The 44,964-nt window shown below is 73.4% G+C and carries 44 protein-coding genes; 30 read left to right on the top strand and 14 right to left on the bottom strand.

The features are described 5' to 3' along the window. A partial coding sequence (locus ABZW30_RS37820; protein WP_355675812.1) for a histidine kinase dimerization/phosphoacceptor domain-containing protein occupies nucleotides 1-783 on the bottom strand: 783 nt, incomplete at its 3' end. 129 nt (nucleotides 784-912) lie between these two features. Here ABZW30_RS37820 and ABZW30_RS37815 point away from each other — a divergent pair. Next, entirely contained in the window at nucleotides 913-1,929 is a 1,017-nt protein-coding gene (locus ABZW30_RS37815) for an SAM-dependent methyltransferase (RefSeq protein WP_355675811.1), read from the top strand. After that, nucleotides 1,926-3,095 carry an NADH-quinone oxidoreductase subunit D gene (locus tag ABZW30_RS37810; RefSeq protein ID WP_355675810.1) on the top strand — a complete coding sequence of 390 codons (1,170 nt, stop codon included), beginning with the start codon at nucleotides 1,926-1,928 and terminating at the stop codon, nucleotides 3,093-3,095. The genes ABZW30_RS37815 and ABZW30_RS37810 overlap by 4 nt, the downstream gene beginning before the upstream one ends. A 19-nt stretch (nucleotides 3,096-3,114) precedes the next feature. Here the strand turns inward: ABZW30_RS37810 and ABZW30_RS37805 are convergent, their stop codons facing one another. After that, nucleotides 3,115-3,936, bottom strand: a complete 822-nt coding sequence (locus tag ABZW30_RS37805) for a hypothetical protein (protein WP_355675817.1) — start codon at nucleotides 3,934-3,936, stop codon at nucleotides 3,115-3,117. A gap of 257 nt (nucleotides 3,937-4,193) precedes the next feature. On the opposite strand from ABZW30_RS37805, the gene ABZW30_RS37800 reads away from it, so the two are divergent. The 9 genes from ABZW30_RS37800 (at nucleotide 4,194) to ABZW30_RS37760 (ending at nucleotide 15,984) form a co-directional block, all read left to right on the top strand. Further along, on the top strand, nucleotides 4,194-4,643 hold the full coding sequence (locus tag ABZW30_RS37800) for a hypothetical protein (RefSeq protein WP_355675809.1): 450 nt from the start codon (nucleotides 4,194-4,196) through the stop codon (nucleotides 4,641-4,643). Between the two features lie 28 nt (nucleotides 4,644-4,671). Next, the gene (locus tag ABZW30_RS37795; protein ID WP_355675808.1) at nucleotides 4,672-7,491 is read left to right on the top strand and encodes a toxin glutamine deamidase domain-containing protein; all 2,820 of its coding nucleotides are present in this window, start codon (nucleotides 4,672-4,674) and stop codon (nucleotides 7,489-7,491) included. A 156-nt stretch (nucleotides 7,492-7,647) separates the two neighbouring features. Then, nucleotides 7,648-8,940, top strand: coding sequence for an SUKH-4 family immunity protein (locus ABZW30_RS37790; protein WP_355675807.1), 1,293 nt, complete (start codon nucleotides 7,648-7,650; stop codon nucleotides 8,938-8,940). 122 nt (nucleotides 8,941-9,062) lie between these two features. Continuing rightward, entirely contained in the window at nucleotides 9,063-9,917 is an 855-nt protein-coding gene (locus ABZW30_RS37785) for a glycerophosphodiester phosphodiesterase (protein WP_355675806.1), read from the top strand. Nucleotides 9,918-10,023: 106 nt separating this feature from the next. Then, the gene (locus tag ABZW30_RS37780; protein WP_355675805.1) at nucleotides 10,024-10,986 is read left to right on the top strand and encodes a Ppx/GppA phosphatase family protein; all 963 of its coding nucleotides are present in this window, start codon (nucleotides 10,024-10,026) and stop codon (nucleotides 10,984-10,986) included. A 626-nt stretch (nucleotides 10,987-11,612) separates the two neighbouring features. Next, the gene (locus ABZW30_RS37775; RefSeq protein WP_355675816.1) at nucleotides 11,613-12,416 is read left to right on the top strand and encodes a sugar phosphate isomerase/epimerase; all 804 of its coding nucleotides are present in this window, start codon (nucleotides 11,613-11,615) and stop codon (nucleotides 12,414-12,416) included. Between the two features lie 44 nt (nucleotides 12,417-12,460). Next, entirely contained in the window at nucleotides 12,461-13,249 is a 789-nt protein-coding gene (locus ABZW30_RS37770; RefSeq protein WP_355675804.1) for a methyltransferase domain-containing protein, read from the top strand. Nucleotides 13,250-13,379: 130 nt separating this feature from the next. Further along, on the top strand, nucleotides 13,380-15,224 hold the full coding sequence (ilvD, locus tag ABZW30_RS37765) for a dihydroxy-acid dehydratase (RefSeq protein ID WP_355675803.1): 1,845 nt from the start codon (nucleotides 13,380-13,382) through the stop codon (nucleotides 15,222-15,224). A gap of 229 nt (nucleotides 15,225-15,453) precedes the next feature. Further along, nucleotides 15,454-15,984 (top strand): hypothetical protein, encoded by a 531-nt coding sequence (locus ABZW30_RS37760; RefSeq protein ID WP_355675802.1) that lies wholly within the window; start codon nucleotides 15,454-15,456, stop codon nucleotides 15,982-15,984. 6 nt (nucleotides 15,985-15,990) lie between these two features. On the opposite strand, the gene ABZW30_RS37755 is transcribed toward ABZW30_RS37760, so the two are convergent. Both ABZW30_RS37755 and ABZW30_RS37750 read right to left on the bottom strand, forming a co-directional pair. Next, nucleotides 15,991-17,343: a hypothetical protein gene (locus ABZW30_RS37755; protein ID WP_355675801.1), complete on the bottom strand. Its 1,353-nt coding sequence runs from the start codon at nucleotides 17,341-17,343 to the stop codon at nucleotides 15,991-15,993. 125 nt (nucleotides 17,344-17,468) lie between these two features. Continuing rightward, entirely contained in the window at nucleotides 17,469-17,918 is a 450-nt protein-coding gene (locus tag ABZW30_RS37750) for a hypothetical protein (RefSeq protein WP_355675800.1), read from the bottom strand. Between the two features lie 166 nt (nucleotides 17,919-18,084). Between ABZW30_RS37750 and proC the strand changes: the two genes are divergently transcribed. From proC to ABZW30_RS37715, 7 genes are all read left to right on the top strand, one after another. Beyond that, complete coding sequence (gene proC / locus ABZW30_RS37745) at nucleotides 18,085-18,912, top strand: pyrroline-5-carboxylate reductase (RefSeq protein ID WP_355675799.1); 828 nt, start codon at nucleotides 18,085-18,087, stop codon at nucleotides 18,910-18,912. A 159-nt stretch (nucleotides 18,913-19,071) separates the two neighbouring features. Next, the gene (locus tag ABZW30_RS37740; protein WP_355675815.1) at nucleotides 19,072-20,256 is read left to right on the top strand and encodes an MFS transporter; all 1,185 of its coding nucleotides are present in this window, start codon (nucleotides 19,072-19,074) and stop codon (nucleotides 20,254-20,256) included. A gap of 110 nt (nucleotides 20,257-20,366) precedes the next feature. Continuing rightward, nucleotides 20,367-21,563 (top strand): acetoin utilization protein AcuC, encoded by a 1,197-nt coding sequence (locus ABZW30_RS37735; protein ID WP_355675798.1) that lies wholly within the window; start codon nucleotides 20,367-20,369, stop codon nucleotides 21,561-21,563. 226 nt (nucleotides 21,564-21,789) lie between these two features. Further along, nucleotides 21,790-21,999: a helix-turn-helix domain-containing protein gene (locus tag ABZW30_RS37730; protein ID WP_148644250.1), complete on the top strand. Its 210-nt coding sequence runs from the start codon at nucleotides 21,790-21,792 to the stop codon at nucleotides 21,997-21,999. Between the two features lie 191 nt (nucleotides 22,000-22,190). Then, nucleotides 22,191-22,289 (top strand): AURKAIP1/COX24 domain-containing protein, encoded by a 99-nt coding sequence (locus ABZW30_RS37725; protein WP_003948845.1) that lies wholly within the window; start codon nucleotides 22,191-22,193, stop codon nucleotides 22,287-22,289. Nucleotides 22,290-22,441: 152 nt separating this feature from the next. Beyond that, complete coding sequence (locus tag ABZW30_RS37720; protein WP_355675797.1) at nucleotides 22,442-23,551, top strand: NAD-dependent epimerase/dehydratase family protein; 1,110 nt, start codon at nucleotides 22,442-22,444, stop codon at nucleotides 23,549-23,551. 7 nt (nucleotides 23,552-23,558) lie between these two features. Then, complete coding sequence (locus ABZW30_RS37715) at nucleotides 23,559-24,566, top strand: lysophospholipid acyltransferase family protein (protein WP_355675796.1); 1,008 nt, start codon at nucleotides 23,559-23,561, stop codon at nucleotides 24,564-24,566. 96 nt (nucleotides 24,567-24,662) lie between these two features. Here ABZW30_RS37715 and ABZW30_RS37710 read toward each other — a convergent pair whose 3' ends face one another. The 3 genes from ABZW30_RS37710 to ABZW30_RS37700 all read right to left on the bottom strand — a co-directional run bounded on the left by ABZW30_RS37710 (nucleotide 24,663) and on the right by ABZW30_RS37700 (nucleotide 28,627). Continuing rightward, a complete protein-coding gene (locus ABZW30_RS37710; RefSeq protein ID WP_355675795.1) occupies nucleotides 24,663-25,982 on the bottom strand; it encodes a DUF5667 domain-containing protein in 1,320 nt (439 codons plus the stop codon). A 270-nt stretch (nucleotides 25,983-26,252) separates the two neighbouring features. After that, nucleotides 26,253-27,026 (bottom strand): ECF subfamily RNA polymerase sigma factor, BldN family, encoded by a 774-nt coding sequence (locus ABZW30_RS37705; RefSeq protein WP_355675814.1) that lies wholly within the window; start codon nucleotides 27,024-27,026, stop codon nucleotides 26,253-26,255. A gap of 596 nt (nucleotides 27,027-27,622) precedes the next feature. After that, on the bottom strand, nucleotides 27,623-28,627 hold the full coding sequence (locus ABZW30_RS37700) for an HAD-IB family hydrolase (protein WP_355675794.1): 1,005 nt from the start codon (nucleotides 28,625-28,627) through the stop codon (nucleotides 27,623-27,625). 95 nt (nucleotides 28,628-28,722) lie between these two features. On the opposite strand from ABZW30_RS37700, the gene ABZW30_RS37695 reads away from it, so the two are divergent. The 7 genes from ABZW30_RS37695 (at nucleotide 28,723) to hemB (ending at nucleotide 36,139) form a co-directional block, all read left to right on the top strand. Continuing rightward, nucleotides 28,723-28,998, top strand: a complete 276-nt coding sequence (locus ABZW30_RS37695; RefSeq protein ID WP_355675793.1) for a glutaredoxin family protein — start codon at nucleotides 28,723-28,725, stop codon at nucleotides 28,996-28,998. Between the two features lie 152 nt (nucleotides 28,999-29,150). After that, nucleotides 29,151-30,002, top strand: a complete 852-nt coding sequence (locus ABZW30_RS37690) for a 3'-5' exonuclease (RefSeq protein WP_355675792.1) — start codon at nucleotides 29,151-29,153, stop codon at nucleotides 30,000-30,002. A 107-nt stretch (nucleotides 30,003-30,109) separates the two neighbouring features. Beyond that, nucleotides 30,110-31,009: a redox-sensing transcriptional repressor Rex gene (locus ABZW30_RS37685; RefSeq protein ID WP_355675813.1), complete on the top strand. Its 900-nt coding sequence runs from the start codon at nucleotides 30,110-30,112 to the stop codon at nucleotides 31,007-31,009. Nucleotides 31,010-31,034: 25 nt separating this feature from the next. Continuing rightward, a complete protein-coding gene (locus ABZW30_RS37680) occupies nucleotides 31,035-32,375 on the top strand; it encodes a glutamyl-tRNA reductase (protein ID WP_355675791.1) in 1,341 nt (446 codons plus the stop codon). A gap of 41 nt (nucleotides 32,376-32,416) precedes the next feature. Further along, nucleotides 32,417-33,439, top strand: coding sequence for a hydroxymethylbilane synthase (gene hemC / locus ABZW30_RS37675; protein WP_355675790.1), 1,023 nt, complete (start codon nucleotides 32,417-32,419; stop codon nucleotides 33,437-33,439). Next, nucleotides 33,436-35,082, top strand: coding sequence for a uroporphyrinogen-III synthase (locus ABZW30_RS37670; protein ID WP_355675789.1), 1,647 nt, complete (start codon nucleotides 33,436-33,438; stop codon nucleotides 35,080-35,082). Before hemC ends, ABZW30_RS37670 begins: the two co-directional genes overlap by 4 nt. A 73-nt stretch (nucleotides 35,083-35,155) precedes the next feature. Then, complete coding sequence (gene hemB / locus ABZW30_RS37665) at nucleotides 35,156-36,139, top strand: porphobilinogen synthase (RefSeq protein ID WP_355675788.1); 984 nt, start codon at nucleotides 35,156-35,158, stop codon at nucleotides 36,137-36,139. Nucleotides 36,140-36,201: 62 nt separating this feature from the next. Here hemB and ABZW30_RS37660 read toward each other — a convergent pair whose 3' ends face one another. The 3 genes from ABZW30_RS37660 to ABZW30_RS37650 all read right to left on the bottom strand — a co-directional run bounded on the left by ABZW30_RS37660 (nucleotide 36,202) and on the right by ABZW30_RS37650 (nucleotide 37,451). Continuing rightward, a complete protein-coding gene (locus ABZW30_RS37660) occupies nucleotides 36,202-36,468 on the bottom strand; it encodes a hypothetical protein (RefSeq protein WP_355675787.1) in 267 nt (88 codons plus the stop codon). A gap of 211 nt (nucleotides 36,469-36,679) precedes the next feature. Next, a complete protein-coding gene (locus ABZW30_RS37655) occupies nucleotides 36,680-37,024 on the bottom strand; it encodes a rodlet layer protein (RefSeq protein WP_355675786.1) in 345 nt (114 codons plus the stop codon). An 82-nt stretch (nucleotides 37,025-37,106) separates the two neighbouring features. Then, a complete protein-coding gene (locus ABZW30_RS37650) occupies nucleotides 37,107-37,451 on the bottom strand; it encodes a rodlet layer protein (RefSeq protein ID WP_355675785.1) in 345 nt (114 codons plus the stop codon). Between the two features lie 301 nt (nucleotides 37,452-37,752). Between ABZW30_RS37650 and ABZW30_RS37645 the strand changes: the two genes are divergently transcribed. Continuing rightward, nucleotides 37,753-38,460, top strand: coding sequence for a hypothetical protein (locus tag ABZW30_RS37645; RefSeq protein WP_355675784.1), 708 nt, complete (start codon nucleotides 37,753-37,755; stop codon nucleotides 38,458-38,460). A 69-nt stretch (nucleotides 38,461-38,529) separates the two neighbouring features. Here the strand turns inward: ABZW30_RS37645 and ABZW30_RS37640 are convergent, their stop codons facing one another. From ABZW30_RS37640 to ABZW30_RS37625, 4 genes are all read right to left on the bottom strand, one after another. After that, nucleotides 38,530-38,910, bottom strand: coding sequence for a hypothetical protein (locus ABZW30_RS37640; RefSeq protein WP_355675783.1), 381 nt, complete (start codon nucleotides 38,908-38,910; stop codon nucleotides 38,530-38,532). A gap of 116 nt (nucleotides 38,911-39,026) precedes the next feature. Beyond that, nucleotides 39,027-39,299, bottom strand: coding sequence for a chaplin (locus ABZW30_RS37635; RefSeq protein WP_355675782.1), 273 nt, complete (start codon nucleotides 39,297-39,299; stop codon nucleotides 39,027-39,029). Nucleotides 39,300-39,408: 109 nt separating this feature from the next. Further along, the gene (locus ABZW30_RS37630) at nucleotides 39,409-39,651 is read right to left on the bottom strand and encodes a chaplin (protein WP_355675781.1); all 243 of its coding nucleotides are present in this window, start codon (nucleotides 39,649-39,651) and stop codon (nucleotides 39,409-39,411) included. Nucleotides 39,652-39,883: 232 nt separating this feature from the next. Beyond that, nucleotides 39,884-40,087: a hypothetical protein gene (locus ABZW30_RS37625; RefSeq protein ID WP_355675780.1), complete on the bottom strand. Its 204-nt coding sequence runs from the start codon at nucleotides 40,085-40,087 to the stop codon at nucleotides 39,884-39,886. Between the two features lie 131 nt (nucleotides 40,088-40,218). Here ABZW30_RS37625 and ABZW30_RS37620 point away from each other — a divergent pair, with 131 nt between their 5' ends. The 4 genes from ABZW30_RS37620 (at nucleotide 40,219) to ABZW30_RS37605 (ending at nucleotide 44,767) form a co-directional block, all read left to right on the top strand. Then, on the top strand, nucleotides 40,219-40,458 hold the full coding sequence (locus tag ABZW30_RS37620) for a chaplin (protein WP_355675779.1): 240 nt from the start codon (nucleotides 40,219-40,221) through the stop codon (nucleotides 40,456-40,458). 264 nt (nucleotides 40,459-40,722) lie between these two features. Further along, nucleotides 40,723-42,399, top strand: a complete 1,677-nt coding sequence (locus tag ABZW30_RS37615) for an RICIN domain-containing protein (protein ID WP_355675778.1) — start codon at nucleotides 40,723-40,725, stop codon at nucleotides 42,397-42,399. A gap of 529 nt (nucleotides 42,400-42,928) precedes the next feature. Then, the gene (locus tag ABZW30_RS37610) at nucleotides 42,929-44,212 is read left to right on the top strand and encodes a glycosyltransferase family 39 protein (RefSeq protein WP_355675777.1); all 1,284 of its coding nucleotides are present in this window, start codon (nucleotides 42,929-42,931) and stop codon (nucleotides 44,210-44,212) included. Nucleotides 44,213-44,275: 63 nt separating this feature from the next. Then, nucleotides 44,276-44,767 carry a MarR family transcriptional regulator gene (locus ABZW30_RS37605; protein WP_355675776.1) on the top strand — a complete coding sequence of 164 codons (492 nt, stop codon included), beginning with the start codon at nucleotides 44,276-44,278 and terminating at the stop codon, nucleotides 44,765-44,767. The last annotated feature ends 197 nt before the right edge of the window (nucleotides 44,768-44,964 follow it).

Raw genomic sequence — 44,964 nt, 5'->3', positions numbered from 1 at the left:
GCGCAGCACGCCCAGCAGGCGGCGCATCTCGACCAGGGCCTGTCGTCCGGTGGAGGCGATCGTGCCGAGGGCCTCCTTCGCCTGCTGGGGGGAGTTGTCGAGGACGTACGCGGCGCCGTCGGCCTGGACGATCATCACCGAGACGTTGTGGGCGACCACGTCATGCAGTTCGCGGGCGATCCGGGCGCGCTCGGCGGCGACCGCCACCTTGGCCTGGGCGTCCCGTTCGCGCTCCAGGCGGGCCGCGCGGTCCTCCAGCTCGGTGAGGTAGGCGCGGCGCACCCTGGTCAGTCGGCCCCAGGCCCAGCAGAGGATGAACGGGGTGCTCATCAGCAGGGTGATCAGCGCCGCCTCGCCGAGGCCGTACGGGTGGGTGTGCGCCTCGCCGGCGTGCACCGTCGTCTTCATCGGGTTCATCTGCCAGTACGTCAGCGGTCCGGCGGCCAGTCCGGCGGCCAGCGCCAGCCGGGAGGTCCACTTCTGGCCGAAGGCGGCGCCGGTGTAGGCGAAGACCAGGTAGGCGATGGCGGAGGCGCCCGGTTCGACGTCGGCGATCACCTGGCCGAGGGCGACGCCGATGGCGGCGGCGACGGTGACGTCGGGGTAGCGCCGGCGGAAGACCATCAGCAGCGGCAGCAGCACCGCGACCAGGAGCTCGGCGTCGAGGCGCCAGCCGGTGTCGAACTCGTTGCCCGGCAGCAGGCCGAGGAACAGCACGATCGACGCCCATGCGGCGTCGACCACCATGGGGTGACGGCGGAGCCAGGCGTTGAGTCGATGCACGTCTCAAGCCTAGGCAGTCGCGCGAGGTGCCCAGGTCCGCCGGTAGGGCGATCCGTCCTACTCCGTAGGTCGGAGACGCCCCGGCACCGGTTGGGAGGGGCTCCCGGAGGCCCGGTAGCGTCCCGCCCCATGACTTGGATGCGCTGGGCGCCCGCCATGGAACAGGCCCTGTACGACCCGGACGGCGGCTTCTACCGCAGGCCGGAGGGCCCGGCCGGGCACTTCCGCACCTCGGTGCACGCCTCGCCGAGGTTCGCCCGAGCGGTGGCCCGGTTGCTGCTCGAGGTTGACGCGGCCCTCGGCCGTCCGGAGGAGCTGGCCCTGGTCGACGTCGGGGCCGGGCGCGGTGAGCTGCTGACCGGGGTGCTGGCCGAGCTGCCCGGCGAGGTGCTGGCGCGGCTGCGCCCGTACGGCGTGGAGATCGCGGAGCGCCCGGCCGGGCTTCCGTCCACAGTCCTGTGGACGGACGAGCTGCCGCGCGGCCTGACCGGGCTGCTGTTCGCCAACGAGTGGCTGGACAACGTGCCGCTGGACGCCGGGGAGGTGGACGGGGAGGGGGTGCTGCGCTACGTCGAGGTGGACACCGCGACCGGTGCGGAGCGGCCCGGCGAGCCGGTCTCGGCGGCGGACGCGGCCTGGGCCGAGCGCTGGTGGCCGGTCGAGCACCCCGGGGACTTCGTGGAGTTTGGTGGGCCCCGGGACGCGGCCTGGGCGCGGGCCGTGGCCGGGCTGGAGCGCGGTCTGGCCGTTGCCGTCGACTACGGGCATACGGCGCAGCGGCGACCGTTCGTCGGCACCCGCGCGGGTTTCCGGGAGGGCCGGGAGGTGGCCCCGGTGCCGGACGGCTCCTGCGACGTCACCGCGCACGTCGCGCTGGACGCGATCGCCGCGCCCGGTCTCCACAGCCTGTGGACAACCCAGCGCGAGGCCCTGCGCGCGCTCGGGGTGAGCGGCGCTCGCCCGTCGCTCGCGCTCGCCTCCACCGACCCGGCGGCGTACCTGCGGGCGCTGAGCGGCGCGGGGGAGGGGGCCGAACTCACCGACCCGAGCGGGCTGGGCGCCTTCGGCTGGCTGGTCCAGGCCGTCCACATGCCGGTACCGGCGGCCTTGGAACTGGTGCCGGGATGGCAGACTCTGGGTTCATGAGGGAGACCACGGTCGGCATCGGGGCGGGAGCCGAGAACTTCACCGGCGAGGCGGGCACCACCGACATGGTGCTCAACATCGGCCCGCAGCACCCGGCCACGCACGGCGTGCTGCGGCTGCGTCTGCTGCTCGACGGCGAGCGGATCATCACGGCCGAGCCGGTGATCGGCTACATGCACCGGGGCGCGGAGAAGCTGTTCGAGGCCCGTGACTACCGGCAGATCATCATGCTGGCCAACCGGCACGACTGGCTCTCCGCCTTCTCCAACGAGCTGGGCGTCGTCCTCGGCGTCGAGCGGATGCTCGGCATGGAGGTCCCCGAGCGGGCGGTCTGGATCCGCACTCTGCTGGCCGAGCTCAACCGGGTGCTCAACCACCTGATGTTCCTCGGCTCCTACCCGCTGGAGCTCGGCGGGATCACCCCGATCTTCCACGCCTTCCACAGCCGCGAGGAGCTCCAGCACGTGCTGGAGGAGGCCTCCGGCGGCCGGATGCACTACATGTTCAACCGGGTCGGCGGCCTCAAGGAGGACCTGCCGGCCGGCTGGCTCGGCCGGGTCCGCGCCGCCGTCGCCAAGGTGCGCTCGGAGATGCCGGTCTTCGAGAACCTCGTCCTCGGCAACGAGATCTTCCGCGCCCGCACCGCCGGCGTCGGCGTCCTCACCAAGGCGCAGGCCGAGGCGTACGGGGTCAGCGGCCCGATCGCCCGGGCCAGCGGGCTCGACTTCGACCTGCGCCGCGACGAGCCCTACCTCGCGTACGGCTCCGAGGAGCTGCGGCAGGTGCTCACCGTGGTCACCCGGGAGGAGGGCGACTGCCTGGCCCGCTTCGAGTGCCTGCTGGAGCAGACCCTCAACGCGCTGGACCTCGCCGACGCCTGCCTCGACAAGATCGCCACCCTGCCGTCCGGCCCGGTCAACCAGCGGCTGCCCAAGGTGCTCAAGGCACCGGAGGGCAGCACCTACGCGTGGACCGAGAACCCGCTCGGGATCAACGGCTACTACCTGGTCTCGCGCGGCGACAAGACGCCGTGGCGGCTCAAGCTGCGCTCGGCGTCCTTCAACAACATCCAGGCGCTGACCGAACTGCTGCCCGGGACGCTGGTCGCGGACATGGTGGCGATCCTCGGGTCGATGTTCTTCGTGGTCGGCGACATCGACAAGTAGGCCGGTACCGACGAGTGGGTCACCCGGTCTTGGACTTCCTGGCCGGGTCGGCCGGGTGCGGAGCCACCTTCCGGTCGCCCTTGGTGGCGATCCGCGCCTCGCACAGCCGGGCCAGCACGTCGTAGCCCGCCTTGCCCATCAGCTCGGTGAGCTCGGGGCGGTAGCTGACGTACACCGGCTCCGCGCCCTGGTGCGCGGCCGGCGCCCCGGTGCACCACCAGTGCAGGTCATGGCCGCCCGGGCCCCAGCCGCGGCGGTCGTACTCGCCGATCGAGACCTGGAGGTAGCGGGTGTCGTCGGGGCGGTCGATCCAGTCGTAGGTGCGGCGGATCGGCAGCTGCCAGCAGACGTCCGGCTTGGTCTCCAGCGGCTCGCGGCCCTCCTTGAGGGCCAGCGCGTGCAGGGCGCAGCCGGCGCCGCCCGCGAAATCCGGGCTGTTCACGAAGATGCAGGCGCCGTTGACCCGGCGGGTCTGCCGGTCGCCGTCCTCGTCCAGCATGGTGATGCCGCCGTCGGACTTGATCCGGCCCTTGGCGTCGGTGCCCTCGGCGAAGTTCTCCCACAGCTCGGGGGTCAGCCGCGCCGCGTGCCCCAGGACGCGCTTCTCGTCGTCCTCGTCCGAGTAGTGGGCGCCCAGCGTGCAGCAGCCGTCCGACTCGCCGCGGCCCTCGCGGATGCCGTGGCAGCCCTGGCCGAAGACACAGGACCAGCGGGAGGTCAGCCAGGTGAGGTCGCAGCGGAAGACCTGCTCCTCGTCGGCGGGGTCGGCGAACTCGACCCAGGCGCGCGGGAAGTCGAGCGGGACCTCGTCGCGCGGGATCTCGCGGCGCAGGGTCGGCATCGCGAGGTCGACGGGGGCGGGGGAGGCCTTGGGCTTCGCCTTGGCCTTCTTCTTGGACGTTTCTCCTGGTGCCACCCGGCAAGGGTAGAGCTTCGCGGGGGCGAACGGGCCGGTGGCCGCACCCGAGTCCGTGCCCGGGGTGGCGCCCGGGTGGGCTCCGGGCGGCGTGAAGGCGGGGTGAAGAGGTCCGGCGGTCGGTCCGGGAGGGGCGGGAGGGTGCCTAGGATGGCGGCCGGTCCGCTACGGGGAGGTACGGGATGGCAGGCGGCAGCACCGGGAAGTCCGACGGCGGCAGCGGCGGGTTCGTCATCAAGCCGTGGGAACTGCGCGGCGAGGGGCGGGAGTTCGAGAAGATCGGGCGCGAGCTGGGCAAGGCCGCCGGCACCCTGGAGGAGAGTCTGGCCGCGCTCGGCACGCCCTGGGGCGCGGACAAGGCGGGCAGCGCCTTCGCCGCCGTGTACGGTCCGGCGCACGGTGAGCTCCTCGGTGGGCTCAAGGGGTTGGCCGGCGGAGTGGGCCGGGTCGGGGCCGGGCTGCGCGCGATGGCGGAGCGGACCACCGACACCGACACCTCGACGACGGACGGCTTCGCGGGGAAGGCCCAACCGGCGGTCAGCCCGCCAGGGGTGTCACCCGCGGTGTATTCGGTTGCCGGGTCGGCAACCCCGGGGGCGGCGCCGGTCGTCCCCAAGGACATGTCGGTCTGACCGGCCCGGCTCGAAGGGGGAGATGCGCGTGTCCCGGAAACTGCCCGAGGAACTGGTCCCGCTCCTGGCCAGGACCGGCCAGCCCTGGCCGCAGGCCGACGAGGAGGGGCTGCGCAAAGCAGCCGCGCTCTGGCGGGAGTTCGGCTCCGAGGCCGACCGGCTGACCCGCCGCTGCGGGGAGTCCGTCCAGCGGGTGACCGCCGACAACTCCGGTCACGCGGTCGAGTCCTTCAGCGCGTACTGGCAGACCTTCAGCGGCGGCGGCAAGGGCCACCTGGACGACGCCCATACCGCGGTCGGGCTGGTCGGCACCGCCTTCGACACCGCTGCCCGGGCCGTGGACAGCTGCAAGGCGGAGATCATCGCCACCCTGCAGAACCTGGCGGCCGAGCTCAAGCAGGCCCAGGAGCAGGCCGCCAAGGTCCAGCAGGCCGCGGCCTCGGTCGCCACGGCGGCGAAGACCGACGACGGGCCCGGGCGGACCGGGGTGTTCGGCGGCCTGCAGAAGGCCGTCGCCGGCGTCGCCGACGACGTGAAGAACGCCGCCACCACCCAGGTCGCCGCCGGCGTCGAGGACGTCGCGGTCGAAGCGGCCGGGCTGAAGATCGCCGGCCTGCTCGCCGAACTCGGCCGCAGCATGAAGGACGCCCTGTCCACCGCGCTCAAGGAGCCCGCCGCCGTCGCCCTGCTGCGGCTCGGCACCACCTCCGGCACGGGGATCACCTCCGCCTCCTACCGCACCGAGGGCGGCTTCGACCCGCGCGCCGCCGGACTGCCCGCCGCGCTCGGCGAGCCCGGCGTGCTCGGGGCGGACGGCACCGGGCTGGTCCTGCTCTCCGGCAAGGACGGCAAGCCCGTGGTCGGCGTGCCCGGGCTCAGCGTCAAGGTCGACGCCCACGGACAGCCCGTCCTCGGCGCGGACGGCAAACCCGTCATCCTGCGCTCCGACGGGACCCAGGTCGCCGACGCCGCCGGGCTGCTGGTGCTGACCGGGCCGGACGGAAAGCCGGTGGTCGGGGTCTCGGACCTGGCCGTCCAGCGGGACGGGCACGGGAAGCCGGTGCTCACCGACGAGGCGGGCAAGGAACTGCACGGGCTCGCGCTGGCGGACCTGACGGACCCGCGGGACGCGAAGGGGGATCCGAAGACCGACCCGGTCGACCCGAAGGACGACCCGAAGGACGATCCGAAGATCGACCCGAAGACCGACCCGAAGGCCTCGGGCCCGGTGACGGTGTCGGCCGCGGTGCCGGTGGTGGATCCGACGGTGGTGCCGTCCGTGGTCTCCTCCGCGGTCTCGGGTCCGTCCGAGGCCGCGGCCGATCCGGTGGCGGCCTCCGCTCCGGCGTCCGGCCCCTCGTACCCGGGGTCGCACCGGGGCGCGGCAGCCGCCTCCGCCGACTGGTCGCCGCCCGCGGCGCGGGACGACGGTCCGGCGGTCCGGGCGGCCTCGGCGCCCTCTCACCAGGGCGGCGGGTCGGTGGCGGCGAGCTGGCCGGACGGGGACTACCCGCTCCAGGCGCCCGCGCACAACGGCGGAGGTGACGGCGGTGGCGGCGGTGGCGGCAGCGCGCCGGTGACCGTACGGACGGACTCGGTGAGCGCGCCGCCCGCGCCCTCCGTCTCGGCGTCCGTCTCGCCGTCCGGCGGCGGTCCCGGCTACAGCCCGGCGCCGGACGCGCCCTCGCCGGTCCGACAGGCCGGAGTGATAGGAGTGGCCGGGCAGTTCGGGACGCCGGCGTACGCGGGCGGCTACCCGGTGGCCGGTCCGGTCGGCACCGTCGGGCCCGGGCCGCTCGCGGTCGGCGTCGGCGGGGCCCCCGTGCATGCGGCGGCACCCTTCGGCAGCGGCGTCGGCGCGGGAGCGCCCGGCGGCGTCGTGGGCGGCGTTCCCGCCACCGGCGCGCCGGCGGCCGGTGCCCCCGTCACCGGAGTTCCCGGGGTCGTCGAGCCTCGACCCGGCGGACCCCGTACCCCGGTCGGCGTCGCGCCGCACCCGGTCGCGTCCGGCCCGGTCGCCGCGCCGCCGCCCCCGGCCGAGCCGCCGATCGTCGGCACCACCCCGGTCATCGGCCGGCCCGAGCCGCACCACGTCGAAGGCCGCCGCCGGGACACCGCCGCAGGCCTCGCCGACCCGACCCTGGCCTGGGGCGCCGTCCCGGTCGCCACCGCCCACGCGATGGCGCTCCAACTCGCCCTGCGGGCCCGACGCGGCCCGCTCGCCGACGACCGGGAGCCCCGGCTGCGCACCATCGCGGACAGCCGCCCGTACGGCCTGCCCGGCGGGCTCGGACCGGTCGACCCCGAGCACCAGGCCGAACTCGAACGCCGAGTGCCCCGCGACGAGGACGACCTGCCCGCCCGCCACCCCGACCCGGCCGTCGGCGGCTGGACCGAGGCCGTCAACGCCGGCGGCTACCGCGATGCCGGCCGGGCCAACAACAGCCTGGAGATCGCCCTCTCCGCCGTCGACACCTACACCGGCCGCCCCACCTGTGCCGCCCCGCGCATCCCCACCGAGGGCGACGCCGGCGAACGCGGCGGCCGCGACCGGGCCGAACGTGAACTCGGCGCCCCCTTCCGCGATCTCGGCGACGGCGGCCAGGCCTTCAACCGCCTCGCCGCCGAACTCCGCCGCGCCGGCCACGGCGCCCAGGCCGTCCTCCTCACCCTGGACGCCTACGGCCGCCCCCACGCCTGGAACGCCGTCAACCACCGGAACGCCGTCACCTACCTCGACCACCAACTCGCCCGCCACAGCCCCGCCCCCCTCCACCCCGCCACCCAAGGCCTCTGGGCCATCGCCCTGACCCCCGAAGGCCGCCCCCTCGACCTGGCCGCCGCCTGAGCCCTCCCTTGCGGCATCGAGGTCTTCGGCTCGAACCGACTGCGGCGCGGCCCCGCCCGTGGTCGGCCGGCCCCGGCCGCAGCGGGCGTCGGCGCGATGCCGTGGGGGCGGGGCTGGATGATGGTGGGGTTTCGACTCGATGACGGGGGTGGATGGGTGATCTCGCGGGCGCAGGCGGTGGAGGCGGGGCATCGGTGGATCAACGGGGATCTGCCGCAGCGGGCCGGGACGGTGCGGCGGGTGTGTGCGCACGAGTTCGAGCTCGGGTGGGTGGTGTGGGCGGAGCCGGTGCGCCTGGAGGTGGATCCGCGGACGGGGGAGCGGCGGGCGCCTGAGGAGGTGGGGGCCGCGTGTGCGGTGGTGGACCGGGAGAGCGGGCGGTTCACGGTGTGGCCGTCGGTGCCGGTGGACGAAGTGGTGGGGCTCTACCGGGACTTCGTGGGTGCGGGCGGGTACGACCCGACGCTGCCGCCGGCGACCGGCCGGGGTGCCCGGGCCGAGCTGACGTACCGGGACGCCGCCGGTGAGACCCGCTCGTTGGCGTTGTGGTCGGCCGCCGGCCTGCCGCACCCGGCGCTGCGCGGCTGGTGGTGGCTGCGGGAGCAGGGCATCGCCGCCGAGGACGTGCTGGCCGTACGGACGGACCTGCGGCTGAGCGCGCTGCCCGGCGGCTACTGGGCGTACGCGCTGGCGGCCGAACTCCCGCACCTGCGGCCGGACTTCGACCTTCCGTACGGCCCACGGTTCGACCATCGCGCAGCCGCCGTGCGGGAGTTGCCCGCGCCGCCGGACGGTCCGGCCCGCAACCGGGTGCCGTTTCCGCGCGCGGCGGCGCCGCGGCCGCCGGAGTCGGACCAGGACCTGGCCCGGCGACTGGCCGAGCGGTTCGGCCCGGCCGGTGTGCAGCGCTTCGACCCGGCGGACGTGGCGCGGGCCGAGCTGTCCGGGGACGCGGCCGCGCTGCTGCTGGCGGTGGGGGTGCCGGTCGCCGTCGAGGGTTTCTTCGCGCTGCACCACCCGGGGGTGGTGGCGATCGCGGACGGCTCTCGCGCGGGCACCGTCCTGCCGCCGCTCGCCGCGCACCTCGCGTCGCTCGGCCGGGGCACCCGGATGGCCGAGCGCGAGCGGCTCGCGCTCGGCGGGCAGCTGCTGCTGGGCACGGACGGCTGGGCGGCCGTCACCCTCGACACCCGGCTGGGCACCGTCCAGGCGGTCGACCCCGACTACGCGACCGCCCGTCACTGCAATGCCGACCTGCGTGCCTTCGTCCGCTGCCTGGAACTGTTCGCCGGCTGGTGGCCGACGCTGCGCGGGCTCGACCCGGCGGCCGTGGGCGAGGCGGTGGACGTCCTGCAGCGCGGTCTCGCTGAGCTGGACGGTACGGTCTACGGCGATTCGGAGAACTGGTGGGCCGTTGTCGTGGAGCAGTTGTGGGACGGTCTGCTCTGACGGAAGGTCGATGACGGGACGTCGGTCCGCGGGCCCGGGAACCGGACACCGGCCCCGGGCTGTCAGAACGATCAGATGACCGCGAAGCAGATGTACCGAAGCAGCAGCTGGAGCACCGAGCCGTGACCGCCCCGCCCCGCGCCGCCCAGACGGCCGTCCTCGCCGCGCTCGCGGTCCTGGCCACCGGGTGCGCCGCCGGCGGCCCCGTGCTGCGGGCCCGTTCGGCCGCGGCGACGCCGGCGTGTCACGCCCCGGTGGTGATCGGGCACCGGGGGGCACCCCGCAACGCGCCCGAGAACACCATGGCCTCCTTCGAGACCGCCCTCGCCCAGGGCGCCGACTGGGTGGAGACCGACGTCCAGACCACCCGGGACGGTGTCCCGGTGCTGATGCACGACCCCACCGTGGACCGCACCACCAACGGCAAGGGCGCCGTCGCCGACCTGACCGCCGCCCAGGTCGCAGCCCTGCGGGTGACGGTGGGACCCGGCGCGGCCCAGCCGGTGCCGACCCTGGAGGAACTGCTCAAGCGCCTCTCCGGCAGCAGCGCCACGCTGCTCATGGAGATCAAGTGGCAGCGCCCCGAGGACGTCGCCCGGATCGCCCGGATCGCGGTCGGCAGCAAGGCGCACGTCATCCTGTACTCCTTCTCCGCCGACCACCTGCGCCAGGCCCACGCCGTCGCGCCGGCCCTGCCGGTGGTGCTGATCCAGGGCGGCGGGATCGCCGAGGACCCGGGTGGCCTCAAGCTGGACGGCATCGCCCTGGACGCCGGTCTGGCCACCGCCGCCCGGATCGCGGCCGAGCGCAAGGCCGGGCGCGAGGTGTACGTCTGGACGCTGGACGACGAGGAGTCCTGGCAACTGATGACGGCCCGGGACGCAGACGGCCTGATCACCGACACCCCGGGCCCGGCCCGTCGCTGGGTGGACACCGACTGCCGTACCGAGCGCCGGGCCGGACCGCGCGGGCACTGAGGCCGCACGGAACGGTCGCCCGGCCTTGCACCGCAGTGGCCGGGACCAGCGCGAATACCGTCACAACCGATCTCCGTCGGGGCCGGATCGCGTAGCGTGGAGAGTTATGCGACTCGGTGTGCTCGACGTAGGTTCCAACACGGTCCACTTCCTCGTGGTGGACGCCCATCCGGGTGCTGCCCCGTTGCCCGCGTACTCGCACAAGGCCGAGCTGCGCCTGGCCGAGCTGCTGGACGACTCCGGCGCGATAAGCGAGGCCGGTATCGAGCGGCTGGTCGGTCACGTCACCTCCTCGCTGCGGGTCGCCGAGGACAAGGGCGTGGTCGACATCCTGCCCTTCGCCACCTCCGCCGTCCGCGAGGCCGTCAACGGTGAGCAGGTGCTGCGCCGGGTCGCCGCCGAGACCGGGGTCGAGCTGAGGGTGCTCTCCGGGCAGGACGAGGCCCGGCTGACCTTCCTGGCCGTCCGTCGCTGGTTCGGCTGGTCCTCGGGCCGGCTGCTCAACCTGGACATCGGAGGCGGCTCGCTGGAGATCGCCTGCGGCCTGGACGAGCAGCCCGACGTCGCCTGCTCGCTGCCGCTGGGCGCCGGTCGGCTGACCGCCGGCTGGCTGCCCGGGGACGTCGCCGACCCGGACGGGCTGCGCGAGTTGAGGCGACACATCCGGGCCGAGATCGCGAACGTGGTCGGCGAGATCTCCCGGCTCGGGCCGCCGCAGCACGCCGTCGCCACCTCCAAGACCTTCAAGCAACTGGCCCGGATGACCGGCGCCGCCCCCGCCGACGCCGGCCCGTACGCCGACCGCCGGCTCACCCGCGCCGGGCTGTCCGCCTGGGTGCCGCGGCTGTCCACGATGACCGTCGCCCAACGCGCGCAGATCCCCGGCGTCTCCGAGGGGCGGGCCAAGCAGCTGCTGGCCGGCGCGCTGGTCGCGGACGCCGCGATGGACCTGTTCGGCCTGGAGGAGCTGGACGTCTGCCCGTGGGCGCTGCGCGAGGGCATCATCCTGCGCCAGCTGGACGCCATGGACAGCCCCGCCGACCGCCGCCGCCCCGCCCTCACCTCGTAGGGCGTGTCTGACAATTCCCGCCGCGCGCTGATCCGACGCGAATTGTCAGACACGCCCGGGGCGTGTCCGGCTCAGCCGCGGAGCACGCGCCGCCGGTCACTGCGCCGGGCGCCCGGTCCCGTTCGGCGTGTGCTCCGCTTACGCTGTCTCCCGTGGTGCAACCAGCGGGCGAGGACGGGACGCGGGAGGGCCGCGCTCCCGGTGACGGGCAGCCGCGGCCGGACGACACGCGCCGCCGGCTCGGCAAGGCGGTCAAGGGCGCCACCACGGCGCAGGCCGCCAAGGCCGTCCAGGCGGCCCAGCGCACCGCGAAGAAGGCCGCCGCGACGACCGTCGAGAAGGCCGCGGCCAAGAAGAAGGCCGCCGGTAAGACCGGGAAGGCCGCCGGTAGGACCGGGAAGGCCGCCGGTAGGACCGGGAAGACCGCCGAGAAGGCCGGGAGGACCGCCGAGAAGCGGACCGGCGCGGCCAAGGAGCAGCCCCGGGAGACCCGTACCACCCGGGCCGCCGGCGCCGCCAAGGCCGCCGTCCAGTCGGTGCGCTCGGTCAAGGCCGCCAAGCGAGACGCCGCCCGCCCGCCGCTGCTGCGTACCACCGACCGGCTGGTGCTGCCCCAGCACCCCACCCTGCACATCCCCGACACCAAGGTGGTCCTTTCCACCGCCTCGGTGTACCCGGCCAGCACCGCCGTCGCCTTCGAGCTGGCCGCCAAGCTCGGTTACGACGGGGTCGAGGTGATGGTCTGGAACGACCCGGTCAGCCAGGACATCGACGCCCTGCGCCGGCTCTCCGACGCCCACCAGCTGCCGATCCTGGCCGTGCACGCGCCCTGCCTGCTGATCACCCAGCGGGTGTGGACCACCGACCCGTGGACCAAGCTGGTCCGGGCCCGGGCCGCGGCCGAGAAGCTCGGCGCGAGCGCCGTGGTCGTCCACCCGCCGTTCCGCTGGCAGCGCCAGTACGCCCGCGAGTTCGTCGAGGGCATCAACCGGATGGCGGGCGAGACCGACGTCCGCTTCGCCGTCGAGAACATGTACCCGTGGCGCTACCGCGACCGCGAGGTGCTCGCCTACGCCCCCGGCTGGGACGTCACCGACGAGGAGTACCGACACTTCACCATCGACCTCTCGCACGTCGCCACCTCGCGGATCGACACCTTCGCGATGGTCGAGCGGATGGGCGAGCGCCTCGCCCACGTCCACCTGGCCGACGGCAGCGGCTCCGGCAAGGACGAGCACCTGATCCCCGGCCGGGGCAAGCAGCCCTGCGCCGAGCTGCTGGAACACCTGGCCCGCACCGGCTTCGACGGCCACGTGGTGCTGGAGGTCAACACCCGCCGTTCCGCGTCCCCCGCCGAACGCGAGGCCGACCTGGCCGAGGCCCTCGCCTTCACGCGCTTGCACCTGGCCACCCCCTCGCGCGTACGCTGAGGCTCGGCCCGCGTGGGCGCGAACGTCCTTGCCGAGGGGGAACTGTGACGAAGGATCGGCTGTTCAGCGAGCTCGGCAACTTCCGGGAGCTGGCCGAGAGCTTCGGCTCGGTGGCCGCCGAGTACGACGCGGCGCGCCCGAGCTACCCGGACGAACTGTTCGACGAGCTGGAGCGGCTCTGGGGCCACGGCCTCAAGGGGGCCCGGGTCCTGGACGTCGGCGCCGGCACCGGCATCGCGACCCGGCTGCTGGCCGCCCGCGGCGCGGACGTGATCGCCGTCGAGCCCTACGCCGGGATGGCCGCCCAGCTGCGGGCCGCTTCGCCGCGGCTCCCGCTGGTCCGCGGCAACGGCGACGACCTGCCCTTCCACGATGACTCCGCCGACCTGATCACCTACGCCCAGGCCTTCCACTGGACCCGCCCCGAGCGCTCCGTCCCGGAGGCGATCCGGGTGCTGCGGCCCGGCGGCGCGCTCGCCGTCTGGTGGAACGTGCACGACGAGACCGTGCCCTGGGTCCGCGCCCGGGTCGAGCGGCTGACCGCCGCGCTGCCCGGCCGCTACCACGGCTACGGCCGGATCACCGAGCACACCGGCCACTTCGCCCCGGCCGGGCTGGCGGTCGGGCACGCCCGGCTGCGCTGGGAGCGGCGGGTCACCGTCGAGCACGTGCTCACCGACCTCACCTCCCGCTCCTTCCTGGCCTCGCTCACCCCCGAGGAGCGCGCCCCGATCCTGGCCGTCGAACGGGAGGCCCTGCGCGCCGACTTCCCGGACGACCTCGTGGTCGAGCCCTTCACCCTGGACCTCACCGTGGCCGTCAAGCAGGGCTGACCCGGCGTGCCCGCATCCCGGACGGACTGCCCGCCGTCCGGACGGCGGGCGTAGGCTCGGTAGCCACCAGCGGCCCCCGCACCTCCTCTCCCGCGGGGCGCCGTCGAGAGCCCCGAAGGAGTGGAGCACAGTGCCCGAGCTGAGGTCCCGTACGGTCACCCACGGTCGCAACATGGCAGGCGCCCGGGCGCTTCTCCGGGCGGCCGGCGTAGCCCGCGAGGACTTCGGCAAGCCGATCATCGCGGTCGCCAACTCCTTCACCGAGTTCGTCCCCGGCCACACCCACCTGCAGCCGGTCGGCCGGATCGTCTCCGAGGCGATCAAGCGGGCGGGCGGCATCCCGCGCGAGTTCAACACCATCGCCGTGGACGACGGCATCGCGATGGGCCACGGCGGGATGCTCTACTCGCTGCCCTCGCGCGACCTGATCGCCGACTCGGTCGAGTACATGGTCAACGCGCACTGCGCCGACGCACTGATCTGCATCTCCAACTGCGACAAGATCACCCCGGGCATGCTGATGGCCGCGCTGCGCCTCAACATCCCGACCGTCTTCGTCTCCGGCGGCCCGATGGAGGCCGGGAAGGCCACCCTGGTCGACGGCACCGTACGCAAGCTGGACCTGGTCGACGCGATCTCCCAGGCGGTCAACGAGAACGTCTCCGACGAGGACATCGCGATCATCGAGGAGAACGCCTGCCCGACCTGCGGCTCGTGCTCCGGCATGTTCACCGCCAACTCGATGAACTGCCTGACCGAGGCGATCGGCCTGTCCCTGCCGGGCAACGGCTCGGTGCTCGCCACCCACACCGCCCGCCGGGCCCTGTACGAGAACGCGGGTCGGACGGTCGTCGAGATCGCCGACCGCCACTACGGCCAGGACGACGCCTCGGTGCTGCCGCGCGCGATCGCCACCCGCGCCGCCTTCGAGAACGCCATGGCCCTGGACATCGCCATGGGCGGCTCGACCAACACCATCCTGCACCTGCTCGCCGCCGCCCAGGAGGCCGAGCTGGACTTCGACATGCGGGCCATCGACGCCGTCTCCCGCAAGGTGCCCTGCCTGTCCAAGGTCGCGCCCAACGGCTCGTACTACATGGAGGACGTGCACCGGGCCGGCGGCATCCCGGCCATCCTCGGCGAGCTGTACCGCGCCGGGCTGCTCAACGAGGACGTCCACACCGTGCACGCCGACTCGCTCGCCGAGTGGCTCAAGACCTGGGACGTACGCGGCGGTTCGCCCTCCGCCGAGGCCGTCGAGCTGTGGCACGCCGCCCCCGGCTGCGTCCGCTCCGCCGAGGCCTTCTCGCAGTCCGAGCGCTGGGAGTCGCTGGACACCGACGCCGCCAAGGGCTGCATCCGCAGCGTCGAGCACGCCTACTCGGTCGAGGGCGGCCTCGCGGTGCTGTACGGCAACCTCGCCGAGGACGGCTGCATCGTGAAGACGGCCGGCGTGGACGAGTCGATCTGGACCTTCAGCGGCCCGGCCGTCGTGGTCGAGTCCCAGGAGGACGCGGTCGAGGCGATCCTCGCCAAGCGCGTCAAGGAGGGCGACGTCGTCGTCATCCGCTACGAGGGCCCCAAGGGCGGTCCGGGCATGCAGGAGATGCTGTACCCGACCTCCTTCCTCAAGGGCCGCGGCCTCGGCAAGGCCTGCGCGCTGGTCACCGACGGCCGCTTCTCCGGCGGCACCTCGGGGCTGTCCATCGGCCACGCCTCCCCGGAGGCGGCCTCCGGCGGCACCATCGCGCTGGTCGAGGACGGCGACACCATCGCCATCGACATCCCGGGCCGCAGGATCTCCCTGGAGGTGCCGGAGGAGGTCCTCGCCGAGCGTCGCCGCGCCCTGGAGGCCGCGGGCGGCTACCGGCCGAAGAGCCGCGACCGCCAGGTCAGCCAGGCGCTGCGGGCCTACGCGGCGATGGCCACCTCGGCGGACAAGGGCGCCGTCCGGGACGTCGGCAAGCTCGGCTGAGACACCGGCATCCACTATGCTCGGCGGGTCCTCGGCGATAGCCAAGCCGAGGACCCGCAACATCCGTACCGAACGGCCGCAGGGCATGCGGTTGCAGGGCGTGGAGACCTCGGCATCGGCTGGTCAGTGAAGCGCCAACCAGGACGGCGGGTAACCGCCCGACCAGTCCGGTCGCGAGGCCGGAGGGAATCCTTGGCGTTTAGCCGGGGAGGAAGCCAAAATCGAGGGCGTGAGCGAGCAGCCCCCCACCCCCGCCCCCAAGGCCGCCGGCGCCCCCGAGCCCGAGCCGATCCGCTTCTTCGGCACCAGCTGGCTGAACCGGGACGACGGCTACTGGCTGCGCCGGGTCGGCGTCTCGGCCGGCGCCCTGGTCGCCACCGCCGCCGCCGTGCTGGTGCTGCGCTTCGGCGTCGAGGGCGTCGCGCTCTCCGACAGCGGCGGCTTCCTCAACGGGCTGCTGACCGCCGCCATCGCGGTCTGCTCGATGATGGCCGTCCTGCGCACCTGGAAGGTGCTCACCGAGGGCAAGGACCAGCTGACCGGCTGGATGGCCGAGGACAAGTCGCTCGGCGCGGTCTGGCTGATCGGCGGGGCCGGCGCCCTGGCCGCCTACTTCGCCCGCAGCCTGGTCGAGGCCCCCGGCGAGGGGGTCAAGCGGGCCGCCTACCAGCGGGCCGTCGAGCAGCACGGGAAGCGCCGGACGAGCCGCAGCGGCCGGCCCGGCGCCAAGACGCCGGGCCGGGGCAAGCGCAAGCGCTGACCGCGGTCAGCTGCGGCTGGCGGTGCCGCACCCGCCGGGCTCGGCGGGCAGGTCCTTGCTGCGGTCGTACGGATCGGTGGTCGGACCGGTCTGCTCGGGGTGTGGCCGGGCGAACTGGTGGAACTGCGGGTGCATGAAGCCGTCGTAGACGTCGCAGGAGCTGTTCCCCACGTGCGACCGCCCGTTGGCGAAGACCAGCTTCTTGGGTTCGACCTTGTAGTGGTCGGGATCGTAGAAGCGGAAGTCGTCGGTCCTGCGGACGATCGTCCGGGCCGTCCACGTGTCGTCGGAGGCGTCGGAAGCACGGACGATCAGGCCCGCAGGCTTGGCGGTGCCGTCCTGCGGGTCGGGCTGCTGCTGCGAGGCGCCGGGCGAGGGGCGGCGCTCCCTGGCCAGCTTCTCGGCTTCGGGGCCGGGTCGCAGCGGGTAGACGTAGGTGAAATCGGTGTGGATCAGGACGCCGCCGTCACCGTCCCCCTCGTAGCTGATCCGGCCCTGGACCTTGATGGTGTCGCCGACCGGGAGCGCCTCGCGCGGGTCGAAGCGGGAGAACCAACTGGTCGCGTTGGCGCCCTTCTTGGGGTGGTCGAGGGCGGCGACGGCATCGGCCCGGTCCTCGCGGTCGAGCATCGCCAGTGCGGCGTCCGGGCGGCCGCCGGCGATCACCTTGGGGTCGAGGTTGGTGGCCGTCAGGTAGTCCTTGACCTGTTGGAGCTGGGCGGCGACCTCGTCGGCGTCGAAGACCCCGGTGGCCTTGGCCTCGGGCAGCGCCATGGCCTCGGTACCGGTCGGCCAGCCCTCGGCGGGGGAGCCGCGCCAGGGGTGGGCGACGGTCGGCTGGTCGTCGGGCACCGTGGGCGGCGCGGTGGTCGGCTTGGCCGTCTCCGGGGCCACGGTCGGCACCGGGGTGTGCGCGGCCGAGGAGCCGTTCCCGCGGACGTGATCCGAGTACCAGTTGCGCAGCCCGTCGATGTTCAGGGCGGCGAGCAGCACCGCGATGGTCAGCACGACGTACAGCGGCGCGCGCCACTCCAGCTTGCCTCGGCGCTTGGCCGGGCGCGGGTTGCCCCAGGGGTCGACCATCTGGAGCTTGGGCTTGCGCCCGAACCGACGCTTGGCCGTCGCCGGGCCGTCGTTGACGGAGCGGCGGCCGCCCGGGTCGACCGGTGGGGTGCGCTTCCAGCGGGCGGCCAGCATCCGGGTGCGCCCGGACTGCTCCTTCACGGTGGCGGACTTGATGAAGTCCTCGTCCAGGACGAGGCCTGCGAACGGGTCCTTCCCGCCCGCTTCGGACGGGTCGGACCCGCCCGGCTCGCGGCCCTCGGAGGGGCGCGGTTCCGGATCTTCGGCTATCGGCATCGCGCCAGTATGCCGACGGGGTGTGACGATTCGTCGATCGGGGGCACTCTGTGTGGTGAACTCGTGTGCGGGGTGAGTGTGTTCACCACCCTTTGTCCGGAATCGCGTCGGTGTTCAGCCGTGGCTCAGCCCTTGCCGCGGGCCTCCTTCACCCCGTTCACCACCCCGGCGATCGCCAGCAGGACGCCGACCGGGATGAGCGAGACGAGGAACGCGCCGAGCAGGCCGGCGTCCCCGAGGAACAGCTGCGCCAGCGTGTTCAGCACCAGCAGCGCGCCCGCCGCCGGGAGCGCCGACTGCCACGGGTGCTCGCGGGTCCACCGCTGCAGCCGCCGGTCGCCGGTGTCCCGGCGCAGCTGTCCGCCCGCCCAGGCGGTCAGGAAGAAGAAGAACAGACCCCAGCCGGCCGGCTCGGCCAGCATGCTCAGCGACCAGTCGCCGGAGATCGCCTCGACCCCCAGGGCGGTCGCCCCCACTACCGCACCGACTCCCGCGGCCGTTCGCCACGGGCCCATCGTCGCCGAGGCGGCGGCGAGTTGCCGGTTCTCACGTCGGGACATCTCGTCGTGTGCCATGGCTCCACGGTGCGCCCGTACGGGCCCGGAGGCCATAGGGGAAACCCCGGAGTTTTCTCCCTAGGGGCGCCGCTCTCCGATCCGCGGGGACCACGGACCGGACGGTCCCGACGGGCGTCGCCGCGCGGTGCGAGGATGGCCGCAGTACCGAGGCAAGGAGCGGACCATGGGCAGCAGCGCAGCGCACGGACAGAAGATCGCCTTCCTGGGCACCGGCAAGATCGGTGAGGCCCTGCTCTCCGGCCTGCTGCGGGCCGGCAAGGACCCGGCGGACGTCCTGGTGACGGCCCGCCGTCCTGAGCGCGCCGCCGAACTCGCCGCCCGCTACGGCGTGGTGGCGGTCTCCAACGCCGAGGCGGCCAAGCTGGCCGACACCCTGATCCTCGCGGTCAAGCCCCAGGACATGGGCACCCTGCTGGAGGAGCTGGCCCCGCACGTCAGCCCGGACCGGCTGGTGATCTCGGCCGCGGCCGGTGTCCCGACCGCCTGGTTCGAGGAGCGGCTGGCGGCCGGCACCCCGGTGGTCCGGGTGATGCCCAACACGCCGGTGCTGGTGGACGAGGGGATGAGCGTCATCTCCGGCGGCTCGCACGCCACCGAGGAGCACCTGGTGCGCGCCGAGGAGATCTTCAGCTCGGTCGGCAAGGCGCTGCGCCTGCCCGAGTCCCAGCAGGACGCGGCCACCGCGCTGTCCGGCTCCGGCCCGGCCTACTTCTACTTCCTGGTCGAGGCGATGACGGACGCGGGCATCCTGCTCGGCCTGCCCCGGCAGGTGGCGCACGACCTGATCGTGCAGTCCGCGATCGGCGCCTCGGTGATGCTGCGCGACTCCGGCGAGCACCCGGTGAAGCTGCGCGAGGCGGTCACCTCCCCGGCCGGCACCACCATCGCGGCGATCCGCGAGCTGGAGAACCACGGTGTGCGGGCCGCGCTGCTGGGTGCCCTGGAGGCGGCCCGGGACCGCTCCCGGGAGCTGGCCTCCGGCGGCAAGTGACCCGCGACAGAAGTCCCTGCGCGACCCCTCCCACAATCGCGGCGCACCGCCTACGCTCTCGCCAACATCGTCCTACCGGTCGGTAGCGAGGTCGTCTGGAGGTCCGCATTGAGTGCCGTGCCGTCCGTTCGGCCCGTCTCGTCCCCGGTGGCGCCCGGCCTGCGCGTCGGGCGGGCCGCGCTCGCCGTCAGCTTCCTGCTCCAGGGCACCGCCTTCGCGCTGCTGGTCACCTGCATCCCGGAGATCCAGCACCGGTACGGGCTGAGCGACGGGCTGCTGCCGGTCTTCCTGGCCGCCGTGCCGATCCTGGCCGGGGTGGGTTCGGTCCTCTCCGAGCGGCTGGTGAGGCGCACCGGTGCCCGGGCGGTGCTGCGGGTGGTCCAGCCGGCCGTCTGCCTCAGCCTCGCGGGCGCCGGCCTCGGCGACGCGCTGTGGCAACTCGCTCTCGCACTGGGTGCGTTCGGGCTGCTGGTGGGCGCGCTGGACGCCAGTATGAACATGCTCGGGGTGGGCCTGCAGCACCGCTACGGCCGGTCGATCATGATCGGCTTCCACGCCGCGTTCAGCCTCGGCGGCATCCTCGGCGCGGCGATCGCGGGCCTCGGCTCGCACTACGACCTCGGGCTGCCGGTGCTGTTCGGCGCGGCCGCCGCGGTGATCGCCCCGCTCGCGGTGCTGGCCGGCACCCTCCCCCAGCCTTCGGCCGGGGGGACCCCCACCGCCGGTCCGGCCGAACTCGGCGACGCCGTCCGGGAAGCCGCCGAGGCCGCCGCCCGGACCATCCCCTGGCGGCCGCTGCTGCCGCTGTGTCTGGCGATGGCCTTCGCCTACATCGCGGACGCCTCGGTCTCCAACTACAGCGTCAAGTACCTCACCGACGGCCTGGGCAGCCGGGACGACCTGGCCAAGCTCTCCTACCTCGGCTACATGGTCGCGATGCTGCTCGGCCGCGCCCTGGGCGACCGGGCGGTGCAGCGCTTCGGCGCCGTCCCGGTGGTGCGCACGGGCGCCGCGGTGGCCGCGCTCGGCTTCGGGCTGGCCGCCGTGGCGCCCGCCGCCTGGGCGGGCATCGCCGCCTTCACCGTGCTCGGCTTCGGCATCTGCGCGATCATCCCGCAGGTGTTCGCGGCCGGCGGCCGGCTCTTCCCGGCCGACTCGGACGCCGCCGTGGCCCGGCTCAACCTCTTCAACTACGTGGGCTTCCTGATCGGTTCGCCGCTGGTCGGGGCGATCGCCGACGCGAGCTCGTACCGCTGGGCGCTGCTCGCCCCGATGCTGCTGGTGCTCGCCGTCCTGCCGCTGGCCGAGCGCTTCGCCCCGGCACCGGCGACCGCGCCCGCGTAGAACGACGACGGGGCCGGGGCGGGCGGACGGGGGCAGTCCCCCTCTCCCCGTCCCGCCGTCGGCGAGCCCTGGCGGCCGCCCGGCCACCCCCACCCGCTACGGTGGAGGCCATGCCCGAAGACGAGCGTGACACCCCCTGCGGCCTGCACCTCTTCTGGGACGAGGCCGTCACCGCCTACGACTTCGGCCCCGGCCACCCGATGGACCCGACCCGGCTGGCCCTCACCATGCGCCTGGTCGAGGCCCTCGGGCTGAGCACCGGGCCCGGGGTGACCGTCCGGTCCGCGCCGCCCGCCGGGGAGTCCACCCTGCGGCTGGTGCACACCGGGGAGTACGTCGAGGCGGTCAAGCACGCCGCCGCCCACCCCGAGCAGTCGGACCCCCGGCACGGGCTCGGCACCGACGACAACTGGTCCTTCCCGGCGCTCCATTCGGCCTCCGCGCTGATCGCCGGTCAGTCCGTGGCCGCCGCCGAGGCGGTCTGGCGCGGCGAGACCCCGCACGCGGTCAACTTCGCCGGCGGGCTGCACCACGCGATGCCCGCCAAGGCCTCCGGCTTCTGCATCTACAACGACCCGGCCCTCGCCATCGCCCGGCTGCTGGAACTCGGCGCCGAGCGGGTCGCCTACGTCGACGTGGACGTCCACCACGGCGACGGTGTCCAGCAGGCCTTCTGGAACGACCCCCGGGTGCTGACCGTCTCGCTGCACGAGCACCCCGCCACGCTCTTCCCGCAGACCGGCTGGCCCACCGAGACCGGCGGCCCGGACGCCCCCGGTACCGCCGCCAACCTGCCGCTGCCGGCCGGCACCGGCGACTCCGGCTGGCTGCGCGCCTTCCACGCCCTGGTGCCCGAGCTGCTCGGAGCCTTCCGCCCGCAGGTCCTGGTCACCCAGCACGGCGCGGACACCCACCTGGAGGACCCGCTCGCCCACCTCGCCGTGACCGTGGACGCCCAGCGGCTGATCGCCGAGGAGCTGCACGACCTCGCCCACCAGCTGACCGGCGGCCGCTGGGTGGCCACCGGCGGGGGCGGCTACGCGGTGGTGGACGTCGTCCCGCGCACCTGGACCCACCTGGTCGCCACCGCCGCCGGCCGGCCCGTCGACCCGGCCACCGAGACCCCCGAGGCCTGGCGTGCCGAGGTCCACCGCCGCACCCGCCGCCCGGCCCCGCTGCGGATGACCGACGGCGCCCGTCCGGCCTGGCGCGACTTCGAGGCGGGTTACGATCCGGCCGACCGGCTCGATCAGGCCATTCTCGCGAGCCGCCGCGCGGTGTTCCCCCACCACGGCCTGCTGGCCTGATTCCGCCGCCCCGGTTCCGGGCCTGGCAGGCGGTGCGTACGCCCATTGGTGCGAACCGCCGAGTGGCTACGTACTGCAACGGTCCTATCTCTCACCGTACGAGGACTGCACTTCCCCTCTTCCCACTGGTACCACCCATAACTACTCTGGGGATACACGTGTGCCGGTGGAGTCACCGGAGGGGAAGCCGGTGCCTTGCACACGGGTTAAGGGTCGGGTGATGGTCATGAGTTCCGGCGAACGCCCCTTGCAGGAAGTCGTCTTCCTGACCGTGGCGGAGGTTGCCGCGGTCATGCGGGTGTCCAAGATGACCGTGTACCGGTTGGTGCACAGCGGAGAGCTGCCGGCCATCCGGGTCGGGCGGTCCTTCCGGGTGCCCCAGCAGGCGGTGCACGAGTACCTCAAGGAGTCCTACGTGCGGCTTGAGAGCGCGTAGCCCCAGGTCGGGCGGGGGCGGGTCCGCGGTTGTGGATCCGCCCCCGTTCGCCCCGGATTTCCCGCGAGTTTCCCGGTTGCCGGGAGCGCGATTTACAGCCCCGGCCACGCGGACGGTAGGCTAGGCCCTCACGTCAGTCGTATGGACTCCGTCTCTCACGGACGAGAGTCTCAGTGAGCGAGGGTTGTTCCGTGGGCTCTGTCATCAAGAAGCGTCGCAAGCGTATGGCCAAGAAGAAGCACCGCAAGCTTCTCAAGCGCACTCGCGTTCAGCGTCGCAACAAGAAGTAAGCGCCCCCGGCCGCGCCCAGCGCGCCCAGCGCTTCCACCGCCCGCCCAGGCCCCCCGTGGCCCCGGCGGGCGGTGTCGTTTTCACGGCCCGGTACGGCGGCGCGGTACGGTGCACGCAGGCCGCTCGGGCCGAGGGAATGGGGTGCAGCACCGTGGGCGTCGTCGTGCTCGTCACCGGCGTGGCACGCCATCTCGGCGCCCGCTTCGTCGCCGAGGTCCGCCGCAGCCCCGGTGTGGACCTGGTCGTCGGCGTGGACGTGCAGCCGCCGCGGCAGCCGGCCGAGGAGCCGGCCGGTCCGGCCGCGCCGTACACCTTCCACCAGCTCGACCTGCGCCGCCCCGCGGTCTCCCGGGTGATCGCCGAGTACCGGGTGGACACCGTGGTGCACCTGAGCGTCAGCGCCACCGGTCTGGGCTCCACCAACCGCTCCGCGGTGAAGGAGTCCAACGTCATCGGCACCATGCAGCTGCTCGGCGCCTGCCAGAAGGCCCCCGGGGTGCGCCGGCTGGTGGTGAAGTCCACCACCGGCGTCTACGGCTCCGCGCCCCGCGACCCGGCGGTGTTCAGCGAACGGATCCAGCCGAAGGATCCGCCCGGCGGCGGCTTCGCCAAGGACGCGGCCGAGGTCGAGGGCTATGTGCGCGGCTTCGCCCGGCGCCGCCCGGACGTCGCGGTGACGGTGCTGCGCTTCGCCAACATCGTCGGCCCCAACCCCGATACCCCGCTCAGCGAGTACTTCGCGCTGCCCGTGCTGCCGACCGTGCTCGGCTACGACCCCCGCCTGCAGTTCGTGCACGAGGACGACGCGGTCGCGGTGCTCTGCCGGGCCGCCGACGAGCCCGCACCGGGGACCGTCAACACCGGCACCTTCAACGTGGCCGGCGAGGGCGTCCTGCTGCTCTCCCAGTGCGCCCGCCGGCTCGGCCGCCCCACCCTGCCGCTGCTGCTGCCCGCGGTCAGCTGGATGGCCGCGCTGGCCCGGCGGACCCGGCTGGTCGACGTCTCTCCCGAGCAACTGCGGCTGCTCACCCACGGCCGGGTGGTGGACACCACCCGGCTGCGGGAGACCTTCGGCTACCGCCCGGCGTTCAGCACCCCGGAGGCCTTCGCCGACTTCGCCGCCGCCCAGGGCCCGGGCCTGCTGCCGCCCGAGCGGCTGGCCGCTGTCACCGACCGGCTGACCGGGCTGCTCGGTCAGGAGGGGGCCGTCCCCGCCGTGCCGAACGCCGTACCGAACCGCCCCCGCCGACCGAGGAGCTGAAGCCGCCATGAGTGCCGCCGCCGACAACGTGCCGGGCGAGGCCAAGGTCATCCCGATCGAGTCCGCCCCCAGCTATACGTCCCCCGAGGTTCCCGGGCTGGCCGACCGGCTCGCGGGGGCCGTCGGCGGGGCGCTGTCCGGGCAGCTCGGCCCGGCGGCCACCCGGCTGTTCGGCAAGGGCTGGGAGGGCCGGGCCACCGAGGGGCTGGCCTTCCTGCGCCGCCGGATCACCGGCGACTACGAGGTGGACGAGTTCGGCTTCGACCGGGAGCTCACCGAGGAGGTGCTGCTCTCGCTGCTGCGCCCGCTGGCCGAGAAGTACTTCCGGATCGACGTCCAGGGGATCGAGAACATCCCGGCCGAGGGCGGCGCGCTGATCGTCGCCAACCACTCCGGGACGATCCCGCTGGACGCTCTGATGACCCAGGTGGTCATCCACGACCACCACCCGCACCGCCGACACCTGCGGATGCTCGCCGCCGACCTGGTCTTCGTCCTGCCCGGCATCAACGAGCTGGCCCGCAAGGCCGGCCACACCCTGGCCTGCAACGAGGACGCCCAGACGCTGCTGGAACGTGGCGAGGTCGTCGGGGTCTGGCCGGAGGGCTTCAAGGGCATCGGCAAGCCGTTCGCCGAGCGCTACAAGCTCCAGCGCTTCGGCCGCGGCGGCTTCGTCTCCTCGGCGCTGCGGGCCGGGGTGCCGATCGTGCCGTGCTCGATCGTCGGGGCGGAGGAGACCTACCCGATGATCGGCAACGTGAAGACGCTGGCCCGGCTGCTGGGCCTGCCGTACGTGCCGATCACGCCGACCTTCCCCTGGCTGGGGCCGCTCGGGATGCTGCCGCTGCCGACCAAGTGGACGATCCGGTTCGGCGAGCCGATCGCCACCGACGGGTACCCGGCGGAGGCGGCGGACGACCCGATGCTGGTGTTCGACCTGGCCGACGAGGTGCGCGAGACCATCCAGCACACCCTCTACCAGCTGCTGGTGCAGCGGCGTTCGGTGTTCTTCTGACGGGGCTCTTCCGACGGTCCGCAGTCCCCTCTGACGGTTCGCACGGCGAGGGCCCCCGGCGGGGTGCGTTCCGCCGGGGGCCCTCGCCCGTATCGGTCAGCTGCCGCCGAGGATCCGCAGGCCGGGCAGCAGGCCCGGGACCAGCGGGGGCACGTCCACGCCCTGCTGCGGGGCGCCGGGCACGGAGCTGGGCGTGCCGGGCACCTGCGGGGCCTGCGGCGGGGCCACGTCGGCGCTCGGCGAGGGCTTGCCGGCGCCGCCGGTGAGCCCGTTGGTGAGGTCGCCGACCAGCCCGTTGACCGCGTCCGGGGCGCTGGTGGGCAGGGTGCTCGGCAGGCCGCCGCCCTTGGCACCGCCGCCGGCGGAGGAGCCGGTGCCGGGGTTGGCCGGGGCGTGCGCGGTGCTGCCGGGGCGGCTGCCGCCGTTGCCCGCGCCGGTGCCGCCCTGGGACTGCTCGGAGCCGGGCGCGGCACCGGCGCCGTTCGCGGCGGAGCCGACCGGAGAGCCGCCGGTGGGGGAGGACGAGTCGTCGCCCGCTCCGGTGCCGGCCGGGCCACCGCTCTTGGCGGGCGGCTGGGCCAGGCGCAGGGGCGCGACGTCCTCGCTTATGTCGTCGAAGAGCTGGTTCACCAGGTGCGCCTGCTCGGTGAGTTGGACCGGAAGTCGACCCTGCAGCTCGCTCCAGCGGCCGTCCTCGTCGTGGGCGAAGCCGGCCAGCGCGCGCATCGGGTCGAGTGAGCCGTTGCTGCGGTAGACCGAGCGCAGCAGCTCACGGCCCTTGAGGGCGTCGGCGTGCATGTCGTCCAGCGCCCGGCGGACCCGGTCGACGGTGGACGGGCTGAGCGCGCCGACCGGATCGCCGTGGCCGACCAGAGCGTTGGCCTCGCCGAGCCGGGTGGCGGCGTTGTCGAGCAGCAGCGCGCCGCGCTCCGAGTCGGAGTCCGCGAGGCCGAGCCGCAGCCCTTCGAGGCCGCGCTTCATCCCGTACAGCGTGTCCCCGGGGAGGGCGTTGGAGCTCGCGGCGGCGGCCCCGGCCAGGCTGCCGACGGCGAGCCCGGCGACGAGTCCGCCGATCGCGAAGCGGCGGCTCCACCGACCGCGCGGGGCCGTTCGGGCGCCCCGGCGCCGGCGCTGCCGGGGCACCGTGGCGCCCGGTCCGCCTGCGAAGGCCTGCTCGAACGCGGCCATCAGTTGGGCGCGTTGGACCGTCCTGACCTCCTGGTCCAGCGTCGGCCGGGCCACCTCCTCCAGCGCGTCGGCCAGGCCGATCAGTTCGGCCATCCCGACCGAACCGGCTTCGGTGGCAGCGGTGTTGGCCGATTCAGCGTTGGCCGCGCGGCGTTGCTCCGCCTGGTGGGCCTCCAGCGCCTCGGCGAAGGCCTTCGCCCGCCGGTGCTCCAGCACGTTTGCCGTCACGGGCCACACCTCCCTTCGTCGTTGTCGACACCCCGGCCAGCCGGACGGTTGCCCCGGCGAGCCAAAGCCACTCCATCGGGTGACAGGTCGCAATTCGGCTTGACCGTGCGCCTGGTGGGGGCTTGCATGCTGGCCAACGAGCGGTGCGGGCGGTCGGTTACGCACGGCTGATCATCGGATCGACCGTTCACCCGGACGTGTCGATCGGGCGCACATGGTGACGGCCGACCGGGCCGTCCCCGGGCTATCGCCCCTTCGGTCACCGCCGCCTCACCGCGCGTCGGGCGGGAGCAGTCGGGCCAGGGTGCGGACGGCGCGGTACTGGAGGGTCTTGATCGCGCCCTCGTTCTTGCCCATGATCCGCGCGGTCTCGGCCACCGAGAGGCCTTGGAGGAAGCGCAGCGTCACGCACTCCTGCTGCTGCGGGTTGAGCCGGCGCACCGCGTCCAGCAGGGCGGCGTTGGAGAGCGACTCCAGCACCGACTCCTCCGGACTGCGCTCGCACTCGTTGGAGTCGAGCATCTCGCCGGTGGTGACCTCCAGCCGGAACCGGCTGGACTTGAAGTGGTCGGCGACCAGGTTGCGGGCGATGGTGACCAGCCAGGCGCCGAAGTCCCGGCCCTGCCAGGTGAAGGTGCCGATCCGGCGCAGCGCGCGCAGGAACGTCTCACTGGTGAGGTCCTCGGCGGTGGCCCGGCTGCCGACCCGGTAGTAGATGTAGCGGTAGACGGTGTCCGCGTAGTGGTCGTAGAGCCGGCCGAAGGCCTCGCTCTCGCCGGCCTGGGCCCGCTCGACCAGCTCCATGATCGGGTTGTGCTCGGTCTCGTAGCCGGGGCTCGGCGCCGTGCGGGCGCGGCCGCGGCCGACGCCGGTGGTGCCGGTGCGACCGCGCGAGCCGGTGCCGGCCGAGCCGGCGGCGGTGGTGCGCAGCGCCACCCCGGGGCCGTGCTGGTGGCCGAACGGACCGCCGGCGGGCACGAGTCGGGGCGAGGTGGTGAGCTGGCCGCGGAGCAGACTGCGCAGCAGGTCCAGGCCGGTGGAGATCTGCCGTTCGGCGGTCGGACGGCCGCGGAGGCCGGTGTGGGGGCGCAGGGGCGCGGACGACGGGCGGGAGGGTGCAGGCGCGTCGTTCCGGACGGGTGGGTACACGGGACTCCCAGAGGCAGAACTGTGGACGGATCACCTCCGCCTGCGCGGAGAGCACGCCCCCTGACGTCCGTTCGAGCGGGACGCAGGGGTGACGTACATCCAGGAGAGAATAACGCTTTGTGCAATGACAGCTACACCGTGTGGTTGAAGTGGTCGTTTGGGATCCATTTGTTGCGCATATCCGGCTGACACTGACCGGAGATGTCATCGTTCATCCGGCTCAACGTGACCGTTCGGGCGCTCAGGGTGACCAATTCGGCGGCCGTGCGGGCGGTTTCCCAGCCTCGGGGCTCGGCAATCCCTGACTTTCCCGGCTTGACGAACGATCAGAACCGGTCACCGGGTGGCAGATTTGCGCAACTGGTCTGGACAGCCCTGCGGGGCGCGGGAGTTAGCTCGTACGAGGGGCCAGGTCAGGGGCCTGGTTGACGTCCGCTCACCCGCCCGGGGGAGGTCCGGGGAGGGGTGTTCACGGCCGCACGGAAGGGGGTTCAGCCGCGCCGACGGCGGCGCTGCAGTGCCACCCCGGCCGCCGTCGCGCCGGCCAGTACCCCGACCGCGGCCGCCGCCGGCAGCCCCACCCGGGCCGCCTTGCGTCCGGTCCGGAAGTCCCGCACCCGCCAGCCCTGCGCCCGGGCATGGCGCCGCAGCGCGCCGTCCGGGTTCACCACGTACGGGTGGCCGACCAGCGAGAGCATCGGGATGTCGTTGGCCGAGTCGCTGTACGCGGCGCAGCGGTCGAGGTCGAGGCGCTCGCGCCGGGCCAGCGCACGCACCGCGGCGGCCTTGGCCGGGCCGTGCAGCAGGTCGCCGACCAGTCGGCCGGTGTAGGCGCCGTCCCGGGCCTCGGCGACGGTGCCGAGCGCGCCGGTCATGCCGAGCCGCCGGGCGATGATCCGGGCCACCTCCAGCGGGGCGGCGGTGACCAGCCAGACCCGCTGGCCGGCGTCCAGGTGCATCTGGACCAGGGCGCGGGTGCCGGGCCAGATCTTGTCGGTGACGACCTGCTCGAAGATCTCCTCGCAGATCGCCTCCAGGTCGGCGGTGGGCTTTCCGGCGACGATGCCGAGGGCGGTGTTGCGGGCGTCCGAGATGTGGTCCGGGTCCTCCGTGCCGTGCAGCCGGAAGAGGGCCTGCTGCCAGGCGAAGCGGGCGATGTCGCGGCGGGTGAGGAAGCCGCGGCGGTAGAGGCCGACGCCGAGGTAGAAGATCGCGGCGCCGCGCAGGATGGTGTTGTCGCAGTCGAAGAAGGCGGCGGCGCGGGGGTCGTCCCGGTCGGGGGTGTGGTTCTCTGCCGGGGCCTTGGGCGCCTTCCCGGGCCGGCTCGGCGCCGGGCCGGTCGTGGCGGGCGCGGCGGCCGGCGGGGCGGCCGCGGGGAGGGTCTGCGGTTCGGCGCGCAGCGCGGCCTCGGCCGCCGCGGCCGCGGCCTCGCCCGCCAGGGCGCTCCGCGCGGTGGTGGAGCGCCTCGCCTGGGTGAGCCTTCGGAGCACGGCCATGTCACCGAGCATAGCCAGCCGGGCGGGGAGCGGCCGTGACGACGCCGTGCCCACACGGTGAACAGCTGCCCGTCGCCGGGCCCCACAATGGCGGGGTGAGCCCACTGCTGCGACGTAAGAGCCCCCAGCCCGCGGACCGTACCGTGACCCTGGTCGGCAAGCCCGGCTGCCACCTGTGCGACGAGGCCCGGGAGGTGATCGTCCGGGTGACGGCGGAGCTGGGCGCGACCTTCGAGGAGAAGGACATCACCCAGGACGAGGAGCTGTACCGGCGCTACTGGGAGCAGATCCCGGTCACCCTGATCGACGGCCGCCAGCACGACTTCTGGCGGGTCGACGAGCGCCGTCTGCGCACCGCCCTCGGCGCCTGAGCGACCCGCGGCCTCCCCCGCCGACCGGCGGGGGAGGTTCGCCGAATCGTTGCCAAAGACACTCCGTTTCGGCTTGAGGAGGGGCGCCGTGGTCGGCTTACGATCGAACGCGTTTGCGCCCATGGGGGGCTGAGCACACGAGGAGTGCCGCCATGCTTCCCGGCCCGACCCCTGGGACGCCCCGAGCCCTGACGGGCCCCAGGGGCTTCGCGGTGGTGGACGTGGAGGCGACCGGCCGCAGCCCGTGGCGGCACCGGGTGGTCGAGATCGCGGTGGTGCTGCTGAACGAGCGGCTCTGCCCCGAGGGCGAGTTCGCCACCCTGCTGGACCCGCTGGGCCCGGTCGGCCCGACCCATGTGCACCGAATACGCCAGACCGACGTCGAGGGTGCCCCGCGCTTCCGGGAGATCGCCCCGAGGCTGCTGGAGCTGTTGGCCGGCCGGGTGCTGGTCGGCCATCACGTCAGCTGCGACCACGCCTTCCTGGACCGTGAGTTCGCCCGGATCGGGGTGCCGCTGCCGCCCGTCCCGCTGCTGTGCACCATGCAGCTGGCCCGCGAGCACCTGCCGGAGGCCCGCAGCCACGGCCTGGCGGCCTGTGTGGAGGCGGCGGGCCTGGGCTGGTACCCGGCGCACACCGCGCTGGGCGATGCCCGGGTGACCGCCGAGCTGCTGCGGCACTGCGTGGGCGCCCCGTCCTGCCCGCCGGACGACTGGGCCGGCCCGCTGCAGGAGGCCGCCCGGGTGCCCTGGCCGCGACTGGGGTGGGCGCGGTGCCGGTCGTCCGGCGCGCCCGTCCCGTTGGTCCGCCGCGAGGCGCTGTACGGCCCGCGGCTTCCCGATGACCGGTCCTCGGAGGTCGTGCTGACCCAGGCCGGTGCTGTGACTCCTCCCCCGCGCGAGCGCGGGGGCCTCCCACTCGGACCGGTCGACCCCCATGACGGCCAAGCCCTGACCGCTGTCGGACGGCAGGCCACCGGCGCTACTGCCGGGTCGACGGCGTGATGCGTGTCACTGTGCCGGGACAAATCGGACACCATCTTTGTGCACACGTTCACAAACGCATAGCCTGGCTGCCAAAGCCCAGCTTCACCCACAGGAGCACCGTGGCAATCGGCCGATCACCACAGAGCAGTTCGCAGACGCCTGACCAGGGCGCCGCGCGCCGACCCTCGCGTGCCCGGGGCATCCCGGAGGCGACCGTCGCCCGCCTGCCCCTCTACCTGCGGGCCCTCACCGCGCTCTCCGAGCGCTCGGTGCCGACCGTCTCCTCCGAGGAGTTGGCCGCCGCGGCCGGAGTGAACTCGGCCAAGCTGCGCAAGGACTTCTCCTACCTCGGCTCCTACGGCACCCGCGGCGTCGGCTACGACGTCGAGTACCTCGTCTACCAGATCTCCCGCGAGCTCGGTCTGACCCAGGACTGGCCGGTCGTCATCGTCGGCATCGGGAACCTCGGGCACGCCCTCGCCAACTACGGAGGTTTCGCCTCCCGCGGCTTCCGGGTCGCCGCCTTGTTGGACGCCGACCCGAACGTGGTCGGTTCCACCGCGGCCGGACTGCCGGTGCGCCACATGGACGAGCTCGAGTCGATCGTCGAGAGCCAGCACGTCTCGATCGGCGTGATCACCACCCCGCCCGGCGCCGCCCAGCAGGTCTGCGACCGGCTGGTGGAGGCCGGCGTCACCAGCATCCTCAACTTCGCCCCGACCGTGCTGACCGTCCCGGACGGCGTGGACGTGCGCAAGGTGGACCTCTCCATCGAGCTGCAGATCCTGGCCTTCCACGAGCAGCGCAAGGCGGGCGAGGAGCCGGACCGCACCGAGTCGGTGCTCGACCGTGCCCCCGGACCGGTCCGGGCGGCGGCCGCCAAGCTGCGCCGCGCGGCCGGCGGCGGCAGCGGCAAGGGCCGCGGCTCCGACGAGGCGGGCGGCAAGGACCAGGCCGAGCAGTCGGCCAAGGGCAAGTCCGCCAAGGGCGGCGAGGGCGAGCTGTCCGCGGTGATGCCCGCATGAACACCGAGAGCTGTGGGGGGCGGGCATGAGTCTTCTCGTCGTCGGACTGAGCCACCGGACGGCACCGGTCGGCGTGCTGGAGCGTGCCGCGCTGACCGGTGAGGTCCCGACCCGACTGCTGCACGACGCGGCCGCCTCCTCGACCGTCGCCGAGGCCGCGCTGCTCAACACCTGCAACCGGATCGAGCTGTACGCGGACGTGGACAAGTTCCACGCCGGCGTCGCCGAGCTGTCGCTGCTGCTGGCCCACCACAGCGGGGTGGACCTGGAGGAGCTGACCTCCCACCTGTACGTCCACTACGAGGACCGCGCCGTCCACCACCTGTTCTCGGTGGCCTGCGGCCTGGACTCGATGGTCGTCGGCGAGGGCCAGATCCTCGGCCAGCTGCGCGACGCGCTGGCCAAGTCCCAGGACGAGCACACCGCCGGGCGCGGCCTGAACGAGCTGTTCCAGCAGGCCCTGCGGGTCGGCAAGCGGGCGCACAGCGAGACCGGCATCGACAAGGCCGGCCAGTCGCTGGTCACCTTCGGCCTGGAGCAGGTCGCGGCGGGCGCGGGCGAGATCGCCGGCAAGCGCGCGCTGGTGGTCGGCGCCGGCTCGATGAGCTCCCTGGCCGCGGCCACCCTGGTCCGCTCCGGCGTCACCGACCTGCTGATCGCCAACCGGACCCCGGCCCGGGCCGAGCGCCTGGTCGAGATCCTCGGCCCGGACGTGGCCCGCACCCTCGACCTCGCGAAGGTGCCGCAGGCGCTCGCCGACGTCGACCTGGTGATCTCCTGCACCGGCGCGGCCGGCGTGGTGATCAAGGCCGAGGACGTGGCCGCCGCGGTCGCCAGTCGCGCGGTCACTGAACCGCTCGCCCTGCTCGACCTCGCCATGCCGCGCGACGTCGACCACGCGGTGCACGAGCTCGCCGGCGCCCTGCTGGTCGACCTGGAGAGCCTCTCCCACGCGCACGCCGCCAGCCCCGGCGCCGGCGACGTCGACCAGGTCACCCGGATCGTCGCCGACGAGGTGACCGCCTTCGGTGCCGCCCAGCGGGCCGCCCGGATCGCGCCCACCGTGGTCGCGCTGCGGGCGATGGCCTCCGACGTGGTCGCCGCCGAGCTGGGCCGGCTGGACTCCCGGCTGCCCGACCTGGACGAGCGCTCCCGCGCCGAGATCACCCAGACCGTCCGTCGCGTCGTCGACAAGCTGCTGCACGCCCCGACCGTCCGGGTGAAGCAGTTGGCCGCCGAGCCCGGCGGCGCCTCCTACGCGGACGCCCTGCGCGAGCTGTTCGACCTCGACCCGGCGGCCGTGCACGCCGTGTCGGGCACGCCCGTCGGCGGCCGGCCCCAGCCCTCGGGCGGGGGCGCCAGATGAACCGTCAGCCATCCCACGAGTACCACCGGGACGATCACCTCATGAATGGTCAACCGCTCACCGAGCAGGCCCCGGGAGCCCCCGCCCTGCGGCTCGGCACCCGGCGCAGCGCGCTCGCCATGGCCCAGTCGGGCATGGTCGCCCGCGAGGTGACCAGGCTCACCGGGCGCCCCGTCGAGCTGGTCGAGATCACCACCTACGGCGACACCTCCCGGGAGGCACTCGCGCAGATCGGCGGCACCGGCGTGTTCGTCTCCGCACTGCGGGACGCGCTGCTGGAGGGCCGGATCGACTTCGCCGTGCACTCGCTCAAGGACCTGCCCACCGCCTCGCCCGAGGGCCTGGTGCTGGCCGCCGTCCCCGAGCGCGAGGACGTCCGGGACGCCCTGGTCGCGGCCGAGGGCCTGAACCTGGACGAGCTGGTGGAGAAGCTGGCCGGAGCCGGCCGCCCGGCCCGGATCGGCACCGGCTCGCCGCGCCGGATGGCCCAGCTGAACGCCTGGGCGGTCGCCCGAGGCGCCCAGCTGGAGACCGTCGCGATCCGCGGCAACGTGGACACCCGGATCGGCTACGTGACCGGCGGCGAGCTGGACGCGGTCGTGCTGGCCACGGCCGGCCTCAACCGGCTCGGCCGCGGCGCCGAGATCTCCCAGCACCTCGACCCCGAGCTGATGATCCCGGCCCCCGGCCAGGGCGCGCTCGCGATCGAGTGCACCACCGCGGCTGTGCTTCCTGACGGGGGCTCGCTGACCGCCGCGCTCGCCCTGCTGGACCACGCCCCCACCAGGGTCGCCGTGGCAGCCGAGCGCGCCCTGCTGGCCACCCTGGAGGCCGGCTGCTCGGCCCCGGTGGCCGCACTGGCCACCTGGGGCCGGGAGAACGAACTGCAGTTGGACGGTGTGGTCGGCAACCCCGACGGCACCGCCCTGCTGAAGATGTCCGCCAACGGTCCGATCGTCCTCGACGAGACCGCCGAGCAGCAGGCGCGGGCCCTCGGCCACGCCCTGGCCGCCCGGCTGCTCGACGCGGGCGCGGCCGCCCTGATGGGGGAGCGAGCCCGATGAGCCCCACCGCCGCCACCGACGCCCTGTTCCCGGCAGGCCAGCCCTTTGGACGGTGCACCTTCCTGGGCGCGGGCCCCGGGGACCCGGGCCTGCTGACCCTGCGCGCGGTCGAGGTGCTGTCCTCGGCCGACATCCTGGTGGCCGACCCGCTGACCGCGGCGGCCGTGCGCACCCACTGCCCGTCCGGTGTGCAGGTGCACACCCCGGGCGCCGAGGGCGCCGAGTTCGACCTGACCAAGCTGGTCGCCGAGGCCGTCCGGTCCGGCAAGCACGTGGTCCGCACCGTCGACGGCGACCCGGGCCTGGACGGCTGCGCCGCCGAGGAGATGCTCAGTTGCGCGGGCGACGGGATCCCCTTCGAGGTGATCCCGGGTGTCGCCCAGTCGGTCGGCGTCCCGGCCTACGCGGGAGTCCCGCTGCGCGGCGCGGCCGGCGCCGACGTCCGCTTCGTGGACGGCGCCCAGCTGCTGTCCGGCGGCCCGGTCGACCTGGGCGCGCCGGAGACCACCCTCGTGGTGCGCACCACCCTGGGCCAGCTGCCGGCCACCGCCAACGCCCTGGTCTCCAACGGCCGCAAGCCGGAGTCGGCGCTGAGCGCCACCCTCTCCGGCACCACCACCCGCCAGCGCACCTTCACCTCCACGCTGTCCGCCATCGCGGCCGACCTGAAGGCCGCCCGGGTGCTGCCCTCGCCGGTCTCCGCCCCGGTGGACCCGGCCACCTCGGTGATAGCCGTGGTGGGCGAGCAGGTCGCCCACCGGGCCTCGCACTCGTGGTTCGAGACCAAGCCGCTGTTCGGCTGGAACGTGCTCGTGCCGCGCACCAAGGAGCAGGCCCACGGCCTGTCCGAGCAACTGCGCTCGTACGGCGCGGTGCCGCAGGAGGTGCCGACCATCGCGGTCGAGCCGCCGCGCACCCCGCAGCAGATGGAGCGGGCCATCAAGGGCCTGGTCACCGGCCGCTACGAGTGGATCGCCTTCACCTCGGTGAACGCCGTCCGCGCCGTCCGGGAGAAGTTCGAGGAGTACGGCCTGGACGCCCGCGCGTTCGCCGGGATCAAGGTCGCGGCGGTCGGTGAGACCACCGCACAGGCCCTGGTGGACTTCGGCGTGAAGCCGGACCTGGTGCCCTCCGGCGAGCAGTCCGCGGCCGGGCTGCTGGAGGACTGGCCGCCGTACGACCCGGTGTTCGACCCGATCGACCGGGTGCTGCTGCCGCGCGCCGACATCGCCACCGAGACCCTGGTGGCCGGCCTGGTCGAGCTCGGCTGGGAGGTCGACGACGTGACGGCGTACCGGACGGTGCGCGCCTCGCCGCCGCCGGCCGAGACCCGCGAGGCGATCAAGGGCGGTGGCTTCGACGCGGTGCTGTTCACCTCGTCCTCGACCGTCCGGAACCTGGTCGGCATCGCCGGCAAGCCGCACAACGTCACGGTCATCGCCTGCATCGGCCCGGCCACCGCCAAGACCGCCGAGGAGCACGGCCTGCGGGTCGACGTGATGGCCCCGGCGCCGTCGGCGGCCGCGCTGGCCCAGGCGCTGGCAGACTTCGGGGCCAAGCGCCGCGACACCGCGACGGCCGCGGGCGAGCCGGTCTACCGGCCCAGCGAGCGCCGTCCGGGTTCGCGCCGCAAGGCCCGCTGAGGCCCCCAACCAGTGTGCCGGGGGCGGAAGTCCACCGCCCCCGGCACGGCACAACCGTTCGGAGAGAGAAGCCGTGTCCGCTGAATTCCCGTACGTTCGCCCCCGCCGGCTGCGCCAGAGCCCGGCGATGCGCCGCCTGGTCGCCGAGACCCGGCTGCACCCGGCGGAGCTGATCCTGCCGCTGTTCGTCCGCGAGGGCGTCAGCGAGCCCGTCCCGGTCAGCTCGATGCCGGGCGTGGTCCAGCACACCCGGGACACCCTGCGCAAGGCCGTGGTGGAGGCCGCCGAGGCGGGCCTGGGCGGCGTCATGCTGTTCGGCGTCCCGGCCGTGCAGGACGCGATCGGCAGCGAGGGCACCAACCCGGACGGCATCCTCCAGCAGGCCACCCGGGACGTGGTCTCCGAGGTCGGCGACTCCCTGGTGGTCATGTCCGACCTCTGCCTGGACGAGTACACCGACCACGGCCACTGCGGCGTGCTGGCCGCCGACGGCAGCGTGGACAACGACGCCACCCTGGAGCGCTACGCCGAGATGGCCCGGGTGCAGGCCGACGCAGGCGTCCACCTGGTCGGCCCGTCCGGCATGATGGACGGTCAGATCGCCGTCGTCCGGCGGGCGTTGGACGAGGCCGGGCATCAGGACACGGGCATCCTCGCCTACACCGCCAAGTACGCCTCGGCCTTCTACGGCCCGTTCCGCGAGGCGGTCGGCTCCTCGCTCAAGGGCGACCGCAAGACCTACCAGCAGGACCCGGCCAACGCCCGCGAGGCGCTGCGCGAGCTGGAGCAGGACCTCGCCGAGGGCGCCGACATGGTGATGGTCAAGCCCGCCATGGCCTACCTGGACATCCTGCGCCAGGTCGCCGACGCCTCCCCGGTGCCGGTCTCCGCGTACCAGGTGTCCGGCGAGTACGCGATGGTCGAGGCGGCCGCCGCCAACGGCTGGATCGACCGGGAGCGGATGATCATGGAGACGCTCACCTCGATCCGCCGGGCCGGCGCCGAGCAGATCCTGACGTACTGGGCGGCCGAGGCCGCCGTGCTGCTCAAGCGGTAGGCACCTCACGGCAGGCGGAAGGCCGGGCCGCTCCCGTGGGGGCGGCCCGGCCTTCCGGTTCACTACTTCCAGCCGTCGATGTGGGCGAAGCCCGCACCGCCGCCGACCAGGTCGGTGGAGGTGGCGGCGCCACCGCCGAAGCCGCCGGCGACGACGTCGGAGGTGTGGGCGACGCCGAAGGCCTTGCCGGCCACGAACGGCTCGTCGGCCGTGGCGGCGATGGCGCCGCCGCCCTCCAGGCCGACGTGGGCGAACGCCGGAGTGGCGGCACCGGCGAGCGCCAGCGCGGCGGTGGCGGTCAGGGCGGCCTTGGCCAGCTTGCTCTTCATGGATCTGCCCTCTCTGTGGGAGCGCCCCCGCGGGCGCTCTGGCTCTGACTCGTGATCACATCCCGTCCGTCCGGCCCGACGCCCCACGCGTCGAGCCGGACGGACGGTCACCCGGCCGAGCGGTGAGCCCGGCCGGACTCCTCGTCCCGCAAGCCCGGAGGGCCCGGGGAGACCTTCCTCCCCGGGCCCTCCGTCCGTGCCATGCCCTTGATCAGCCGATCACGTGCGAGATGCCCGCGTCGCCCGAGGACTGGGTGTTCTGGCCGACGTTGCAGATCTGCTTCGGGGTGCTGTTCAGGATCGGCACCTCGATCGGAACCGCGGCACCGGCGAGGGTGACGGCGATGTTGTGGATCTCCGGCAGGCAGACGTTCGGGTTGTCCAGGGTGTGGAAGTTCGGGCTGCCGTTGCCGTGGGTGCCGGTCTGGTTGGTCCCGCCGTTGCCCTGGACCGTGGTGGCGGCGCCGTCCGAGTCGGCGATGGCGGAAGCCGAGCCGGCGGACATCGCGAGGGCGGCGGCGGCCAGGCCGGCGGCGGCGAGGGACTTCTTGATCATTTCTGGCTTTCCTCTCGGGGGTGAATCGGGGAGCGATTCGAAGGGTGGTTCAGGGGGTTCTGCGGGGTGGCTCTAGGAGCGGTTAGCCGACCAGGTGGGACACGCCGGCGTCGCCGTGGCTCTGGGTGCCCTGGCCCTGGGTGCAGTACTGCCTGCCGCCGCTGTTGGCGATCGGGATCTCGACCGGGATGGCCAGGCCGGCCCCGGTCACGGCGATGTTGTGGATCTCGGGCAGGCAGATGTTCGCGTTGTCCAGGAAGTGGAAGTTCGGGCTGTTGTTCCCGACGGTGCCGGTGAAGTTGGTGCCGCCGTTGCCCTCGATGGAGGCGGCGGCGCCGTCCGCGTCACCGATGGCCGAGGCGGGCGCGGCGGCGGCGGCCAGCGCGGCGACGGCCAGGCCGACGGCGGCGAAGGACTTCTGGATCATGGGGAGATCCCTCTCTGAAATGCTCTTGGTTTCCGTGCGTACAACGCGTAGAACGCTCAGACCCGGTCTGCAGTCACTGACGTCCAGAACAAAGAATGACGGCACGGAAGGTTACGGGCATTTTTGAAAAGAGTCCCGGAGGCGCGTCCACGGGTGGTTTTCTGTCGGATTATTAGGCCGAATTGGTTAACCGCCGCAATCCGCATTCCCGGTCGCTCGTTGGCAGATTGCTTTCCGGCTGCGCCCCGCAGCCGCACCCCACAAGAGATCTCCAGTACGGACAGGCAGAACGGTGAAAAGCATGAAGTTCTCCAAGCGGGCCGGCACGATGCTGCTGGCGGTCGGTGCGGGCATGCTCGCCTCCCAGGGACCGGCCTTTGCCGCCCCGGTCGGCCCCGACCAGGTCGGGGCGCTGGAGGACAGGCTGGCCACCCAGCAGGTCCCGGCCGACGTGCCGCTCGCCCCGCTGGGCAGCCACCTCACGGCGGGTGTCCCGACCTCGCTGCTCATGCCGCCGGTGTCCGGCCGGACCACCGACAACGGGCTGATTCCGGACCACCTGGTGCCCCAGCTGGCCACCGGCAAGGTCGGCCCGAGCGCCAAGGCCCAGCTGCCGCTTCCGCTGGTCGACCAGGGCGCCGACCTCGGCGAGGTGCTGCTGGAGGCCCCGGCCGCGCCGTTGCAGGCCAAGACCCCCGGCCTGGACGTCGGCAAGCCGCTGGCCCTGGTCCACAACGGCACCGGCCAGCTCGCCGACGGCCGGCTCAAGGTGGGAGAGGTGGACCCGCACCTGGTGCCCGGCGCCGTGCAGACCGTCCCCGGGGCCACCGCCAGCCTCGGCGGCGACGAGAGCCGGCTCTCCGTCACGGACGAGGTGAACGACCTGGCCGACACCACCACCGCGACCGCCACCGGCGTCCTGCGGCAGACGGACCTGGCCGACACCACCACCGCGACCGTCACCGGTCTGGGGCAGCAGTCGGGGCTGGCCGGGCTGACCCGGCTCTGAGCTCCGGCGCCGGACACGGCGGAGCCCGGCACCCCGTTCGCCGTCAGGGATGCCGGGCTCCGCTGCGATTCAGCCCGGCAGGGCGCCGGTCAGCCCGCCGACCAGCGGGAGGTCCTTGACGCCGCCGCCCGCGCTCAGCGGGCCGGTCAGCGTGCCGGTGCCGACCGGGGCCAGGCCCTGGTCCGGCTGGACGGTCGCGCCGTTGTTGAGCACGTCGGCCGAGGAGTTGGCCCACGGGTCCAGACGCAGGCTCTTGATCGGCGCGACGCCGTGGCCGAGGCCGGTCGTCGTCCCGTTCAGCGCCTGCCTGATATCGGTCTTGGCCAGCGAGGCCGGGCCCGCCGCGGGCGTCTGGCCCGAGGTGGTGGCGGCCTGCGCCGAACCGGTGCCGAGCAGCACCGCCGCGCCCACGGCGGCGGCCAGGCCCGCACCGCTCTTCATCGAAACCATACGGATCACCCTTCGGTGGATCGGGGTTCCCCGGGACGGCCCGCCCGGGGATGCCGAACTGCCCCCCGGCCGGCGGGTCGGGGGGCAGTTCGGCCGGAACACGTGCCGATCGCGGATCAGCAGTCGTCCGCGGGCTTCGGGTGGTGCACCTCTACGTTGGCGCACTTGTTGCCGAAGGCCGGGTTCAGCAGGCCGGCGGCGCCGAGGGTGTTGCCGCACAGGTTGATCGGGATGTCCACCGGCATCTGGACCTGGTTGCCGGAGACGAAACCGGGGGAGCCGGCGGCCACGCCCTGGGCGCCCGAGTTGGCGGCGGCGGAGCCCGCCGCGCCCAGCACCAGGCCGGCAGCGGCGGCGGAGAGGACAGCGACCTTCTTCACGTTCTGCATGGGGGTTGATCTCCTCGATCACACGCGGGTGGAGCGTTCCGCGCCCCGGCGCTGCGGAGCGCGGCACGGGCTCGGTGAGTCGGCGGTCGCCGGAGCGGCGACCGCCGGGTCAGCCGAGGTTGGCGCACTTGTTGCCGAAGGCCGGGTTCAGCGCCCCGGTGGCGCCGAAGGTGTTGCCGCACAGGTTGATCGGGATGTGCACCGGGAGCTGGATCTGGTTGCCGGAGAGCACGCCGGGAGAGCCGGCGGCCACGCCCTCGGCGCCTGAGCTGGCGAACGCGCCACCGGCGGCGCCGAGCACCAGGCCGGTGGTGGCCAGCGACAGGGCGGCGGCCTTCTTGAGGTTGCGCATGATTCTCCTCCGAGTTTCTGCCCGACGGAACGGAAATGTCGGGAGCCGGGCGAGCGGGAATGCCGGCCCGATGGCTTCAGGGATTGCCGTGATTGTCACTCCGACGGCGCACACCGGCGTGTTCCGCCCATGGCTCGGGCGTCGACGCAGCCGCCGCGTCGTTCCAGCGCCCCGCGAACAACTCCCGCACGGCCGGGAACGGTTCGGGCGAGGCGCGACCAGGAATTCCCGGTCAGGCGCTCAGGCGGTGTCGCCGGACGCCGGATTCCGGGGGGCCCGCCACGTCGACCGACTCGCCGGTGGCCTCGGTGCCGACGAGGCCGTGGGCGAGCTGCGCATGGGCGGTACTCGATTCGTTGAGCAGGGCCGGGTGGATCGTCTTCGCCAGGGAGAACGAGGCGGTGCGCGGGGGGAAACGGTCCGGCCCGCCGATCACCCGAATGCCGGTCAGTGGCCCCGTTGCTCCAGGCGGGTGACTGTGTGCACGCCGTCGCAACCGGTCCGGACGGGTGTCGTTCTAGATGTCGCACTCCCCGTGCATCTCTGTTGAACAGTCAGGAGGCTCGCATGAGCATCAAGAAGACCGCCGCCGTCGGCGCGGCCGTGGTGGGCATCGTGGCCGCCGGCGCCGGCACCGCCATGGCCAGCTCCGGCGCCGAGGGCGTCGCCGCCGGTTCCCCCGGTGTCATTTCGGGCAACCAGGTCCAGATCCCGGTGCACATTCCGCTCAACCTGTGCGGCAACACCGTCGACGCCGCCGGTCTGCTGAACCCGGCGTTCGGCAACCACTGCGCCAACGTGGGCTGAATCCACACCCGGTTCGGCCGGTGAGAGCCGCCGTTCCGCGCTTCCCTCCTGGGGCGCGGAACGGCGGCTCTCTTCCCGTCCGTGCGGCTGTCGCGGCTGTCGCCGCTGTCGCCGCGTCAATTCGTGGTGATGTCACGAGTCTTGTTGCACTACTTGTCAGTACCTAGAATGTGAGACCTGCTCACCTTTCCTGCTCCTCTCTTGCTCCGCGCCGCTCGGCGCCCCCGGCCGGGCGGCTCCCCACCCCCCCGCAAGGAGTCGCGTGTGATCAGGTTCCGCATCCCAGCGGCGCGGCGGACGCGAACGGGCGCTTCCCGGCCCGCGGCGCTGCTCGCCACCGGCGTCCTCGTCGCCGCCCTCGGCCTGGCCGGCGCCCCCGTCGCCCTCGCCGACACCGCTCCGGCCCCGGCGCCCGACGCCGTCCGCCCGGCCGCCGTCGTCGCCCTCGGCGACAGCGCCATCTCCGGGGAGGGCGCCGGCACCGACACCAACGACGGCTACTTCCCGGAGACCGACAGCCCTACCAACTACTGCCACCGGCACCCCAAGTCGGAGATCTTCGTGACCGACATCCCCGGGGTGACCCCGATCGACCTCGCCTGCTCCGGCGCCCAGACCGGCGACCTGGTGAGCGACCCCGAGCTGGCCAAGATCACCGGCTCGGGCAGCGGCGACTTCGGCGAGCCCAAACAGGACGTCAAACTCGCCGACGTGGCGGGCAAGTACGACGTCAAGCTGGTCGTCGTCACGATCGGCGCCAATGACGACTTCGACTTCAGTGGCATCATGATGCACTGCCTCGCGCAGTACTTCCCGATCCCCAAGGACCAGGGCTGCCGGGACACCATCGGCAGCGACGAGATCCGCCAGCGGGCCAAGCGGGTCCAGCCCAAGGTCGTGGCCGCGCTGCAGAACATCCGGCAGACCATGCGCAAGGCCGGCTACGCCGACTCCTCGTACCAACTGGTGTACCAGTCGTACTTCAACCCGATCACCCCGGACATCCGGCGCAACGACTACCTCGGAAAGATCGCCGACGGCTGTCCGGCCTTCCCGGAGGACCTCGCCTGGGGCCACAACTGGGTGGTGCCGACGTTCAGCGACGCGCTCCGCGGGGCGGCCGAACAGGTGCCCGGCGTGCGGTACCTGGACCAGCGGCGGGTCGCCTTCGGGCACGAGGTGTGCGCGGAGTGGACCAGCTCCCCGTACGAGTACAGCAACGGGGACGTCATCAACCTCTCCGAGTGGGCGCGCAACGGCTGCGACTCGCAGATCGGCATCCCCGGGCTGTGCATGAACATGGTCCGCCAGTCGTACCACCTGCGGGTGGCCGGCTACCGCGGCGAGGGCGTCTGCCTCGGCCAGTTCTTCGCCCGCCCCGACCTCGCCCAGGCGTACTGCACCCTCAACCAGCAGAACACCACCTCGATCCAGCCGCTCACCCCGGGCAAGCCCTTCGGCGACGTCCCCGAGGACGGCTCCTGGTACCAGCTCACCAACGCGGCCACCGGCAACGCCCTCGACCTCTCCGGCGGCGGCACCTACGGCGACTCCACCGACGGGCGGGCCGCGATCAGCTACCCGGCCACCGGCGGGCTGAACCAGTCCTTCGTCCTGGAGGCCAAGGCCGGCGGCAGCTACGAGCTGGACTTCAGCGGCAACCGCGACATGTGCCTGGACGCCAACGCCGCGTCCACCGCCGTCGGCACCCGCATCCAGCAGTGGGGCTGCAACGGCGGCGCCAACCAGCACTGGGTCTTCAAACCGGCCGGCAACGGCGGCTACAAGATCGCCGACTCGGCCGACCCCGCCAAGGTCCTCTCCGCCGGCGCCACCCTCGACGCCAAGGGCAACCCCTGCATCGAGCTCGCCCAGGACACCGGCGCCCCCGCCCAACTCTGGCAGCTCACCAAGCTCGGCATCGTCTACGTCCACAGCTGACACCGGGCATGATGCGGTCCGCCGCCGCCCCACCGGGGCGGCGGCGGACCCGTGCTCCGGCAAGGGAGCTACGGGGGCGCCGGGCCCGGCGGGGCGTGCCGTAGGCTCACGGGAAAGCCGTTGCGCCGAAGCCGCACGGACCACAGACGCGGGAGTACCCAGAGCAGTTGACATCCTTCTCCGGCTGAAGCCGGAGGATTCCAACCCTCACAGGTCGGGCTTTCTGTTTCACGGCCGGTTGCCGACCTGGGGCTACCAGCAAAGGGACGGTGTGCCGCCCATCGGTCTTACATCAGTTCCACAGACCTGACTTCCCGCCAGCCCGGCGGTAGGCCGGTTCGGAACTTGGTCATCGCCCGTTCCGGCGTAGTCAGACTATCACGATGAGTGACTCCTCGGGGTCGGGTGCGACGCTCTGCCTTGTAAGCGGAACGCCGGTTCTGAACCTGCTCCACGGGAAGTCCGATACGCCCTCGCAAGCGGGCACCTCACCCCCGGCCAAAGCTGGGGGTTTCCTCGGAGGTATCAGATGAGCACGGCATCGAGCACCGCGTCGTCCAGCGCGGAGCCCGGCGCACCTACGACGCAGGAGACGGCGCAGCAGCCCGAGGAGGGGACGGGACGGGCACCCGGGCGGTTCGGGGAGCTGGTGGACCGCTTCGCGCCCGCGCTGGGCGCGTACGCGGTGGTCAAGGCGATCGGCCTGACCGTCTTCCTGATGCTGCTGGAGCACACCGGGGACTACCTGAAGAAGCAGGCCGGCCGGGGCGGCGGCACCCATGCGTGGGACGTGCTGGGCACCTGGGACGGCGTCTGGTACCAGCGGATCGCCGAGAACGGCTACGACCCGCAGCTGATCCCGCTGCACGGCTTCCCGCTGGCCACCTACTACGAGAACTCCGCCGCCTTCTTCCCGCTCTACCCCTGGCTGATGCGGCTGGTCGGCGCGGTCACCGGGCTCGGCCCGTACGGCTCCGGGATCGTGGTCTCGGTGCTCGCCTCGCTGGTCGCCGCGGCCGGGATCTTCGCGATCGCCGAGCGGCTCGGCGGGTTCCGGGCGGGTGTGATCGCCGCGGTGATCTGGGGCCTGTTCCCGGGCTCGGGCGTGGAGTGGGCGGTCTATTCGGACTCGCTGTTCGTCGCGCTGTCCGCCTGGGCCTGCTACTGCGTGATGACCCGCCGCTGGCTGGCCGCCGGCCTGATCGCCCTGGTGGCGGGCCTCAACCGGCCGACCGCCGCCGCGCTGATCGCCGCCGTCTCGATCGCCGCGCTGGTCGCGCTGATCCGCCGCACCGACGGGGTGGCCCGCCCGCTGACCGCGATGCTGATCACCCCGTGGGGTCTGATCGGCTACGTCGCCTGGGTCGGCTGGCGGATGGGCGACTGGGGCGGCTACTTCAAGCTCCAGCGCGGCGCCTGGAACCGCTACTTCGACTTCGGTGCCTCCACCGTCCGCACCATCATGGACGTGATCACCGGCCACTGGGACTTCTGGCAGTCCAATCCCGTGCCGGACCTGATCGCCATCGCCCTGCTGATCGCCCTGCCCGGCCTACTGGTGCTGCTCTGGCGGGTCCGTCCGCCGCTGGTCCTGTGGGTCTACACCGCACTGACCCTCTTCACCGCGCTGAGCAGCAACCAGATCTTCGGCAATATCTCCCGCTACCTGCTGCCGGCCTTCCCGCTGTTCATCGGCCTGGCGGTGGTGTTGCGCCGGGTGCGGACCTCCTCGCTGGTCGGGCTGTTCGCGATGCCGGTGATCGCGGCGGGCTGGTACGCGGGGTATGCGCTGTTCGAGTTGGGTATTCCGTAACCCCGGTGTTGGTTGGCAACGGGATCATCCGGCAGCAGACGGGCCGTTGCTAATCTCGGACGTATGACGACGACCCCGCCCGTGCGCCAGATCCGCGACATCTCCGGCCTGCTCGACCACGCGAGCCACGTGCTGGCGACCCGGATGGCGGCGGCCTTCACCGAGCTCGGGATCACCCCCCGCGCGTACTGCGTGCTGTTCCACGCGCAGGAGGCCGAGCGCACCCAGATCCAGCTGGCCGAGCTGGCGGACCTGGACAAGACCACCATGGTGGTCACCGTCGACGAGCTGGAGAAGGCGGGCCTGGCCGAGCGCCGCCCGTCCGCGACCGACCGCCGGGCCCGGATCATCTCGGTCACCGAGGACGGCGCCCGCGCCGTGGTGAAGGGCACCGCGATCGCCGACCGGGTGCACCGTGAACTCCTGGAGTCGCTGCCGCAGCCCGAGCAGGACATGTTCGTCTCCGCCCTCACCCGCCTGGTGGAGGGACACCTGGCCGAGCCGGTGGAGAGCGACCGCACCGTCCGCCGTGCCCGCCGCCCCCGGGGCCAGTGATCCCGGCACGCGGCCCGGTCGAGGTTCATCGGTAGGGGCCGCGGGGGTGGTGCGGCGGTCCCGGCGGCCGCACCGGATCGGTCAGGACGGGGCCTTGAGGCCGGTCAGTGTGCGGCCTTGAGCGGGAGGATGGCGCGGATGCGGAAGCCGCCGCCGGGGCGGGGGCCCACGTCGAGGCTTCCGCTGACCATGCCGAC

This window comes from Kitasatospora sp. NPDC004669 (assembly GCF_040609455.1).
Taxonomy (GTDB): domain Bacteria; phylum Actinomycetota; class Actinomycetes; order Streptomycetales; family Streptomycetaceae; genus Kitasatospora.
This window is presented reverse-complemented; position numbering and strand designations above follow the sequence as displayed.

Excerpts from the sequence above, each read along its gene's own strand:
- ABZW30_RS37630 (WP_355675781.1), bottom strand. The coding sequence starts at position 39,651 with ATGCGCAACCTCAAGAAGGCCGCCGCCCTGTCGCTGGCCACCACCGGC.
- ABZW30_RS37810 (WP_355675810.1), top strand. The coding sequence starts at position 1,926 with ATGAGGGAGACCACGGTCGGCATCGGGGCGGGAGCCGAGAACTTCACC.
- ABZW30_RS37620 (WP_355675779.1), top strand. The coding sequence starts at position 40,219 with ATGAGCATCAAGAAGACCGCCGCCGTCGGCGCGGCCGTGGTGGGCATC.
- ABZW30_RS37645 (WP_355675784.1), top strand. The coding sequence starts at position 37,753 with ATGAAGTTCTCCAAGCGGGCCGGCACGATGCTGCTGGCGGTCGGTGCG.
- ABZW30_RS37805 (WP_355675817.1), bottom strand. The coding sequence starts at position 3,936 with ATGCCGACCCTGCGCCGCGAGATCCCGCGCGACGAGGTCCCGCTCGAC.
- hemC (WP_355675790.1), top strand. The coding sequence starts at position 32,417 with ATGAATGGTCAACCGCTCACCGAGCAGGCCCCGGGAGCCCCCGCCCTG.
- ABZW30_RS37605 (WP_355675776.1), top strand. The coding sequence starts at position 44,276 with ATGACGACGACCCCGCCCGTGCGCCAGATCCGCGACATCTCCGGCCTG.
- ABZW30_RS37750 (WP_355675800.1), bottom strand. The coding sequence starts at position 17,918 with ATGGCACACGACGAGATGTCCCGACGTGAGAACCGGCAACTCGCCGCC.
- ABZW30_RS37635 (WP_355675782.1), bottom strand. The coding sequence starts at position 39,299 with ATGCAGAACGTGAAGAAGGTCGCTGTCCTCTCCGCCGCCGCTGCCGGC.
- ABZW30_RS37690 (WP_355675792.1), top strand. The coding sequence starts at position 29,151 with ATGCTTCCCGGCCCGACCCCTGGGACGCCCCGAGCCCTGACGGGCCCC.
- ABZW30_RS37780 (WP_355675805.1), top strand. The coding sequence starts at position 10,024 with ATGCGACTCGGTGTGCTCGACGTAGGTTCCAACACGGTCCACTTCCTC.
- ABZW30_RS37700 (WP_355675794.1), bottom strand. The coding sequence starts at position 28,627 with ATGGCCGTGCTCCGAAGGCTCACCCAGGCGAGGCGCTCCACCACCGCG.
- ABZW30_RS37815 (WP_355675811.1), top strand. The coding sequence starts at position 913 with ATGACTTGGATGCGCTGGGCGCCCGCCATGGAACAGGCCCTGTACGAC.
- ABZW30_RS37680 (WP_355675791.1), top strand. The coding sequence starts at position 31,035 with ATGAGTCTTCTCGTCGTCGGACTGAGCCACCGGACGGCACCGGTCGGC.
- ABZW30_RS37755 (WP_355675801.1), bottom strand. The coding sequence starts at position 17,343 with ATGCCGATAGCCGAAGATCCGGAACCGCGCCCCTCCGAGGGCCGCGAG.
- ABZW30_RS37655 (WP_355675786.1), bottom strand. The coding sequence starts at position 37,024 with ATGATCAAGAAGTCCCTCGCCGCCGCCGGCCTGGCCGCCGCCGCCCTC.
- ABZW30_RS37650 (WP_355675785.1), bottom strand. The coding sequence starts at position 37,451 with ATGATCCAGAAGTCCTTCGCCGCCGTCGGCCTGGCCGTCGCCGCGCTG.
- ABZW30_RS37660 (WP_355675787.1), bottom strand. The coding sequence starts at position 36,468 with ATGAAGAGCAAGCTGGCCAAGGCCGCCCTGACCGCCACCGCCGCGCTG.
- ABZW30_RS37610 (WP_355675777.1), top strand. The coding sequence starts at position 42,929 with ATGAGCACGGCATCGAGCACCGCGTCGTCCAGCGCGGAGCCCGGCGCA.
- ABZW30_RS37715 (WP_355675796.1), top strand. The coding sequence starts at position 23,559 with ATGAGTGCCGCCGCCGACAACGTGCCGGGCGAGGCCAAGGTCATCCCG.
- ABZW30_RS37730 (WP_148644250.1), top strand. The coding sequence starts at position 21,790 with ATGAGTTCCGGCGAACGCCCCTTGCAGGAAGTCGTCTTCCTGACCGTG.
- ABZW30_RS37670 (WP_355675789.1), top strand. The coding sequence starts at position 33,436 with ATGAGCCCCACCGCCGCCACCGACGCCCTGTTCCCGGCAGGCCAGCCC.
- ABZW30_RS37640 (WP_355675783.1), bottom strand. The coding sequence starts at position 38,910 with ATGGTTTCGATGAAGAGCGGTGCGGGCCTGGCCGCCGCCGTGGGCGCG.
- proC (WP_355675799.1), top strand. The coding sequence starts at position 18,085 with ATGGGCAGCAGCGCAGCGCACGGACAGAAGATCGCCTTCCTGGGCACC.
- ABZW30_RS37735 (WP_355675798.1), top strand. The coding sequence starts at position 20,367 with ATGCCCGAAGACGAGCGTGACACCCCCTGCGGCCTGCACCTCTTCTGG.
- ABZW30_RS37800 (WP_355675809.1), top strand. The coding sequence starts at position 4,194 with ATGGCAGGCGGCAGCACCGGGAAGTCCGACGGCGGCAGCGGCGGGTTC.